General features: G+C 64.8%; 50 protein-coding genes, 2 pseudogenes and 1 riboswitch (2 of these 53 cut by a window edge). Of the genes and pseudogenes, 18 read left to right on the plus strand and 34 right to left on the minus strand.

Annotated features, from left to right (window positions below; genetic code table 11):
• On the plus strand, positions 1-265 hold the 3' portion of the coding sequence (locus ASC95_RS12690; RefSeq protein WP_235537904.1) for a type II toxin-antitoxin system VapC family toxin. The gene continues 134 nt to the left of window position 1, outside the view; only the last 265 of its 399 coding nucleotides appear in the window; its start codon lies beyond the left edge, outside the window; its stop codon occupies positions 263-265.
• Positions 266-402: 137 nt separating this feature from the next.
• Here the strand turns inward: ASC95_RS12690 and ASC95_RS12695 are convergent, their stop codons facing one another.
• The 7 genes from ASC95_RS12695 to ASC95_RS12725 all read right to left on the minus strand — a co-directional run bounded on the left by ASC95_RS12695 (position 403) and on the right by ASC95_RS12725 (position 9240).
• Positions 403-1668 carry a Zn-dependent hydrolase gene (locus ASC95_RS12695; protein WP_057298051.1) on the minus strand — a complete coding sequence of 422 codons (1266 nt, stop codon included), beginning with the start codon at positions 1666-1668 and terminating at the stop codon, positions 403-405.
• A gap of 9 nt (positions 1669-1677) precedes the next feature.
• Positions 1678-2037, minus strand: a complete 360-nt coding sequence (locus ASC95_RS12700; protein ID WP_057298052.1) for a VOC family protein — start codon at positions 2035-2037, stop codon at positions 1678-1680.
• Positions 2034-3488, minus strand: coding sequence for a dihydropyrimidinase (hydA, locus tag ASC95_RS12705; protein ID WP_057298053.1), 1455 nt, complete (start codon positions 3486-3488; stop codon positions 2034-2036). Before hydA ends, ASC95_RS12700 begins: the two co-directional genes overlap by 4 nt.
• On the minus strand, positions 3485-4954 hold the full coding sequence (locus ASC95_RS12710; RefSeq protein ID WP_057298054.1) for an NCS1 family nucleobase:cation symporter-1: 1470 nt from the start codon (positions 4952-4954) through the stop codon (positions 3485-3487). The genes hydA and ASC95_RS12710 overlap by 4 nt, the downstream gene beginning before the upstream one ends.
• A gap of 102 nt (positions 4955-5056) precedes the next feature.
• A complete protein-coding gene (locus ASC95_RS12715; protein WP_057298055.1) occupies positions 5057-6556 on the minus strand; it encodes a CoA-acylating methylmalonate-semialdehyde dehydrogenase in 1500 nt (499 codons plus the stop codon).
• A 10-nt stretch (positions 6557-6566) separates the two neighbouring features.
• Complete coding sequence (gene preA, locus ASC95_RS12720) at positions 6567-7874, minus strand: NAD-dependent dihydropyrimidine dehydrogenase subunit PreA (RefSeq protein ID WP_057298056.1); 1308 nt, start codon at positions 7872-7874, stop codon at positions 6567-6569.
• Positions 7867-9240 (minus strand): NAD(P)-dependent oxidoreductase, encoded by a 1374-nt coding sequence (locus tag ASC95_RS12725; protein WP_235537905.1) that lies wholly within the window; start codon positions 9238-9240, stop codon positions 7867-7869. The genes preA and ASC95_RS12725 overlap by 8 nt, the downstream gene beginning before the upstream one ends.
• 105 nt (positions 9241-9345) lie before the next feature.
• Here ASC95_RS12725 and ASC95_RS12730 point away from each other — a divergent pair, with 105 nt between their 5' ends.
• Together ASC95_RS12730 and ASC95_RS31160 are read left to right on the plus strand one after the other, a co-directional pair.
• Complete coding sequence (locus ASC95_RS12730; protein ID WP_057298058.1) at positions 9346-9975, plus strand: TetR family transcriptional regulator C-terminal domain-containing protein; 630 nt, start codon at positions 9346-9348, stop codon at positions 9973-9975.
• A 332-nt stretch (positions 9976-10307) separates the two neighbouring features.
• Positions 10308-10712: a nuclear transport factor 2 family protein gene (locus ASC95_RS31160; protein WP_162250766.1), complete on the plus strand. Its 405-nt coding sequence runs from the start codon at positions 10308-10310 to the stop codon at positions 10710-10712.
• Between the two features lie 42 nt (positions 10713-10754).
• On the opposite strand, the gene ASC95_RS12740 is transcribed toward ASC95_RS31160, so the two are convergent.
• The 3 genes from ASC95_RS12740 to ASC95_RS12750 all read right to left on the minus strand — a co-directional run bounded on the left by ASC95_RS12740 (position 10755) and on the right by ASC95_RS12750 (position 13778).
• On the minus strand, positions 10755-12614 hold the full coding sequence (locus ASC95_RS12740) for a diguanylate cyclase domain-containing protein (RefSeq protein WP_057298060.1): 1860 nt from the start codon (positions 12612-12614) through the stop codon (positions 10755-10757).
• Positions 12615-12687: 73 nt separating this feature from the next.
• Positions 12688-13284, minus strand: coding sequence for a hypothetical protein (locus ASC95_RS12745; RefSeq protein ID WP_057298061.1), 597 nt, complete (start codon positions 13282-13284; stop codon positions 12688-12690).
• Complete coding sequence (locus tag ASC95_RS12750) at positions 13281-13778, minus strand: RNA polymerase sigma factor (RefSeq protein WP_057298062.1); 498 nt, start codon at positions 13776-13778, stop codon at positions 13281-13283. Before ASC95_RS12750 ends, ASC95_RS12745 begins: the two co-directional genes overlap by 4 nt.
• 78 nt (positions 13779-13856) lie before the next feature.
• On the opposite strand from ASC95_RS12750, the gene ASC95_RS12755 reads away from it, so the two are divergent.
• Together ASC95_RS12755 and ASC95_RS12760 are read left to right on the plus strand one after the other, a co-directional pair.
• Positions 13857-15149, plus strand: coding sequence for a S8 family serine peptidase (locus ASC95_RS12755; protein ID WP_082567735.1), 1293 nt, complete (start codon positions 13857-13859; stop codon positions 15147-15149).
• Positions 15150-15258: 109 nt separating this feature from the next.
• Positions 15259-16059 carry a hypothetical protein gene (locus ASC95_RS12760; RefSeq protein ID WP_057298063.1) on the plus strand — a complete coding sequence of 267 codons (801 nt, stop codon included), beginning with the start codon at positions 15259-15261 and terminating at the stop codon, positions 16057-16059.
• A 52-nt stretch (positions 16060-16111) separates the two neighbouring features.
• Here the strand turns inward: ASC95_RS12760 and ASC95_RS12765 are convergent, their stop codons facing one another.
• The 6 genes from ASC95_RS12765 to ASC95_RS12790 form a co-directional block, all read right to left on the minus strand.
• On the minus strand, positions 16112-16897 hold the full coding sequence (locus ASC95_RS12765; RefSeq protein WP_057298064.1) for an ABC transporter permease: 786 nt from the start codon (positions 16895-16897) through the stop codon (positions 16112-16114).
• Positions 16894-18987 carry an ATP-binding cassette domain-containing protein gene (locus ASC95_RS29945; RefSeq protein WP_082567736.1) on the minus strand — a complete coding sequence of 698 codons (2094 nt, stop codon included), beginning with the start codon at positions 18985-18987 and terminating at the stop codon, positions 16894-16896. Before ASC95_RS29945 ends, ASC95_RS12765 begins: the two co-directional genes overlap by 4 nt.
• A 10-nt stretch (positions 18988-18997) precedes the next feature.
• Positions 18998-19666 carry an ABC transporter permease gene (locus ASC95_RS12775; protein WP_057298065.1) on the minus strand — a complete coding sequence of 223 codons (669 nt, stop codon included), beginning with the start codon at positions 19664-19666 and terminating at the stop codon, positions 18998-19000.
• Positions 19663-20559, minus strand: a complete 897-nt coding sequence (locus ASC95_RS12780) for an ABC transporter ATP-binding protein (RefSeq protein ID WP_057298066.1) — start codon at positions 20557-20559, stop codon at positions 19663-19665. The genes ASC95_RS12775 and ASC95_RS12780 overlap by 4 nt, the downstream gene beginning before the upstream one ends.
• Positions 20556-20903 carry a GntR family transcriptional regulator gene (locus ASC95_RS12785; protein ID WP_057298365.1) on the minus strand — a complete coding sequence of 116 codons (348 nt, stop codon included), beginning with the start codon at positions 20901-20903 and terminating at the stop codon, positions 20556-20558. Before ASC95_RS12785 ends, ASC95_RS12780 begins: the two co-directional genes overlap by 4 nt.
• A gap of 144 nt (positions 20904-21047) precedes the next feature.
• A complete protein-coding gene (locus ASC95_RS12790; RefSeq protein WP_057298067.1) occupies positions 21048-22250 on the minus strand; it encodes a hypothetical protein in 1203 nt (400 codons plus the stop codon).
• 83 nt (positions 22251-22333) lie between these two features.
• Positions 22334-22404: riboswitch (S-adenosyl-L-homocysteine riboswitch) on the plus strand.
• 19 nt (positions 22405-22423) lie between these two features.
• Between ASC95_RS12790 and metH the strand changes: the two genes are divergently transcribed.
• The 3 genes from metH (at position 22424) to ASC95_RS12805 (ending at position 26292) form a co-directional block, all read left to right on the plus strand.
• The gene (gene metH, locus ASC95_RS12795) at positions 22424-25117 is read left to right on the plus strand and encodes a methionine synthase (RefSeq protein ID WP_082567738.1); all 2694 of its coding nucleotides are present in this window, start codon (positions 22424-22426) and stop codon (positions 25115-25117) included.
• 93 nt (positions 25118-25210) lie between these two features.
• Positions 25211-25798, plus strand: a complete 588-nt coding sequence (locus tag ASC95_RS32360; RefSeq protein ID WP_082567739.1) for a glycine zipper 2TM domain-containing protein — start codon at positions 25211-25213, stop codon at positions 25796-25798.
• A 44-nt stretch (positions 25799-25842) separates the two neighbouring features.
• The gene (locus ASC95_RS12805; RefSeq protein ID WP_057298069.1) at positions 25843-26292 is read left to right on the plus strand and encodes a glycine zipper 2TM domain-containing protein; all 450 of its coding nucleotides are present in this window, start codon (positions 25843-25845) and stop codon (positions 26290-26292) included.
• 9 nt (positions 26293-26301) lie between these two features.
• On the opposite strand, the gene ASC95_RS12810 is transcribed toward ASC95_RS12805, so the two are convergent.
• Genes ASC95_RS12810 through ASC95_RS12825 form a run of 4 tightly spaced genes read right to left on the minus strand, consistent with a single transcriptional unit; the run spans position 26302 to position 31065 of the window.
• Positions 26302-28647, minus strand: coding sequence for a diguanylate cyclase domain-containing protein (locus ASC95_RS12810; RefSeq protein WP_057298070.1), 2346 nt, complete (start codon positions 28645-28647; stop codon positions 26302-26304).
• Between the two features lie 11 nt (positions 28648-28658).
• Positions 28659-29621: an ABC transporter substrate-binding protein gene (locus ASC95_RS12815; protein WP_162250767.1), complete on the minus strand. Its 963-nt coding sequence runs from the start codon at positions 29619-29621 to the stop codon at positions 28659-28661.
• An 8-nt stretch (positions 29622-29629) separates the two neighbouring features.
• Positions 29630-30610, minus strand: coding sequence for an ABC transporter substrate-binding protein (locus ASC95_RS12820; RefSeq protein ID WP_057298072.1), 981 nt, complete (start codon positions 30608-30610; stop codon positions 29630-29632).
• Positions 30611-30612: 2 nt separating this feature from the next.
• A complete protein-coding gene (locus tag ASC95_RS12825) occupies positions 30613-31065 on the minus strand; it encodes a hypothetical protein (RefSeq protein WP_235537906.1) in 453 nt (150 codons plus the stop codon).
• 665 nt (positions 31066-31730) lie between these two features.
• On the opposite strand from ASC95_RS12825, the gene hxsB reads away from it, so the two are divergent.
• From hxsB to hxsA, 3 genes are read left to right on the plus strand one after another with little or no spacing between them, the layout of a single operon-like run.
• On the plus strand, positions 31731-33170 hold the full coding sequence (gene hxsB, locus ASC95_RS12830) for a His-Xaa-Ser system radical SAM maturase HxsB (RefSeq protein ID WP_082567742.1): 1440 nt from the start codon (positions 31731-31733) through the stop codon (positions 33168-33170).
• Positions 33167-34291, plus strand: a complete 1125-nt coding sequence (gene hxsC, locus ASC95_RS12835; protein ID WP_057298074.1) for a His-Xaa-Ser system radical SAM maturase HxsC — start codon at positions 33167-33169, stop codon at positions 34289-34291. Before hxsB ends, hxsC begins: the two co-directional genes overlap by 4 nt.
• Positions 34291-34986 carry a His-Xaa-Ser repeat protein HxsA gene (gene hxsA / locus ASC95_RS29950; protein ID WP_082567743.1) on the plus strand — a complete coding sequence of 232 codons (696 nt, stop codon included), beginning with the start codon at positions 34291-34293 and terminating at the stop codon, positions 34984-34986. The genes hxsC and hxsA overlap by 1 nt, the downstream gene beginning before the upstream one ends.
• A gap of 151 nt (positions 34987-35137) precedes the next feature.
• Here hxsA and ASC95_RS32245 read toward each other — a convergent pair whose 3' ends face one another.
• Together ASC95_RS32245 and ASC95_RS12850 are read right to left on the minus strand one after the other, a co-directional pair.
• Positions 35138-35260, minus strand: coding sequence for a hypothetical protein (locus tag ASC95_RS32245; protein ID WP_255355255.1), 123 nt, complete (start codon positions 35258-35260; stop codon positions 35138-35140).
• A 189-nt stretch (positions 35261-35449) separates the two neighbouring features.
• The gene (locus ASC95_RS12850) at positions 35450-35674 is read right to left on the minus strand and encodes a hypothetical protein (RefSeq protein ID WP_157256257.1); all 225 of its coding nucleotides are present in this window, start codon (positions 35672-35674) and stop codon (positions 35450-35452) included.
• A 180-nt stretch (positions 35675-35854) separates the two neighbouring features.
• Here ASC95_RS12850 and ASC95_RS12855 point away from each other — a divergent pair, with 180 nt between their 5' ends.
• Together ASC95_RS12855 and ASC95_RS12860 are read left to right on the plus strand one after the other, a co-directional pair.
• Positions 35855-36121 (plus strand): hypothetical protein, encoded by a 267-nt coding sequence (locus ASC95_RS12855; protein ID WP_057298077.1) that lies wholly within the window; start codon positions 35855-35857, stop codon positions 36119-36121.
• Positions 36122-36203: 82 nt separating this feature from the next.
• Complete coding sequence (locus ASC95_RS12860) at positions 36204-36680, plus strand: HNH endonuclease signature motif containing protein (RefSeq protein WP_162250768.1); 477 nt, start codon at positions 36204-36206, stop codon at positions 36678-36680.
• A gap of 15 nt (positions 36681-36695) precedes the next feature.
• Here the strand turns inward: ASC95_RS12860 and ASC95_RS32250 are convergent, their stop codons facing one another.
• Both ASC95_RS32250 and ASC95_RS30640 read right to left on the minus strand, forming a co-directional pair.
• On the minus strand, positions 36696-36824 hold the full coding sequence (locus ASC95_RS32250) for a hypothetical protein (RefSeq protein ID WP_255355256.1): 129 nt from the start codon (positions 36822-36824) through the stop codon (positions 36696-36698).
• 609 nt (positions 36825-37433) lie between these two features.
• Positions 37434-37745, minus strand: coding sequence for a hypothetical protein (locus ASC95_RS30640; RefSeq protein WP_157256259.1), 312 nt, complete (start codon positions 37743-37745; stop codon positions 37434-37436).
• Positions 37746-37953: 208 nt separating this feature from the next.
• Between ASC95_RS30640 and ASC95_RS30645 the strand changes: the two genes are divergently transcribed.
• From ASC95_RS30645 to ASC95_RS32500, 3 genes and pseudogenes are all read left to right on the plus strand, one after another.
• Positions 37954-38307 (plus strand): hypothetical protein, encoded by a 354-nt coding sequence (locus ASC95_RS30645; RefSeq protein WP_157256261.1) that lies wholly within the window; start codon positions 37954-37956, stop codon positions 38305-38307.
• A 43-nt stretch (positions 38308-38350) separates the two neighbouring features.
• On the plus strand, positions 38351-39574 hold the full coding sequence (locus ASC95_RS12870) for a hypothetical protein (RefSeq protein ID WP_057298080.1): 1224 nt from the start codon (positions 38351-38353) through the stop codon (positions 39572-39574).
• 402 nt (positions 39575-39976) lie between these two features.
• A pseudogene (locus ASC95_RS32500) lies at positions 39977-40111 on the plus strand (peptidoglycan-binding protein); the annotation flags it as partial.
• Positions 40112-40140: 29 nt separating this feature from the next.
• On the opposite strand, the gene ASC95_RS29960 reads toward ASC95_RS32500, so the two are convergent.
• The 3 genes from ASC95_RS29960 to ASC95_RS12880 all read right to left on the minus strand — a co-directional run bounded on the left by ASC95_RS29960 (position 40141) and on the right by ASC95_RS12880 (position 45622).
• Positions 40141-43500 carry a tetratricopeptide repeat protein gene (locus tag ASC95_RS29960; RefSeq protein WP_082567745.1) on the minus strand — a complete coding sequence of 1120 codons (3360 nt, stop codon included), beginning with the start codon at positions 43498-43500 and terminating at the stop codon, positions 40141-40143.
• Positions 43493-44554, minus strand: a complete 1062-nt coding sequence (gene tnpB / locus ASC95_RS32505) for an IS66 family insertion sequence element accessory protein TnpB (protein ID WP_369820606.1) — start codon at positions 44552-44554, stop codon at positions 43493-43495. The genes ASC95_RS29960 and tnpB overlap by 8 nt, the downstream gene beginning before the upstream one ends.
• Positions 44555-44704: 150 nt before the next feature.
• Positions 44705-45622: a tetratricopeptide repeat protein gene (locus ASC95_RS12880; RefSeq protein WP_057298081.1), complete on the minus strand. Its 918-nt coding sequence runs from the start codon at positions 45620-45622 to the stop codon at positions 44705-44707.
• Positions 45623-46004: 382 nt separating this feature from the next.
• Between ASC95_RS12880 and ASC95_RS32510 the strand changes: the two genes are divergently transcribed.
• Positions 46005-46565 (plus strand): histidine phosphatase family protein, encoded by a 561-nt coding sequence (locus ASC95_RS32510; protein WP_369820611.1) that lies wholly within the window; start codon positions 46005-46007, stop codon positions 46563-46565.
• Between the two features lie 1164 nt (positions 46566-47729).
• Here the strand turns inward: ASC95_RS32510 and ASC95_RS32515 are convergent.
• A pseudogene (locus ASC95_RS32515) lies at positions 47730-47882 on the minus strand (hypothetical protein); the annotation flags it as partial.
• Between the two features lie 21 nt (positions 47883-47903).
• Here ASC95_RS32515 and ASC95_RS12890 point away from each other — a divergent pair.
• Positions 47904-48914 carry an HNH endonuclease gene (locus tag ASC95_RS12890; protein WP_157256263.1) on the plus strand — a complete coding sequence of 337 codons (1011 nt, stop codon included), beginning with the start codon at positions 47904-47906 and terminating at the stop codon, positions 48912-48914.
• Between the two features lie 110 nt (positions 48915-49024).
• On the opposite strand, the gene ASC95_RS12895 is transcribed toward ASC95_RS12890, so the two are convergent.
• The 6 genes from ASC95_RS12895 to ASC95_RS12920 all read right to left on the minus strand — a co-directional run.
• A complete protein-coding gene (locus tag ASC95_RS12895; protein WP_057298083.1) occupies positions 49025-49552 on the minus strand; it encodes a hypothetical protein in 528 nt (175 codons plus the stop codon).
• A gap of 188 nt (positions 49553-49740) precedes the next feature.
• A complete protein-coding gene (locus ASC95_RS12900) occupies positions 49741-50889 on the minus strand; it encodes a transglutaminase-like domain-containing protein (RefSeq protein WP_235537908.1) in 1149 nt (382 codons plus the stop codon).
• A gap of 379 nt (positions 50890-51268) precedes the next feature.
• The gene (locus tag ASC95_RS12905) at positions 51269-53869 is read right to left on the minus strand and encodes a hypothetical protein (RefSeq protein ID WP_157256265.1); all 2601 of its coding nucleotides are present in this window, start codon (positions 53867-53869) and stop codon (positions 51269-51271) included.
• 8 nt (positions 53870-53877) lie between these two features.
• Complete coding sequence (locus tag ASC95_RS12910) at positions 53878-54729, minus strand: hypothetical protein (protein WP_200960129.1); 852 nt, start codon at positions 54727-54729, stop codon at positions 53878-53880.
• A complete protein-coding gene (locus tag ASC95_RS12915) occupies positions 54726-55742 on the minus strand; it encodes a hypothetical protein (protein WP_057298087.1) in 1017 nt (338 codons plus the stop codon). The genes ASC95_RS12910 and ASC95_RS12915 overlap by 4 nt, the downstream gene beginning before the upstream one ends.
• Positions 55739-56508, minus strand: the 3' portion of a protein-coding gene (locus ASC95_RS12920; protein WP_057298088.1) for a GTPase-associated system all-helical protein GASH. 259 nt of this gene lie beyond the right edge of the window; only the last 770 of its 1029 coding nucleotides appear in the window; the start codon falls outside the window, past its right edge; its stop codon occupies positions 55739-55741. Before ASC95_RS12920 ends, ASC95_RS12915 begins: the two co-directional genes overlap by 4 nt.

Consider the following 56508-nt stretch of genomic DNA (forward strand, 5'->3'; position numbering starts at 1 on the left):
TGCCTGGGAGATCGCCATCAAACAGCGCCTGGGCAGGCTCGACGGCGTGCCCGAGGCGAGCAGCCGTTTCATGGAACTGGTCGCGGCAGACGGCTTCCGGCTCATGCCGATGCAGGCTGCGCATGCGCTGCGCGCCGGCGGCCACCCAGCGGAACATCGTGACCCTTTTGATCGCATGCTGGCCGCCCAGGCCGAACTGGAACAGGCCACGCTGGTCAGCCGGGATGGAGCGCTGGCGGGGTTTGGGGTGGAGATGTTGTGGTGAAGGGCTTCAGACCGCGCCTGATCCTGATTTGTCGCAAGCCAGGATCGGCGCAGACCCCACCTACCAGGCAACCTGAGCGCGCTCCATGCCTCGCCCTGCGGGACAGGGCGAGTCCTTCGTTCGGCGTCGCAAGGTCCTCAGGATCTCGCTTGGGCCGAATTCAGCATCGCCTGCAGCAACACATTGCACCCCGCCTCGATGTGCTCGGGCTTGGCGTCCTCGATCTCGTTGTGGCTGATGCCGTCCTTGCAGGGGATGAAGATCATGCCGGCGGGCGCGAGGCGGGCCATGTAGACGGCGTCGTGGCCGGCGCCTGACACCGCGCGCATGTTGCTGTAGCCCAGCGCGTCGGCGGCCTTTTGCACGGCGGCGATGCAGTCGGCGTGGAAGGGCTGGGCGGGGTAGGCGCTGACGGGCGTGATCTCGATGGGCAGGCCGCTCTCGGCGCTGAGCTTGGCGGCCACCGCGCGGATGTCGGCGTCCATCGCCTCGCAAAGTTCATCGGTCGCGTTGCGTAGGTCGATGCTGAACTTCACGCGGCCGGGGATGACGTTGCGGCTGTTGGGGTGGACCTGCACCATGCCGACGGTGCCACGGCCGTGGGGCGGATGGCGGTGGGCACAGGCCACCACTTCCTGCATCAGCTTGGTGGCCACCTGCAGCGCGTCCTTGCGCAGCGCCATCGGCGTGGGGCCGGCGTGGGCTTCCATGCCGGTGACCACGCAGTCATACCAGCGGATGCCCAGCACGCCGGTGACGACGCCGATGGTCTTGTCATGGTCCTCCAGCACCGGACCCTGCTCGATGTGGGTCTCGAAGTAGGCGCCGATGGGGTGGTCGCCGGGGACTTGATCACCGATGTAGCCGATGCGCTCCAGCTCGCCCTTCACGGTCTTGCCTTCGGTGTCGGTGGCCGCATAGGCATGCTCCAGCGTGAAGGCCTTGGCGAACACGCCCGAACCCATCATGACGGGCACGAAGCGCGACCCTTCTTCATTCGTCCAGAACGCGACCTCGATGGGCGCCTCGGTCTCGATGCCATGGTCGTTCAGCGTGCGCACCACCTCGATGCCGGCCAGCACGCCGTAGTTGCCGTCGAACTTGCCGCCGGTGGGCTGGGTGTCGATGTGGCTGCCGGTCATGATGGGCGGCAGGCTGTTGTTGCGGCCGGCGCGGCGCATGAAGCCGTTGCCTATTCTGTCGATGGTGACCGTCATGCCGGCCTCGCGCGCCCAGCGGGTGACGAGGTCGCGCCCCTGCTTGTCGAGGTCGGTCAGCGTCAGGCGGCAGACGCCGCCCTTCTCGGTGGCGCCAATCTGCGCGAGCTCCATCAGCGAGTCCCACAGCCGTTGGCCATTGACGCGCAGCTTCGTGATATCGGGGCGGGTGACGACGGTATCCATGACGAATCCTTAGAGCTTCGTGCCGAAGCGCAGCTTGTTGTGGTCGGGGTCGATGAGCAGGAACTCGCGCACGCCCCAGGGCATGTCTTCGATGGGCTTGACGGGCTGCACGCCTTTGGCCATGAAGGCGGCGTAGGTCGCGTCGGCATCCGGTACCCAGAAGTAGACGGCGCCACCCACCTGGCAGTCGCCCGCGTGTCCGGTCAGGAAGATCGTCTGCCCTTCGCGCGTGATCTGCAGGAACAGCGGGAAACCGGGCTCGAACTGGTGCTGCCAGTCGATGCTGAAACCCAGCTGGTCGATGTAGAAGGCTTGCGCTCGCACCGCGTCCGTCATGCGCAGCTGCGGGATGACGGTTTGGGTGTTCATCGCGCGACTGCGGTGGGCGCGAGGTCGTGGGCGCGCTTGGCAGCCGCATCGAACTGCGGGCCGAACGGCGGGCGCTTCAGGTAGCGGCCCTTGCCTTGCTCGGCGCGTAGTTCGCCCCGCGCGAACACGAGGCGGCCTTGCGCGATCGTGTGGCTGGGAATGCCGCGCACGGTGCGCCCCTCGAAGATGTTGAAGTCGTTCTTGGAGAACTGCGTCTTGGCGCTCAGTGTCTTGATGCCGGCCGGGTCCCACAGCACGAGGTCGGCGTCCGAACCTTCCGCGATGACGCCCTTGCGGGGGTACATATTGAAGAGCTTGGCTGCGTTGGAAGACGTGATCGCAACGAACTCGCTGGGCGTGAGGCGGCCGGAGTTGACGCCGGCATCCCATAGCACGGCCATGCGCTCCTCGACGCCGCCGCAGCCGTTGGGGATCTTGGCGAAGTTGTCGATGCCGGCGGCCTTCTGGCTGGCGCAGAAGGTGCAGTGGTCGGTGGCGGTCGTGTGCAGCTGGCCGCTCTGCAGGCCGCGCCACAGGAACTCCTGGTGGATCTTGGGACGGAAGGGCGGGCTCATCACATAGGCGGCGGCCTTCTCGAACGACGGATCGCGGTAGACGCTGTCGTCGATCAACAGATGGCCCGCCAGCACCTCGCCGTAGACGCGCTGGCCGCGCGCGCGTGCCCGGGCAATCGCCTCGGCGCTCTCGATGCAGCTGACGTGCACGATGTAGATGGGCACGCCCAGCACGTCGGCAATCGCGATGGCGCGGTTGGCGGCTTCACCCTCGACCATCGGCGGGCGCGACATCGGGTGGCCTTCGGGGCCGGTGATGCCCATCTTGGCGACCTCTGCCTGCAGCAGATAGACCAGCTCGCCGTTCTCGGCGTGCACGGTCGGCATGGCGCCGAGTTCGAGGGCGCGCTTGAAACTGTTCACCAGCGTCTCGTCGTCGCACATGATGGCGTTCTTGTAGGCCATGAAGTGCTTGAAGCTGTTCACGCCTTCCTCGCGCACCAGGGTGCCCATGTCGGCATGGACCTGCTCGCTCCACCAGGTCACGGCGACGTGGAAGGCGTAGTCGGAAGCACTCTTCTCGGCCCAGCCGCGCCACTGCTGGTAGGCGTCCATCAGCGGCTGCTGCGGGTTGGGGATGACGAAGTCGATGATGCTCGTCGTGCCGCCGGCCAGGCCGGCCGCGGTGCCGGTGAAGAAATCGTCCTGCGTGACCGTGCCCATGAAGGGCAGCTGCATGTGAGTGTGCGGGTCGATGCCGCCGGGGATGAGGTACTGGCCGGTGCCGTCCAGCGTTGTCGTGCCGGCCGGTGCCTCGCGCACCGCGCGTTCGCCGATGGTGGCGATGCGGCCGTCGACGCAGAGCACGTCGGTGCGGGATTCGGCGTCGGCGTTGACGACGATGGCGCCGCGGATCAGCAGGGGGGTGGAACTCATGTGGCGCTCCTCGTGAGCGGTTGGACCTCGGTCTTGCCGGCCATCATCACGCCATAGACGATGGCGGCGAGAGCCAGGCCTGAGAACCAGGCATAGGTGTAGACGGCCTTGAACGCCGCGCCGACCTCGGGGAAGGCGGCCGGGAAGGCGGCGTTCAGGAAGCCCGGAATATTGGGAGCGACGCCGACCGCGAAGGCGATGACGGCGGCGATGTTCCAGCCGCCGCGGTAGCTGTAGCGACCGCCTTCACGGTAGAGCTCGTCCACGGCCAGCTCCGTCTTGCGCAGCAGGTAGTAGTCGACGATGAGGATGCCCGCCACCGGCCCGAGCAGCGCCGAGTAGCCGATCAGCCAGGTGAAGATGTAGCCCTGCGTGGACTCGAGGATCTTCCACGGCATCATGGCGATGGCTATGCCCGCGGTGATCATGCCGCCGGTCTTGTAGCTGATGCGCCCGGGCGCCAGCGCCGAGAAGTCGTAGGCCGGGCCGACGAGGTTGGCGGCGAGGTTGACGCTGACGGTGTCGATCAGCAGCACGAGCAGCGCGATGAGCACGGCCGCGCCGGTCATGCGGCTGGCCACGTCCACCGGGTCCCACAGCGCCTTGCCGTAGATGACCACCGTGGCCGAGGTGACGAACACGGCCAGCGCCGCGAGCAAGCCCATGGGCAGCGGCAGGCCGATGGCCTGGCCGATGAGCTGGTCGCGCTGCGACTTGGCGAAGCGCGTGAAGTCGGGGATGTTCAGCGCCAGCGTGGCCCAGAAGCCCACCATGGCGGTCAGCGACGGCCAGAATACGGCGGAGAACTGGCCGGCCTTCTTGCCGCCTTCCACAAACGCCGAGGGCTGGTCGAGGATGGGCCCCAAGCCACCGGCCTTGTCCCAGGCCCACCACAGCAGCACGAAGCAGATGACGATCTTGATCGGCGCCGTGTAGGTCTCGAGCTTGCGGATGGCCTCGATGCCATGCACGACGAACCAGAACTGCAGCGCCCAGAACAGCAGGAAGCAACCCAGTTGGGCGGGGTTGATGCCCAGGCCCGGCAGCGGGTCACCGGTGAGCGGATGGCCGATCAGCACGCCGGCGAGTGTGTAGATCATCTGGCCGCCGAACCAGGTCTGGATGCCGTACCAGCCGCAGGCCACCAGCGCCCGCAGCAGGGCCGGCAGCCGCGCGCCCCGCGTGCCGAAGGAGGCGCGCGCGAGCACCGCATACGGGATGCCGTGCTTGGCGCCGGCATGGCCGATCAGCAGCATGGGTACCAGCACGATGAGGTTGCCCAGGAACACCGTGCCGACTGCCTGGCTCCAGCTCATGCCCGACTCGATGAGGCTGGCCGCCAGCGTGTAGGCCGGGATGCACATGACCATGCCCACCCACAACGCCGCGAAGTGGTACCAGCGCCACGTGCGCTGAGCGGCCGTGGTCGGGACGAGATCGGAATTGCTCAACGTCGGGTCGGTCATGCGTGCTCCAGAACGGAAATGCAACCACGAAGGCACAGAGGCACGGAGAAATTCAAAGGACTTTCCTCTGTGTCTCAGTGCCTCTGTGGTTGCCTTTGTTTTTTAGGTGTTCTGCGGGAAAGCAAATTGCGGGCCCTTGGGGAGCGAATCGGGCCAGCGCTGCATGACGGCCTTGTGCTTGGTATAGAAGCGCACCGCCTCGGGGCCGTAGGCATGGTGGTCGCCGAACAGGCTGCGCTTCCAGCCGCCGAAGCTGTTGAAGGCCATGGGCACGGGCAGCGGCACGTTGACGCCCACCATGCCGACCTGGATGTGGTGCACGAACTCGCGCGCCACGTGGCCGTCGCGGGTGAAGATGGCCACGCCGTTGGCGTACTCGTTCGCTTCGATCAGTGCAATGGCAGCAGCCAGGTCGGGCACGCGCACGACGCACAGCACGGGGCCGAAGATCTCCTCGGTGTAGCAGCTCATGTCCGCCGACACGCCGTCCAGCAGCGTGCCACCGACGAAGAAGCCGTCTTCGAAGCCGGTCACGCGGTGGCCGCGGCCGTCGACCACGGCCTTGGCGCCAGCCGCCACGCCTTCACCGATCAGCTTCTCGACGCGCTGCTGCGAGGCGCGCGTGATCAGCGGCCCCATCTCGATGCCGGCGCCGTTGCCCTCGCCGATCTTCAGCGCGGCGACCTTGGGCGCCAGTGCCGCCACCAAAGCATCTGCCGCATCGCCCACCGCCACGGCCACCGAGATGGCCATGCAGCGCTCGCCGGCCGAGCCATAGGCCGCGCCCATCAGCGCATCCACGGCTTGCTCGAGGTCGGCATCGGGCATGACGACCATGTGGTTCTTGGCGCCACCCAGCGCCTGCACGCGCTTGCCGTGGGCCGAGCCGACCTTGTAGATGTGCTCGGCCACAGGCGTGGAGCCGACGAAGCTGACCGCCGCGATGCCAGGGTGGGCCAGGATGGCGTCCACGATGTCCTTGTCGCCCTGCACGACGCTGAACACGCCGTCGGGCAGGCCTGCGTCCTTCAGCCATTGCGCCATCAACAGCGAGGCGCTCGGATCGCGCTCGCTGGGCTTCAAGATGAAGGCATTGCCGCAGCCGATGGCCAGCGGGTACATCCACATGGGCACCATGGCGGGGAAGTTGAACGGCGTGATGCCGGCGACGACGCCGAGCGGCTGGCGCACGCTCCAGGCGTCAAGCCCGCGCGCGATCTGCTCGGTGTACTCGCCCTTCAGCAGCTGCGGCATGGCGGTCGCGAACTCGATGTTCTCGATGCCGCGCGCCACTTCCCCCAGCGCGTCGGGCATGGTCTTGCCGTGTTCGCGGACGAGGGCCGCGGCGAGCTCCTCGCGCTTCTCCTGCACGATGGCCAGGAACTTGAACAGCACGCGCGAGCGGGCCAGCGCCGGCGTCTGCCCCCAGGCCTTGGCGGCCTTGGCAGCGGACGCGACGGCGGCGTCCAGGTCGGCCACGCTGCCCAACAGCAGCTTGCCCTGCACCGCGCTGGTGGCGGGGTTGTAGATGTCCTGCTGGCGCTCGCCGCTGCCGCGCGTGACGGCACCGTTGATCCAATGACCGACTTCGTAGGGACTCATCTCGATTCCTTCAAGTGCATCCGGCACTCATCGGGTTGTTCGGGTGCGTGGTCCAGTTCGCATAGCTGCCGTCGATGATGCGGCCCGTGCGCGCATCGGTTTCACCCGGCTGCAAGGCGCGCATCGAGATGGTGCCAGGGACCGGGCAGATCGACACGCAGAGATTGCAACCGACGCATTCCGCGTCGTTGACCTCGAAATGGCGCAGGCCGTCCTTCATAGCAAAGATGGCCTGGTGTGACGTGTCCTCGCAGACCACGTGGCAGCGCCCGCACTTGATGCAGCTGTCCTGGTCGATCACCGCCTTCTCGACGTAATTCAGGTTGAGCTGGTTCCAGTTCTTCACGGTGGGCACCGCGCGGCCCTGGAAGTCGGCAATGCTCTTGTAGCCCTTCTCGTCCATGAAGGTGTTCAGGCCCGAGCACATGTCCTGCACGATCTTGAAGCCGTAGACCATCGCGGCGGTGCACACCTGCACCGTGCCGCAGCCCATGGCGATGAACTCGGCGGCGTCGCGCCAGGTGGTGATGCCGCCAATGCCGCTGATGGGGAGCCCCGCCGTGGCCGGGTCGCGGGCGATCTCGGCCACCATGTTCAGCGCGATCGGTTTGACGGCCTGGCCGCAGTAGCCGCCGTGCGAGCCCAGGCCGTCGGTGACGGGGCTCATCGTCATGCGGTCCAGGTCCACGCCCATCACCGAGTTGATGGTGTTGATGAGGCTGACCGCATCCGCGCCACCCGCATGCGCTGCGCGCGCCGGGAAGCGCACGTCGGTGATGTTGGGCGTGAGCTTGACGATGACGGGCATCTTCGTGTGCTTCTTGCACCACTCGGTCACCTGCTGGATGTACTCCGGCACCTGGCCCACGGCCGAGCCCATGCCGCGCTCGCTCATGCCGTGCGGGCAGCCGAAGTTCAGCTCCACGCCGTCGGCGCCGGTGTCGGCCACGCGCTCCAGGATGGCCTTCCAGCTCGCCTCGTTGACCGGCACCATCAGCGACACGATCATGGCCCGGTCCGGGAAGTCGCGCTTCACGCGCTTGATCTCGTCGAGGTTGATCTGCAGCGGCCGGTCGGAGATCAGCTCGATATTGTTGAAGCCGATGACGCGGCGGTCCTGGCTCCACAGCGTCGCGTAGCGCGGGCCGTTGACGTTGACGACTGGCGGGTCCTCGCCCAGCGTCTTCCAGACCACGCCGCCCCAGCCGGCCTCGAAGGCGCGGCGCACGTTGACCTCCTTGTCGGTCGGCGGCGCCGAGGCGAGCCAGAAGGGGTTGGGGCTTTGGATGCCGAGGAAGTTGGTGCTCAGGTCAGCCATGGGAGGCCTCCGTGTCGTGATGGCGGACGGCGCTCAGGCCCAGGGCGCGGTCGATGCTGATGGCGGCGCGCTTGCCGTGCTCCACGGCTTCCACGGTCAGGTCGCGGCCGCCGGCGCGGCAATCGCCGCCGGCCCAGACGCGGGCCAGGCTGGTCTGGCCGTCCGCATCGGTCTTGATGCGCCCGCCTTCCAGCTCGATGGCATTGCCCGCCGCCTCGGCCTGGTAGGTCTGGCCGATGGCGCGCAGCACCATGTCGGCTTCGATGAAAAACTGCTCGCCAGTGTCGACGAGCTTGCCGCCTTCCAGCTTCGTCGCCGCAAAGCGCATGCCTCGCAGCACGCCGCCCTGGCCCTCCACGCCAAGCGGCCGAGCCCAGCAGCGGATGGTCACGCCATTCGTCTGCGCCCAGTGCTGCTCGTGGGTTGACGCCGACAGGCCGTCGGGGCCGCGGCGGTAGACCATGGTCACCTGCTCGGCCCCCAGCAGCCGGCTTTGCACGGCGGCGTCCACCGCCGTCATGCCGCCACCGATGACGATGACCTTGCGGCCGACGGGCACGATCTGGGGCGCGTTCTGACGCAGCTCGGCGATGAAATCGACGGCATTGCGCAGGCCCGGCAGCGCAGGTTCGGCAATGCCCAGCGCGTTGACGCCCGCCAGCCCCAGGCCGAGGAAAACCGCGTCGTATTCGCCCAGCAGGCCGTCGAGCGTGATGTCGCGGCCGAGTCGGCAGTTCAGCATCGGCGTGATGCCGCCGATGCTCAGCAACCAGTCGATCTCCTTCTGCGCGAAGCCGCCGGCCACCTTGTAGGTGGCCAGGCCGTATTCGTTGAGGCCACCGAGCTTGGAGTTGGCGTCGAACAGCACGACGTCATGCCCGCGCCAGGCCAAGCCATGCGCCGCGGCCAGGCCGGCCGGGCCCGCGCCGACAACGGCGATGCGCCGGCCCGTGGGCATGCCGCGCTCGAACAGCGGCTTGGTGCCGGGGTTGGCGAAGTGACCCTCCACCGCGTAGCGTTGCAGCATGCCGATCTCGACCGGCTTGCTCTCGTTGGTGTTGCGCACGCAGGCCTGCTCGCACAGCACCTCGGTCGGGCAGACGCGGGCGCACATGCCGCCCAGCGGGTTGGCCGTCAGGATGGCCTCGGCCGCGCCGCGCACGTTGTCCTGCGCCACGCGCTGGATGAAACTCGGGATGTCGATACCGGTCGGGCAGGCCGTCTGGCAGGGCGCGTCATAGCAGTAATAGCAGCGCTCCGCCTCGATCAGCGCCTGCGTGCGGTTCAGCGGCGGATGGGCGTCGGCAAAATTCTGCGCGTAGTCATCGGGCGTCAGGCGCCCGGATTTCAGGTCGGCAAGGTCCACGGGAATCTCCGGGTGGAAAACACCTAAACATTACTACCCCGTAAAAATTGACCTAAGCGTAAAAACCCGCAGCCTCGGCTTGGTGCGCGCCGTCAGAATGCGGGCATGACCGTGACCGCCGCCGCGCGCACCCCGCGCGCCGCCACCCTGCGCAAGCAGGAGGCCATCCTCGCTGAAGCCGAACGCCAGTTCGCCCGATACGGATTCGAAGGTGTCAGCCTCGACAGCATCGCTGCCGTGCTCGATCTGTCGCGCCAGAACCTGCTTTATCACTGGCCCAGCAAGGAGGAGCTTTACCGCGCCGTGCTGGACAGCGTGATGGGCGAGTGGATGGCCAACATGAACGCCATCACCGAGGCCGACGAACCCGAAGCCGCCATCCACACCTATGTGTCGGCAAAACTACGGTTCAGCCGCGATCGACCCAGCGGCAACGCCGTTTTCACGCGCGAGATCATGGCGGGCGCACCGCGCTACCAGGACGTGCTCAAGGCCCAGGTCATGCCGTTGCTGCATGCCGACGTGGCGCGTTTCGAGGGCTGGGCGGCCGAGGGCCGCATCCGGCGCGTCGATTTCACGCACCTGATGTTCCTGATCTGGTCGTCCACCCAGGCCTATGCCGACCTGGGGCCGCAGTTCGCCCTCTACATGGGCAAGCCAGCGTTGGAGGAAGAGGACTTCGACCGTGCCCGCGAGCTGATCACGGGGCTGATCTGGCGCAGTCTGGAGGTATGAAGCCCCTCGCCCAGTTTCGCCCCGCTGGACGCGGGCAACCCTGGTCGGTCTTGCAGACCGCGCTGCGGCAGGTGCCGCAGCCCTTCGGCAGGCACATCGCGCCCACTGGGCGCAATGTGTCCGGCCGAAGCCCCCGAGGGGGCGGCGATGCTTGCGGTGTTGAACCGCAAGCACATCGCCAAGGCGGGCCGGCTAGGGAACTGGAGTCGGACACAGGCAGTCCCTGCGGACTGCCTGTGCCTACGGAAGGACCTGGGCCTCTGGCCCAGGGCAGGCCCTGCGCTCGGCCCGCGGGATTCGTGCGCCGTTCGCTACTTTTGGCAGCCCTGGCCGTGAGCGGCTTGGCCCAGGCCGCCCCGCCGGCCGAGCTGGTCGCGCAGCTCAGGGCCCAGTCGGACGCCTGGGACCAGGCCATCGTCCGCCGGGACCGCGCCGCCATCGAGGCCAACATGGCCGAGGATTTCCGCCAGATCGACGGCCGCGGCAATGTCGAGACCAAGGCCAGCTTTGTCGAAGGCCTGGTCTCGCCCGACCTCGTCATCGACCCCTACACCGTCGAGGACTTCGAGATTCGCGTCTATGGCGACACGGCGCTGCTCAGCGGCCGCACGCGCATGACCGGCCGCTATCAGGGCCAGGCCTTCAAGAGCCATTACCGCTACATCGACATCTACGTGAAGCGCGGCGGCGCCTGGAAGATCGTGAGCGTGCAGATCAGCCGCATCCCCGAACCCTGACCTGCTGACCAAGGGGCGCGGCAGTTGAGTTGAGCGCGCGGGTCAAGCTGGCGATCCGTCCTCGTCTTCATACATGACCCAGCGGCCCTTGCCGGCGCGCTTGCCGGCCAGCATGGCCTGGTCGGCGCAGGTGATCAGCGTGTTGACGTCGCGCCCATGGCGCGGGTACATGGCCACGCCGATGCTGATGCCCACCCGGGCCTCGCCGCCGCCCGGCAGGAGGACCGGCGCCTCGAAGGCGGTCAGCAGCCGGTTCAGCGCATGCCTTTCATCGTATAGGCCGTTGAGCTGGTTGAGCACCAGCACGAACTCATCGCCGCCGATGCGCGCCACCACGTCGTTGCCGCGCACACACGCGCTCAGGCGCTCGGCGGTGATGCGCAGCAGCGCGTCGCCGGCGTCATGGCCCTGGGCGTCGTTGACGGCCTTGAAGCCGTCCAGGTCCAGATAGCAAACCGCCAGCCAGCGGTCGTTGCGTTCAGCGTCGCGCAGCAGGAAGGCCAGGCGCTCGAACAGCAGCTGCCGGTTGGGCAGGCCGGTCAGCATGTCGTGGAAGGCCAGGTGGCGAGCCTGCTCCTCGCTGTGCTTGATGGCCGTGATGTCCAGCATCAGCCACAGCGACTCGCCGTCCGGCAGTGCCGTGCCGCTCAGGTCGATCCAGACCGGGCTGCCATCCTTGCGCCGCATGCGCAGCTGCGTGCGGTAGCGGTACGGCGCCTCCAGGCGCTGGTGTGCGCGGCCGACCTCGGCGTAGGACTCCTCGTCGAGGTAGAGCAACCGCGAGGACTGGCCGCTCAGCTCGCCAGGTTCGTAGCCGAACAGCCGGTCCAGGGCGGCGTTGTGCCAGACCTCGGTGCGGCCGCGCAGCCTGACCATCGCCACCAGCTCGTTGTCCAGCAATGCGCCCCGCTCGGCGGCCAGAAGTTCGACGCGGCGGCGCTCCTGCACCTGCCGGGCCTGGGCGCGGTAGATGAAGACCGAGAACGCGACCAGCAGCGCCTCCAGCAGCAACAGCAGCGCGGCCAGCACGCCGACCTCCCGGCGCCAGCCGGCATAGAAGTCCTCGGTGGCCAAGCCGGCCAGCATCAGCATCGGGTAGTCGGGCACGGCCTCGTAGGCGGTGGCGCGTTCCACGCCATCCAGCGCCGTGCGTGTGACGAAGCTGCCCTGCCTCGGGTTCGCGGCCAGTGCCGCGCGCAGCTGTTCGGACACCCGGGTCGCGCCGGTGCCGGCCTCGGGGTTGGCATCCAGCGGTGAATACCGCGCGACCAGCTGCAGCGAGCTGGAGCGCAGCGTCACGGCCCCCTGGGCGCCGACGTTGGCGCGCTTGAATTCGTCCCGGAAGCGCTCCGTCTTGATGCTGGCGTAGACCACGCCCATGAAGCGGCCGTCCGCGGCGATGCGGGCGCGTGCCAGGACCAGGCCCCAGCCGCCGATGATGCGCCCGCGCTGCGGCTCGGAAACGACCGTGCGCGTCGGGTCGGCCTGGGCCGCGCGGAAATAGTCGCGGTCGGCCATGGACACGGCCGGCCTGTCGCCAGGGTTGAGCACCAGGCCGTTGGCATCGGTCACGCGCAGCGCATCGATGGTGGGCACCAGGGCCCGCTGCTCCTCGGCAATGCGCGCGATCTCGCGAAGATCTGCCCCCTTGGCCTGCAGCTCATCCAGCCGCTTCAGCAAGGACTGCAGGCTGTTGTCCACCAGCTTGAAGCCCGCGCTGACGTTCTGGCCCAGCGTGTGTGCCAGATTGGCCGCCGTCTGGCGCGCCCGCGCCTCATGGGTCTGCTGGCTGGCATAGGCGACCCGCAGCGCGACCAGGACAACCATCGCCAGGATGACGAGGTTGCCGAGGATCAAGTAACGCTTGAAGCGCAGCAGGCTTGCGGAGATTCGCCAGGGCATGGAAGGCCAAGTCAGGGGTTGGCATGTGGTTTGCCCGCCCCGGCTGTCCCATGCTAGCCCAGCCGCGGTGCTTTCAGTGCCAGCCCGCGTCGCGCGCGGCGCGCTCCTGATCGGCATTGAGGGCCTCGCCGGCGATGAGGCCGTCCACCGCAGCCAGCACGGTGGGTGGCAGGGCGGTGGCGGCCTGGCGCATGCCGGTGCCGGGCGTGGCCGCCACGGCCGTGGCCTGCTGCAAGGCCCAGGCGCCGTCGCCGTCGCGGCAGGCCAGGCCGGCCGAGGCTGGCGTCGAGAAGCTGCGGCAGTAGCGGCCGTCCCTGGCCTTGAAGCTGACCTGGACCGCCACCGCACCGCCTGGTGCACTGGCAAGCTGGCGATCCAGTGCCTGGGCGATGGCGCCGGTGGCGACCAGGCGGTTCTCGTCGGTCGCGCCGGGTGGCGTCAGGCGGGTGCCGATCAGCGTGCCCAGCAGCAGCGTCGCGGCCATGCCGCCCCAGGCAGCCCAGCTGGACATGGCACGCCGGGCGCGCACGGCGCCGAGATCCACGACCGGGGCGGCAGGTTCGGCCAGCAGGGCCTTGAGCCGCTCCGGCACAGGCTCCTTCAGCACGCCGTCAAAGGCGGCGGCCAGGCGGCGGCGCTCGGCTTTCAGTTGATCCTCGTTCATGTTCATGGCCACTCTCCCAGCAGTTCCTGCAGCGCCTCGCGGGCGCGGGCAACGCGGCTCGTCACGGTGCCGACCGGCACGCCCAGCGTCTCGGCGGCTTCCTGATAGCTCAAGCCCTCGACCAGCACCAGGCCGACCACCGTGCGGTGCTCGTCGCTGAGCCTGGCCACGGCGTTGCGCACCAGAATGGCGTCGAGCGGCGCGCCCGTCGTGGCGCCGTCGCCGACGTGCTCGCCTTCCTCTTCGGGCAGGAAGGTCTGGCCGCGCCGTTCGCGGGCCCTCAGTTCATCGATCCAGGCGTTCTGCATGATTCTGAACATCCAGCTGTCCAGACGCGTTCCAGGCGTCCACTGGTCGGTGCGGGTCAGCGCCTTCTCGATGGCGACCTGCACGAGGTCGTCGGCGTCTTCGCGGGAGTGGGCCAGCGTCCTGCCGAAACGGCGCAGCCGTGGCAGCAGTTCGGCGATCGCCTGGCGAAGTTCGGGAAGGGTTTCGGGCATCGATACACGGACAACGGGCGAGGCATGGATTTTCTTCCCTCCGTCGCTCGTTATCCTCAAGAAAGCTGCTTCGACACCATGAAACCCCTTCTCGCCCTGACCCTCGCCGCCCTGACCGTGCCCGCCCAGGCCCAGCTGCGCCTGCCGCAACTGCCGGGCGTGTCGCGCCTGCCCGGTGTGGTGGACCGTGTGGTGGACCGCGTCGTGCAACCCCTGCCCGAGCTGTTGTCGTCCACCACGCAGCTGGTGGACCTGCGCGCGACGACGGTGCGCGACCTGCTGCAGCGGCACCCGGACGTCATCGAGGCCGACCCGCGCGGCGAGCTGATCCGCCGGCGTGAACTCGTGCTGCTGTCGCCCAGCGAGGCCGCCTTGGCCGCGGCGGCGGCCCTGGGCCTCGTCAAGCTGCGCGAGGAGGCCTGGCCTGAGCTGGAACTTCGCGAGGTCGTGCTGAGCGTACCTGCGGGACTGGGCACGGCCGAGGCGCTCGAGAAGCTGCGTGCGACCCAGCCGGACCTGCAGGCTGACTTCAACCACCTCTATGCCCGCAGCGGTGAGCTGGCTCCTGGCAGCGTGACCGCACCAACGCGACAGCAAGGCCCCGCACGCGTGGGCCTCATCGACGGCGGCGTGGACCGCCGGCATGCGGCCCTGCGTCACGCGGCTGGCGGCAGCTTCGGCTGCGGCGGCAGCGCCGTGCCGAGCGAACACGGCACGGCGGTCGCCTCCTTGCTGGTCGGCCGCGACCGCGGCTTTGCGGGCGCGGCCGTGAAGGCGGAGCTCTTCGCCGCCGACGTCTATTGCGACAAGCCCGACGGCGGCTCGGCCGAAGAGGTCGTGCGCGCGCTGGCCTGGATGGCACGCGAGCGGGTCGCGGTGATCAACCTCAGCCTGGTCGGGCCGCAGAACCGGCTGCTGGAACAGGGCGTCGCGGCCCTGGTCAAGCGCGGCCATCTGCTGGTCGCGGCGGTCGGCAACGACGGCCCAGCCGCGCCGCCGCTGTTCCCGGCGTCCTATGCCGGCGTCATCGGCGTGACCGGTGTGAACCCGTCGCGCCGCGTGCTGCCCGAGGCGGCGCAGGGGCCGCAGGTGCTGCTGACGGCGCCGGGTGCCGATGTCGCCGTGGCACGCAGCGGCGGCGGCTATGGCATCGCGCGCGGCACCTCGTTTGCGGCACCGCTGGTGGCCGGCCTGCTCGCTGCGGAATTGCGCGAACCCGACCCGGCCGCCGCCGCCGCGGTACTGGAGCGCCTGGCCGCCTCAGCCACCGACCTGGGCGCGCCCGGACGGGATCCGGTCTATGGCCGCGGCCTCGTGGGCGAGGACCTGCGGGTGGTGCCCGAGCAGTTGCAGGCGCGCCAGGCGCGCTGAAACACAAGGTTGCATCTGGGCGGGGAAGGATGTCTGGGCGGTGGTCGTTGTCATCAGTGAAAGGGCCGGAATGGCTGGCTCTTCCGCAACAACCATCCGGAGATCCATCATGTTTGCAACCCGTCGCACCCAAGTTCTTCGCACCACGCTGAGCATTGCCGCTGTTGCAGCCGGCCTGCTGGCTTCCAACGCTCACGCCGGCCTGCTTGGCGGTGGCGGCGGCCTCACCGGCGGCCTCACCGGCGGCTTGACCGGCGGCCTGAACGGCGCGCTGTCGCCGCGCCAGCTCGACATTGGCGGCAGGGCCAACGGCTCGGCCAATGGTCAGGCTGACGGCTCCTTGATCAAGGGCACGGTCGACAAGACCAAGGGCGCCGTCGGCGGCGTCAAAGACACGGCGACCGCCAAGGCCGGCGACGTCAAGTCCACCGTGACGGACAAGGTGGGCGAGCTGAGGGCCGCTGGCGAAGGCGCCAAGGACTCGCTGGGCAGTGCTGCCGGCAACGTTTCGGGCAGCGCCGACGGCAGCGTCAGCGGTGCGCTGAATGGCACGGCCAACGGCGTCAGCGGCAATCTGGCGGGCCAGGGCAGCGGCATGCTGAACGGCGCGCTGAAGCAGGGCGATACGCCCGCCGCGACGACGCCGGCAACCCCGGCCGCCCCGGCCACCACGGCGCCGGTGACCCCTGCAGCGCCCACTGCATCCACGACGCCTGCCAAGCCGGCCTCGCCGCTGGCCTTGGGCGGCACGGCCAACGGGGGTGCCAGCAAGAATGAATTCGGCGGCAGCGCCAGCGGCCAGGCCGCCGGCCGCAATGCCCAGGCGGCAGGCAGTGCCTCGGCCAAGGCTTCGCGCACCGACCAGTCGCTGGCCGTGGACGGTTCCGCGAACGGCAGCGTCAAGCGCTGATCGACCTCCGGCTTGAGCGGCAAGGGCGGCCTGCGGGCCGCCCGCGACGTTGTCAGCCGCGCCGCTTCAAGCGAACCAGGGCGATGCCGCTGCACAGCACCGTGAAGCCCAGTAGTACCGCGAAGGCGATCTCCGGCGAGATCCAGCGGAACTTGTCAACGCCGCCCGCCGCGAAGACAAGCTGGTTGAGGTGGAACTGCGGCCAGAACGGCGCCTGGAAGTACATCGACTTGGGCAGCGGGAAGAACACGCCCGACAGGTAGAGCCCAGGCAGGTAGAGCAGGTGGGCATAGGCCGGTGCGGCGGAGCCACTGGCCAGCGCGCCGACCATCAGACCGAGGGCGCAGAACGGGATGGCACCGGCCACCAGCACGGCGCTCATGGCGGCGAGCTGGCCGACGCTCAATGCCGTCTGGCCGCTGACGGCAGTGACCACGAGCAGGGGCAGGTAGGCGATCAGGCCGGTCACGACGCCCGCCACGATCTTGGCCAGCAGCCAGGCACCCGGCGGCGCGGGCTGGGCGCGCTTGAGGGTCAGCAGCCCCTGCTCGCGTTCCATCGCGAGCGACGGACAGGTGGCGAACACGGCGGCCATGGTCACGGCCATCAACGAGAAGCCGGCGAACATGAAGCGCGCGGCGTCGGGGTCCTTGGCGGTCTGCTCGCCGGCCACCGCGAAGGCGAACAGCAGGTACAGCGCCACCGGCAGCACGAACATCGGCAGCGCAAAGGCCGGGGCGCGCAGCAGGCGCAGCAGTTCCAGGCGCATCTCGACGGCGTAGGGAGAGGCCCGACGCGGGGTCGGCGCGGGGTCCAGGCGATGGGTCAGTGTGGTCATGCGGCCTCCTGGGTCAGTGCGTTGAAAGCATCGTTGAGCCCGGCCTGTTTCACCTCCAGGCGCGAGAGCCCGGCGTCGGCGGCGAGCAGGCGGCGCACCACCGTTTCGGCGTCGGTGGCAACGATGGCGAGCTGGTCGTGGTCGCAGCTGACATCCACCACGCCTGGCCACTGGCGCACGTCGCCTGGCACCAGCGAGGTCTCGCAGCGGATGTGGCGCCGCGACACCAGCGCGCGCATCTCGGCCACGCTGCCCGAGGCGATGACGCGCCCCTTGCCGAGCACGGCGACGCGGGTCGCCAGCGCCTCGGCTTCTTCCAGGTAGTGCGTCGTCAGCAGGATGGAGCAGCCCTCGCGCAGCAGCGCGCGGATGTTGGCCCACATCAGCTCGCGGGCCTGGATGTCGAGGCCGACGGTCGGTTCGTCCAGGAACAGCACCTTCGGCCGGCCGCAGATCGCGATGGCGAACTGCACCTGGCGCTTCTGGCCGCCGGACAGCTTGCCGTAGGGGCGGCTGGCGAGCGCGGTGATGCCGGCGCGCTCCATCGTGTCCTTCACGCTCAGCGGCTGCGGGTAGTAGCTGGCTGACAGGGCGACCAGTTCGTGCACCCGCAGATCCTTGGGCAGCTCGACGTCCTGCATCATGACGCCCAGCCCCTGGCGCCGTGCGATCTCCTGCGGCGCGCCGCCGAGCAGGCGCACGATGCCGGCGTCGGCGTCGTGCAGGCCCAGCCACAGCGAGATCGCCGTGGACTTGCCGGCGCCGTTGGGGCCGAGCAGCGCGAGCAGTTCGCCGCGCCTGAGCTGCAGGTCGACGCTGCTGAGCGCCTCCAGCTTGCCGTAGCGCTTGGACACGCCGCGCAGCGACGCGACGACGTCATCCAGCACCGCTTCTTCGGCCGGGGCCGCGACGGCACGGCGGGGATAGGCCCGGCCGTTGAGCAGCTTGCCGATGACGGTCGAGCGCACCCCCCAGTGGTAGCTCAGGAACAGCAGCGCCAGGCTGGTGGCGACGATGAAGGGGTACTTCAGGCTCCAGTGCAGCGGCCAGTCGCCCACCCAGACCTGCAGGGCTGCTACCACCGGCAGATGGGCCAGGTAGATCCAGTAGGACGCATCGGCGACGTAGCGCAAGGCCGGGCTGTGGGCGGACAGGAAGCGCAGCGCGGCGCCCGTGATGGCGAAGCTCCAGCACCAGGCGGAGGCGACGAAGGCCAGCGTGAAGATCAGTTTGGGCTGATCGGGCATGCCGAAGACCGGCTGGGTCTTGAGCACGTAGAGGCACACGGCCGACGACGCAAGGGCCAGCGCCAGATGCGGCAGCCAGCGTTCGCGCAGCGCCGCCAGCGCCCCCGGCGCGCGCTGCACCAGCCAGCCGAAGGCCAAGGCGGTGCCATAACCCACGGTGGCAGGCAGCTGCGGGATCAACGACTGGTCGGGCGTGGGAATGCCGGCCCAGGGCATCCACATCGGCAGCGCCAGCAGGCTGGACGCCAGCGGCAGGCCGAGCAGCAGCGCGCCGGCGGGCCAGCGCAGAGCGCCCGTCGTGAGGCGGTCCACGAGACCGCGCAAGCGTTGCTGCCGGTCCAGGCGGGCGACGACGCTGCGCACCAGCAGGGCGCCGGCGTACAGCCAAAGAAGCTGGTACAGGAACCACAGGTGGAACAGCGGCAGGGCGCCCAGGGCCTTGGGCATCTCCGGCGGCGCCGGTGGCGCGCCGTGGAAGACCTTCTGCATGCCCCAGCCCCACACGGCAATGATGGCGACGAACAGCAGCGGCCAGCCGACGACCAGGGGCACCGCGACGCGCTTGCCGCGATGGCCCCAGAAGCCCGCGGTGCCCAGGCGCTGGTGCAGCAGCCGCGCGAAGTAGCCGGCGATGAAGAAGAACAGCGTCATGCGAAAGCTGTGCGCCACGAAGCTCGCGTCCGCCAGGAAGGCGCTGGGCGAGTTGTCGTTCATCGCCCACAGGCCCGGTGGCATGCCGGGGATGAAGGACAGCATCGCGTGGAAGGCCACGCCCAGCAAAAGGGCAAAGCTCCGCACTGCGTCGAGGGCGTGCAGCCTCTCGCCGTTGGGTTGGGTGGGCATGGAAATCTCCCTAGAGGAAGTCGCGCCGTCGTGCGGCGCTGAACAGGGGCAGGGACAGGGCGAGGAGGGTGAGCGCCGCTTCGGCGGCCAGCAGTTGCCAGAACGTGGCGTTCCAGACCGGGGTGGCGGCGAGCATGTACTGCCCCACTGCCGGAATGCGGCCGACGCCCATCATGAAGAGGGACACCGACATGTTGGTGAGGATGACGACGCCGCCCATGGCAGCCTCGGAGTGGATGTGCAGCGCGGCGCACAGCACCAGCGCGAAGTTCAGCAGCAGGAAGGCGCACAGCAGCGCGGCGTAGGGCAGCAGGCCGTCGGCGATGCCCGGCATGGCGAGGATCAGCGCGACGGCGCCGGCGCTCAGCAGCGCCCAGGGCAGCAGGAAGCACACGAGCAGGCCGAGAAGCTTGGCGCGCACGTAGTCGCCCGGCGACAGCGGCAGGCTCAGCATGAACAGCAGCGAACGGTCCTTGCGTTCGGAGGCCACGCCGAACAGCGCCAGCATGACGCCCAGCGCGATGATGGCCGTCAGCCAGACGATGAAGCCGATGTTGAAGCCGATCTCGCCGCTGGCCGCGGTCACGAGGCCGGCGTAGCCGGCAGCGGTGGCGCCCACCAGCAGCCAGCGGTAGAGATACAGCTCCTTGGCGACGAGCTTGCGGGTGATGGCGTTCATGGCCGGGCCTCCCGGCTGTGCATGACGGTGGCGACGAAGACTTCCTCCAGGCTCATGCGGTGCACTTCCTGGACCGGTGAGCCGAGGCGGGCGAGGAAGTCGTCGCTGAAGCCGTCGACGGTCAGCGTGACGTTGGGGCCGTCGACGTCGCGATGGACGATTTCCGGCAGCCGCCAGTCGGGCAGGCCTTCCGTTGCGAGCTTGGGCAGGCGCAGCCGCAGCGTGCGCCAGCGTTCGATGAAGTCGTCCTTATTGTCTGAGGCCACGACGCGTCCGCGGTCGATGAAGGTGATGCGGTCAGAGATGCGCTCCACGTCGACGGTGTTGTGCGACGAGAACAGGATGGAGCGGCTGTCGTCGCGCAGCACGTCCATGAACTCGGTCAGCAGTTCCTGGCGGGCCACCGGGTCCATGCCCGACGTGGGCTCGTCCAGCACCAGCAGGCGCGGGCGGCGGGCCAGGGCCAGCAGCAGCAGGGCCTTGGCCTGCTCGCCGGTGGACAGGTGCCTGGCCGTCTGCCCGGCATGCAGGCCGAAGCGCTTCAGCAGCGTGGCGGCATAGGCCGCATCCCAGCCGGGATAGAGGGCCGCGACGAAGTCCATATGCCAGGCCAGCGTGGCTTGCGGCAGCAGCTTCATGTCGTCGCTGACGAAGCCGACGTCGGCCTTGGCCACCGCCTGCTGGCTTGGCATGTCGTGGCCCAGCAGGCGGATGCAGCCGGCGTCCGGCGTCAGCAGGCCCATCAGCAGCCGAATGGTGGTGCTCTTGCCGGCGCCGTTGGGGCCGACGAGGCCCATGATCTGGCCCTGCTCGAGATCCAGGGACACGTCTTCCAGCGTGAAGAAGCGGAACGCCTTGCGCACGCCGGTCATCTCTATCGCCTTGGCGCTCATGCTTCGGGCTCCTGGTTGTTCAGCGCGCTGCGCAGTCGTTCGATCAGTTCGGGCTCGGGCATGGCGAGCGACCGGGCGATCTCGCTGGCGGCGGCGAGGTGGGTGTCGAGCTGGGCCAGGCGCATGTCCTTGGCCAGGCCCTGCGCATCGGCCACGAAGGAGCCCTTGCCATGGCGGGTGACGATGACGCCCTCGGACTCCAGGTCCAGGTAGGCGCGCTTGACGGTGATGACGCTGACCCGCAGGTCCGCCGCCAACGCGCGGATGGACGGCAGCTCCTGCCCGACGGGCCAATCCCCGGCGGCGACGCGCTGGCGGATCTGCTCCACGATCTGGAGGTACATGGGCCTCGCGTCGGTCTGCGAGATGAAGAGGCTGCTGTGCATATTGTGTATACACAGAATATATGCACAGTCGAGCGGATGCAAGCGGCGAAACGAAAAGAGCGGCCCACGGGCCGCCCTTGCCGGTCGAAATCGACGGCTCGTCTAGAGCTTCAGCAGTGCTTCCAGGTTCACGCGCAGCTTGAATTCCGCCGGCGCGAGGCTGGCCGTGATGGCTTGCGCCACCAGCCGCGTGTCGCGCGGCACCGGGTTGCTCAGCGGGCTGCCGCTCTTGCCGATCAGCGCAGCCACGAGGGGCTCGTTGGCGCTGAAGCCGCGCTTGAACACGATGCCCACCTCGCCATTGGCCAAGCGCACGATGCTGCCGGGCGGGTAGAGGCCCACGGTCTTGATCAGCGCCGCGCCGGCTTCGTCAGGCTGGCCGAGTTCGTCGAGGAAGACGGCCCGGGCGGCCGCGGCGCCGCTCATCGCCGTGCGGCTGCGGCGCGGAGACAGTCGGGCGCCGAACAGGTCGATGCGGCGCAGCAGCCGGGCCAACTTCTCGCCGTCGCTGCGGCCGGCCAGCGGGCCGGGGCCGGCCTCGTGGTGCAGCCGTACTGCCGTCAGCCAGACGAGGTCGGTGATGCCAACCTGGGCCAGGCGCTGCGCCGCGCGGTCCCCGTGGGCAGCCAGGGCCTGCCGCTGAGCGGGCGTGGCGGCGTCGAGTTGGTTGGCCAGGCGGTCGTGGGCCGGGCCGGCGCCGTAGTTCATCGTCAACGCGGCGCCTTGCAGCGCGCTGCGCAATTCGGGCGCCAGCTGCATCTGCTGGGCGACCAGGTCGCACAGCAGCAGCGTCAGCAGCGCATGTCGGGCGCTGTAGTCGCCGAATTCCTGGCTGCTCTCGAAGATCAGCAGCATCAGGGTTGCGTCAGGGTGGGCGTGCAGGCGTTTCAGTGCGGTGTCGCGCAGCGCCCCCAGCCGGGCGGTGAAATCAACCGGATCGGCCTCGCGCAACAGGGTGTGGGTGTGCAGCAGCAGGTTGGACCAGGTCTCGCGCGGGCCAAGTTCGACCTTGGTCGGTACCAGGGTGTCGAGCCGGAAACTGCCGTCGGCCTTGGCGATGTCGGACAGCGACACGTCCTGCATGACCATCGTGTCCAGCCGGTGGGCCAGCGCGCGCTGGTACTCCATCGTGTCCGACGAGTTCACCCAGGCGCCGCCATCGACGAGGCTGCGCACCAGCGGCGAGTCGCGCAACACCTGGCCGCGCGCGAACAGCAGCTTGCCGTTGGCGTCGAACAGGTCGTAGGGCAGGGTCATGCCCAGCCGCAGCGTGCGGGTCGGTAGGGGGATGAGGTCGGAGGCCATGGATTGAGGCATTCTCAACGGCCTTCGGCTTGCGCAAGGCAATCTTGAGCGTTGGCGAAGGGGTGGCTGCGTAGAATTCCCGGCCATCCGAGGAGCGCTGCGACGGGTTTCTTGCCTGCCAGGCTCGGATTTGTTGAAACGGCGCTCATCGATCCTCTGCCTGAGCCTCATCGATGACCACCCCGCCTGCACTGAAACTCTCCGGCCTCGAGCCCGTTGCCATCGACGCCGGCAGCCTGTTCGTCAACATCGGCGAGCGCACCAACGTCACCGGCTCCAAGGCCTTCGCCCGCATGATCCTGGCGGGCCAGTTCGAGCAGGCCCTGGCCGTGGCGCGCCAGCAGGTCGAGAACGGCGCCCAGGTCATCGACATCAACATGGACGAGGCCATGCTGGACAGCCAGGCGGCCATGGTGCGCTTCCTGAACCTGATCGCCGGCGAGCCCGAGATTGCGCGCGTGCCGATCATGATCGACTCGTCGAAGTGGAGCGTCATCGAGGCCGGCCTGAAGTGCATCCAGGGCAAGGGCATCGTCAACTCCATCAGCCTGAAGGAAGGCGAGGACGAGTTCCGCCGCCAGGCCAAGCTGGTGCGCCGCTACGGTGCCGCGGCCGTGGTGATGGCCTTCGACGAAAAGGGCCAGGCCGACACCTTCGCGCGCAAGACCGAGATCTGTGCACGGGCCTACCGCATCCTCGTCGACGAGGTTGGCTTCCCGGCCGAGGACATCATCTTCGACCCCAACATCTTCGCCATCGCCACCGGCATCGAGGAGCACGACAACTACGCCGTGGACTTCATCGAGGCCACGCGCTGGATCAAGCAGAACCTGCCCGGCGCCAAGGTGTCGGGCGGCGTGTCCAACGTGTCTTTCAGCTTCCGTGGCAACGAGCCGGTGCGCGAGGCCATCCACACCGTCTTCCTGTACCACGCCATCCAGGCGGGCATGGACATGGGCATCGTCAATGCCGGCATGGTGGGTGTCTACGACGACCTCGACGCCGAGTTGCGCGAGCGCGTCGAAGACGTTGTGCTGAATCGCCGCGCGGACGCGGGCGAGCGCCTCATCGAGATCGCCGACCGCGCCAAGAGTGCCGGTAAGGACGACTCCGCCCGCCTGGCCTGGCGCGCCGGCGATGTGAACCAGCGGCTGTCGCACGCGCTGGTGCATGGCATCACCGACTTCATCACCGAAGACACCGAGGAAGCCTGGCAAGCCATCCTGGCCAAGGGCGGCCGGCCGCTGCACGTCATCGAAGGCCCGCTGATGGCCGGTATGAATGTCGTCGGCGACCTGTTCGGCGCGGGCAAGATGTTCCTGCCGCAGGTGGTGAAGAGCGCCCGGGTGATGAAACAGGCCGTGGCCCACCTGCTGCCCTACATCGAGGAAGAAAAGCGCCTGCTCATCGAGGGCGGCGGCGACGCCAAGCCCAAGGGCAAGATCGTCATCGCGACCGTCAAGGGCGACGTGCACGACATCGGCAAGAACATCGTCACGGTGGTCCTGCAGTGCAACAACTATGAAGTCGTCAACATGGGCGTCATGGTGCCGGCGCGCGACATCCTGCAGAAGGCCAAGGAGGAGGGCGCGGACATCATCGGCCTGTCCGGCCTCATCACGCCCAGCCTCGAGGAAATGCAGCATGTCGCGGCTGAGATGCAGCGCGATGACTACTTCGCTTCGCGCCACATGCCGCTGCTGATCGGCGGCGCCACGACCAGCCGCGTGCACACGGCCGTCAAGATCTCGCCGCATTACGACGGCCCGGTGGTCTACGTGCCCGATGCGTCGCGCGCCGTGGGCGTGTGCACCGAACTGCTCAGCGATGACCGCGCCGCGGCCTACATCGCCGAGTTGAAGGCCGACATCGAGAAGACGCGTCAACTGCACGCCAACAAGAAGCAGACGCCGCTGGTCACTCTGGCGCAGGCGCGCGCCAACAAGGCCGTGCTGGACCTGAGCCGCGTCGCGCCCGCCCCGAAGTTCACTGGCCGGCGCGTGCTGAAGAACCTCGATCTTGCCGATCTGGCCCGCTACATCGACTGGGGGCCTTATTTCCAGACCTGGGACCTCGCTGGCCCCTATCCGGCCATCCTGGATGACGCGGTGGTGGGCACGGAAGCGCGCAAGGTGTTCGCCGACGCCCAGGCCATGCTGAAGAAGATCATCGACGGCCGCTGGCTGCAGGCGCACGCGGTCTTCGGCCTGTATCCGGCGGCGCGCGTCAACGACGACGACATCGAGATCCGCAGCGAGCCGCCCATGACCTGGCACGGCCTGCGCATGCAGTCCGAGCGGCCGGTCGTCGAAGGGGTGAAGCGCCCCAACCGCTGCCTGTCCGATTTCGTTGCGGAAGACGGCGACCACGTCGGCATGTTCGCCGTCACGGCGGGCCTGGGCGTCGACAAGAAGGAGGCCGACTTCCTTGCCACCCATGACGACTATTCGGCCATCATGCTCAAGGCGCTGGCCGACCGGCTGGCCGAGGCAGCCGCAGAGTGGCTGCACGAGCGCGTGCGGCGTGAGTTCTGGGGCTATGCGCCGGCCGAGTTGCTGAGCAATGCGGAGCTCGTGGCCGAGAAGTACGAAGGCATCCGCCCCGCGCCTGGCTACCCGGCCTGCCCCGACCATCTCTCCAAGCGCGACCTGTTTCGCGTGCTCGCACCCGAAGAGATCGGCATGGGCCTGACCGACAGCATGGCAATGACACCGGCGGCCAGCGTCAGTGGCTTCTACCTGGCCCACCCGGACGCGGCGTACTTCAATGTCGGCCGCATCGGCGACGACCAGCTCGCCGACTGGGCCGCACGTTGCGGCCTGGGTGAGGCCGAGGCGCGGCGCGCGCTGGCGCCACTGTTGGGCTAGGTCGACACCCGGACCTTGAAGCGGTTTCGTCCTACAGGGCGGGCCGCCGGGGCGCGGCATCCTGCGGGTCATACCAACCACATCGGAGGCCCCATGTCGACCCCCATGAATTCCGTCAAGTCCACGCAGATCGTCGCCGGCGTCGCCGTCGTGCTGGCGCTGCTCGGTGGCGCCTATGCCGTGGGTCGGTCGCAGACGGTCACCAGTGAGCCGATTGCCGCGACGACACAGCAGCAGACCACCGCCGCGCCACAGCGCCTGGCCAGTGCCGACCCGGTACGCCAGGCCCAGGCCCAGCCCCAGCCCCAGCCAGCCCCTGCGGTTGAAACCCAGGCCCCGCCGGCGCTGTGCGACAGCTGCGGCCGCGTGACCGACGTGCATACCGAGGCGCGCCGTGGCAAGGGCAGCGGCGTCGGTGCCGTGGGCGGCGCCGTCGTCGGCGGCCTGCTGGGCAATATGGTGGGCGGCGGCAACGGCAAGAAGCTCGCCACCGTGGCAGGTGCCGTGGGTGGCGGTTATGCCGGCAACGAAATCGAGAAGAACCAGAAGAGCTACAACGTCTGGATCGTGCAGGTGCGCGAGCGCGATGGCCGCCTGCGCCGTTTCGAGCGCAGCACCGACCCGGGCCTGCGCGTCGGCGATGAGGTCAGGCTGACTGAGAACGGCTTCGTGCGCGCCTGACGCGACGCGACGCCTGGGCAGGGCGGGTTCCAAGGAGTGATGCGATGAAGTTGCTGATTGCCACCGCGGCCCTTGCGGCCACCCTGTCCACCGCCGTGCGTGCCGAAGACAACCCGGCACCGGTGCTGTCCATCCCGACACAGGCCCAGCGCAACGCGCTCTGTGACGGCTGCTTGTGGGTGCAGGAAATCCACAGCGAGACCCGCAAGGGCAAGGGCAGCGGCCTGGGTGTCGTCGGTGGTGCCGTCATTGGCGGCCTGCTGGGCAACCAGGTGGGCGGCGGAGCCGGCAAGAAGCTCGCGACCGTCGGTGGGGCTGCGGCCGGCGGCTATGCCGGCAACGAGGTCGAGAAGAACGCCAAGAAGTCCACCGTCTGGGTTGCGCAGGTCGTCGACCGCCACGGCCGGATGCGCAGCGTCGAACTCGGCGCCGATCCCATGCTGAGGGCCGGCGACATCGTGCGCGAACGGGACGGCCAGCTCGTCAGGGCCTGACGAGGCCTGTTACGACGCGTGCAACCGGTATTGGTTGCGCCCCGCGCCCTTGGCGAGATACAGCGCCTGGTCGGCCCGGCCGAGCAGTTCCTCGCCGCCGAGTTCATCGCGTGGGTGAACTGCGATACCGATGCTTGTCGCGATCGACAGTTCGCCGACCGATGTCGCAAACGGCCGGTTGATGGCCGTGATGATCTTGCCGGCCACGATCTCGGCTTCGCTGGCTGCGTGCAGGCCTTCCAGCACGACGATGAATTCATCGCCCGCCAGTCGGCCGACAAAGTCGGTGCCTCTGACCAGTTGCTGCAGCCGCCGCGCAAACTCGCACAGCACCTCGTCGCCGACACCGTGGCCATAGCTGTCGTTGATGAGCTTGAACCGGTCGATGTCGAGAAACAGCAGCGCCGACAAGCTCTGCGCCCGGTGGGCCCGCTTGATCACTGCGGCCAGCTGCTCGTTGAAGCTGTAGCGGTTGGGCAGCCCGGTGAGGGCGTCGGTGCGGGCCAGCTCGGCAAGCTGGCGCTCGAGCTGCCGGCGTTCGGTCACGTCCGTGCTGAGCGCATACAGACCGCGAATTGATCCATCCTCGGCGACGTCGGGCAGGTAGAGGTTGTGCAGCGAGCGGGCCGCCCCGGCCGCCACGGATTCGACATGGAACTCGACACGCTCGCCGCCAAGCGCCCGCGCCAGGTGCTCGCGGCGCTGTTCGTACAGCGCCGCCGGCACGGCCTCCGCCACGGTCTTGCCGACGGTGGTGCGGTGATCCAAGCCCGTCCACTTGCTGAAGGTCTCGTTCAGGAACAGCAGGCGCTGGTCCTTGTCGATATAGGAAATCATCACCGGCAGGTTGTCGGCGATGTCACGCAACCGTTTCTCGCTTTCGGCCAGCTTGGCCTCGGCCTGGCGCCGCTCCGTGATGTCGAAGGAGACAGAGTAAAAGCCCTGGACCTGGCCGGCCGCATCGATGTCGGGCACATAGCGCTGCGCGAAGTACAGGGTGCCATCGCCATGGGTCACGAAGGACTCGAACTGGCGGGCCTGCCCCTGCATCACGGCGTCGATATGGGGCTTGGCGATCTCCCACACCGCGTCTCCGCGGATCTCGCGGAAGGTCTGGCCCAGCAGCTCGGAGATGGGGCGGCGCAGCACGCGCTCGGCGGCCAGGTTGCCAAAGTCAGCGCGCAGGTCCTGGTCGAAGTGCGAGACCACGACGGGGATGTTGTCCGTGATGGCCTTCAGCCGAAGTTCCGAAGCCTGGACGGCCAGCTCGGCAGCCTTGCGCTCCGTGATGTCCATCGACACCGAATAGAAGCCCACCACCGTGTAGAGCGCGTCGCGCCTCGGTACGTAGCGTTGGTGGAAATGCCGCTGCGCCCCATGCAGTGACTGCGTGCTGTCGAACTCGACGGACTGCCCCCGCAGCACCGCGTCAATGAAGGGTCGCACCTGCCGCTCGCCGTCCTCGCCGCGCACGTCGCTGACATGCTTGCCGAGGAGCGCTTCGGCCGGCACGCCGTAGACCCGCCCGGCCGTTGCATTGGCGAACACGATGCGAGCGTCGGCATCGAACTCGGTGATGAGCACGGGGACGTTGTCCGCAAGGGCGCGCATGCGTTGTTCGGCCTCACGCAGCTCGCCCGTGCGGCGTTGCAGCGCGATGGTCATGGCGTCAAAGCGGCGCTTGAGGGTGCCGAGTTCGTCCTGGGCCGTGCTGCCGAACAACGGCACCTGCTCGCCGCGCTCGAGGGCCTCGGTGGCCTGCGTGAGCATGGCCAGCGGCCGCAGCACGCGGCGCACACCAACGCTGGCCAGCACGACCAGCAGCACGCTGAAGGCGACCACCGCCGCCATCGTGACCTGCTCGTGCACGTCCTCCGCGAGCCTGCGCGCGTCGCCGGCGTTGCGTGACCAGCGGAAGGCCGCGTCTGCCATGGCTTGGGTGTCGCCGAGCAGCAGCTCGAACGCCTGGTCGTGGCGGCGGCGCTGGAAGTCGCTCGCCGGCGCAGCTGCCGTCTTCAGGGCGCGCTCAAAGAGAGTGGGTAGCCGGCCGGCCGCGTCCTTCAGCAACTCGACTTCGGCACGCGCTGATCCCTGTAGATCGGCGTCTGCCAGGTCACGCACGATGTTGGCGTGCCAGCTTTTCCATTCCGAGACCGAGAGCTCGTCGCGCTCCCGCTGGAACACATGGGTCACGCCGACCAGACCCGCCACGTCGCGCGCCACCTGCTGCGCCCGTTGCTGCTGGGCTTCCGCGCGACCTTCCAGCCGGGTGGCGGTCCACATCGCGACGATGGCCGACGTGCCCACCAGCGCGGCGACGGCCCCGGCGGCGATAAAAAGGGAGCGGATCTTCATGGTGGTGCAGGTCAGCGAGGCAGGCCGACGGCGTTGGGCAGCACGGCGCGCAGCGGCGCGGCGTCGACCAGCGTGCGGTAATCGGCAGGCTTTCTGCCGGCGGCATAGCCCTCCCGCACCGCCCAGTTCGCCTGCGACTGCAGCGTGCGCAGCAAGGCCTCGTCCAGGGACAGCTCGGCGTGGGTGCGCTGCATCGACCAGCGCGCAAAGCCGGGCTCGACGCCCAGCCGGTTCACGAAGATGGCCTCGGCCCGGCGTGGCTGGGCGTGGATGAATTCGTTGGCGCGGTGGATGGCTTTCAGGAAGCGCTCCAGGTCGGGCCGCCGCGCCTTCAGGACGCTCGTCTGGACCACGAGGTTGAAGGTCTGCTTGTAGTCCCCGGATTCGCTCAGCACGACACCGTCCACGCGCGGGCTGTGCGCCGCCGCATAGGCAAAGGGCTGGAAGACGGCCACCGCATCCACCTGGCCGGCGGCCATGGCGTCCAGCGCGCCCTCGGGCTGGATGGCGACCTGCAGGACGTTCTTGGGGTCGACGTCGTTGTTGAGCAGGAAGGTGTCCAGGAAGTATTGGGCCGAGGTGCCTTTGACGACGCCGACGCGCTTGCCGACGAGGTCGCGGGCGGCCTTGATGCCTGCGCTGCGGCGGGTGACCAGTTCGACGTCGCTGGATGTGCTGGAGAAGGTCGCGATGACGGAGAAATCGGTGCGCTCGAAGGATTCGAAGGCGATGGCGGTGTCGGCAGCCGTGCCCAGGTCGGCCTGGCCTTCGGCCATCAGCTTCAGGCAGCGGCGGCCGCTGGGCGCCTCGATGGCCTTGACCGTCAGGCCTTCGGCCTCGAACAGCCCCTCGGACAGGGCCACCAGCACCGGCAGCGAATGCGGCGACCGGGACACCGCCACGGTCAGCGGCGCCGCGGCCACGCTGCCTGCCAGCCCTGCAACCAGCAATGCCAGCAGGCGTCGTGTGTTCAAGGCGAACCTCATCGTGTGAGCGTGACCGAGCCCGGAGCGAGTGACTGCAGCGGGCGGGCATCGATCAGCTGCTGCATGGAGGGGACCGGTTCCGTCGCCTTGCCGTCCTGGCCCAGTTGCCAGCGGATCTGGCTCAGCATCGTCGCCGGCAGCGAGGTATGCAGGGCGAGCCGGTAGTCCTGTTCGGCCATCAGGCGCTGCGCCACGGCGGCGCTGACCTTCAGGTTGGCCGCCAGGATGGCCTGGGCCTCGTTGGGCGATTCGGCAATGAAGCGCTGGGCCCGCAGCAGGGCGCGCAGGACCTTCTCGAAACGCGGCCGGTCCCGTTCGACGGCACGGGCCTGGGCGACGATGCAGAAGTGCTGGGTGTAGACATGGGCCGAAGGCAGGCGGACCGCATCGGCGCCAAGCCGCTCCTCGATGCGGGCTGCCTCCGGCTCCCACACGACCGCTGCGGCGGCCTTGCCTTGCTGCACGAGGTCGCCCAACGCGCCGGGCTCGGCGAAACCCAGCTTGACGCGGTCGGGGTCGATGCCCTGGTAGGTGAGCCACCGGTCCAGGAAGTATTCGGCCGAGGTGCCGGCCACGGTGGCGATGCGCTTGCCGGCCATGTCCCGGCTCTCACGCACGCCGGCGCGCCGGCTGGCGATGAGCTTGATCTGCGCAGTCGACTCGCCGATGGACGCCAGGACGGTGACGGCCGGTGTCTGCGCAGCCGTCATCGCGACCGCAAATTCGGCGCTGGCGGCCAATTCGGCGGCTCCAGAGCGCAGCGCGGCCAGGCAGGCCTTGCCGCTGTTGCAGGGAATGCGCACGACGTCCAGTCCCTCGGCCTGGAACAGGCGCTGCTCGACGGCCACCAGCAGCGGCAGGGCGACCGGGCCGCTGGGCACGGCAATGCTGATCGTCGCGGCCTGCGACGGCACCGTGATCGCCGCCAGCAGCAGCGCGGTGGCCAGCCCGAGCGCCAGCCTGAGACGGCGGCGCACGGTCAGCCCGCCTGGCCGGGCAGGCCCCGGCGGAGCTGGATGGCCTCGGCGACATGGGCGCTGCCAATCGCCACCGCCCCCGCCAGATCGGCCACCGTGCGGGCCACGCGCAGCACGCGGTGGAAGCCGCGCGCCGACCAGCCCAGGCGCTCGGCCGATCGCTCCAGCAAAGCCTTGGCCGCGGGCTCCAGCACCGCATGCTCGGCAAGGTCCTGGGCCTGCAGCTGGGCGTTGGCCACGCCCTGGCGCGCCACGGCCCGCTCGCGCGCGGCGGCGACCCGTTCCGCGACGACGGCACTGGGCTCGCCCGGGGCGAGATCCTGCAGGTCGCGTGGCGGCACAGCAGCCACTTCGATGAGCAGATCGAGGCGGTCGAGGAAGGGGCCGCTAAGCCGGCCCTGGTAGTGTGGTGAGCCACAAATAGCGGCCGGTGACCTGCGAAGTGAATCAACCACTTGGCGACTTTCTTTGATCGGCTCGTTTATGGATGCGTTCAAGGTTAACAAGTCTTGCCCGTAAGCCGATCAAAGTTGGTGTGAGCCCTACTGGATCTTGTTGGAGGGCGCGCAAAGAGACCGGGGAACTGTATGGTGCGCGCCAAAGGCTCCTGCCATACAATTTGCCCACTCGCTGCAGGAAACGTTGGCTTTGCCTCCACCCGCAGACAGACGCTAGTTCGAGAAGCCCATCCTTACCCGGTGGGCTTTTTTCTTTTCGCGGACGACTCGGGTCGCGCGGGACTGCGTCGTAGCACCCGGCCTCTCACGACCCCAGGGTCACGCCGCGCTGGACCAGATGACGAGCCTGCGCCATCGCACTGGCGCTGCGGCCACCCGTACCAAGGAATGCAGGCGGCCTTCGCTCCAGTCGAAAAGCAGCCAACCAGGCGAGAGAAGTCGCGTGAGTAGCAGTGCTACAGCCCTCGTCAGTGAGGCGGCCGCTCCTTGGCTGCCTGAGGTCGGACAGATGAGGGAGTCGTCCTAACCTTGTGGAAAGTTGGCTTCTGTCCGCAATCACCCGCACACGCAGGTCTGTATGCAGATGTATCCTGCCAGGCATTCGGAGAGCTGACCGCGTCAGGCGACGCGCATTCAATGCAGCCGCCGGGGAGGTTTAAGCCGTGTCCTATGCATCGGCACCATTGCCGTTCAGGACTCGCTGCGTCGCGGGTCGTGACGATAGATTGGTGGTCTCCGACACCGGCGACTACGTGTTCTTGTCCGGGCGAGAACTGGCAACGCTCGAAACGGCGCCAGACGCCCTGAATTTGGAATTGCGCGCGAGTTTGCGTTCCAAGTTCATCCTTGTCGATCAAGGCGCCCAGCCGGGCATGGAGCGCCTTCGGCGATCTCGCATCGCCGCTCGAAAAGAGGTGACGACACAGGGGCCAGCGCTTCACATCATTGTTCCCACGCTGCAGTGCGCGCATTCCTGCAAGTACTGCCAGGTGTCGCGCTCGCTTGATGCGACCAGCTTCACTATGAGCCATGAAGCGCTTGATGCCGCTTGCGACACCGTTCTGCAGAGCTCAGCGAGGCTGTTGACGGTGGAGTTTCAGGGCGGCGATCCGCTCCTTCGCTTCGACCTGATCGAACGCGCCGTGGAAAGGGTCTTGGCCTCGCCAGAGCTCAACGGCCGCCGAGTCCGCTTCGTCGTTGCATCGACCTTGCACCAACTGACCGACGGAATGTGCGATTTCATGGCGCGCCACGACATGGTGCTGTCCACCAGCATCGACGGGCCAGCTGAGCTGCACAACCGGAACCGGCCAATACCCACGCGAGATTCCTACGAACGAACTCTCGCGGGCATCGGACTGGCAAGAAGTCGACTCGGCCACGACAAGGTGTCCGCGCTGATGACAACAACCCGCGAGTCCCTGGCGCAGCCAGAAGTCATCGTCGACGAGTACGTGAAGCTCGGCTTCTCGGAGATCTTCCTTCGCCCGCTGAGTGCTTACGGCTTTGCGAAGCGGAACCAACGGCATCTTGGCTACAGCCTCGAAGACTTTCAGCGGTTCTATGCCCGTGCGTTCGAACGTGTGCTGGACTGGAATTCCCGCGGCGTCGCGCTGCGAGAGGTTTACGCGTCCATCATCCTTAACAAGCTTCTTTCGCCGTTTGATGCCGGCTACGTCGACTTGCAGAGTCCATGCGCATCGGGTCGTGGCGTGCTGGTCTACAACTACGACGGCTTTGTCTACCCAAGTGATGAAGCGAGGATGGTGCTCGAGTCCGGCGACGCCAGCTGGCGCATGGGCCGCATCGGTGACCCCTTGAGTTCCCTCTTGAATTCCGACGCGGCCCGACTAATCGCCAGCGCCGGTGATTCGCACAGCGCTGAGGGCTGTCGGGATTGCGCCTATCAACCGTTCTGCGCCCCGAACCCCATCGACTCCCAGGCGCAGTACGGAAAACCAGACGCCTCGCCGCTGCTGACTGAACACTGTCAGCGCCACATGTGGCTGTTCGACAATTTCATCGCGCGCGTCGAAGACGCTGAGCCCCAGCAGCTCGACATGTTCCATCGCTGGGCCGGCGCAGCAGGAGCAGCTGCATGAGAACCGTTCGGTGCGAGCTTCAACCTGGAGTGGCGCCTGGCGTGCACAGGGTGGTCAGCGCCGATGAGTTGGCTGGGGTGTGGACGCCCGAGCTACGGTTTCTTGTTGTTGCGAACACCCCGGAAGAAAAAGCCCAGGCCGAACGGCTCGTGGGCAGCGAGGTGAAGAACGTGGCTTGGGCCGCCAGCGCGGATCTCATGGCCGGCGACGTGGTGACCATCGACACGGCTCGAAGCAAGGTGGTGGTCCTCTATCGAGAGTCCGACCGGCACCACTCGCTTTTCGCCACTAACCGATGCAACAGCCTCTGCCTGATGTGTTCGCAACCGCCGACGCCACAGGCGGATCCATGGTTGATTGAAGAGGCCATGGTCACGCTGTGTCACATGCGTACCTCCCCCGCTCACCTGGGCATCACAGGTGGCGAGCCCACGCTGCTGGGAGGAGACCTTGTCCGACTGCTCCGGACGGTGCGTGCGCTTCACCCAGCCACTTGCATTGAAGTGCTGACGAACGGTCGCCGTCTTGCGGATCCGGCGCTCGCTTCCATGCTGTTTGAGCCGCCCGTGGAAAACGTCAGCTGGCTGGTCCCGCTTTATGGCCATGCCAGCTATCTGCACGACTTCGTCGTACAGGCGCCCGGCGCGTTCGATCAAACCATCGGTGGACTGCTTGCGTTGCAAGAGCACGGGCAGCCTATCCAACTGCGGATCGTCTTGATCGAGCCAGTTCTGCAGCACCTGAAGGATCTGGCCGACTTCATAGCAAGGAACTTGCCCTTCGTGCGCGAGGTGGCCTTGATGGCCAGTGAGCCCATCGGCTTTGCCCTGGCGAACCGTGAGCTATGCGAAGTGGACTTGCTGGACTGGACCGAAGTGCTGACCGGCGCAGTCGCCATCTTCAGGCGGTACGGGCTGCCAGTACTGTTCATGAACACGCCGCTGTGCGCTCTGCCGACGGGCCTGCGCGGCTTTGCCCATCAAAGCATCTCCGACTGGAAGAACGTCTTTGCAGCTGAGTGTGAAAACTGCGCTGCGAAGCAACAGTGCTCCGGCCTGTTCGCGTGGCATGAGCGCGGCTGGAAGCCGACTCGAATTCAACCGATCCAGGAGCTCGTCTGATGAGCAAGTTCATTCGCAACCTGGCGCTGTTCGTGGCCGGCCTGCCGCTGATCACACCGCGTGCGTCCGACGGCGCTGTAGCCGGGCCCGGCGCCGCCCCAGCACCGGAGCCGAGCATCGTTCCCTTGCGCCCGCTGAACTTCGATCGAGAAAACCTCTTCGCGGGACATCGATCCCACTCGAGCCACAGCTCGCATTCCAGCCATTCGTCGCACTATTCAGGATCCAGCAGCTCTTATGCGGCACCACCAGCGCCGGCCGCTTCAAAGCCGGCCCTCAACCTTGCAGCCGACCCGGCACCGTCGCCTGTGCCTGCTAGGGTTTCCGTGCCATCCCCGCCGGCGCCGATTCGTCTACTTGACGAGCCCAGTCAACCTAGCCACGTGCTGGCGCCATCAGTGGCGTTCCCTGCGCGGCAGGCTGGATCCAATCTCGGCGGTGCATCTGTATACAACGGCACGGCGGCGGCCCAGCCCGCACCTACTTTGAGCTTGGGCGAGAAACGCAAGCTGCAGGTGATGCGAGTGCAAATTGCGCTCACCCGGCTCGGGCTTTACAGCAGTCAGGTTGACGGTGTCCTCAACGCGGAGACGCAGGAGGCGCTCAAGCACTTTCAGCAATTGAAGGGGCTCCCTCGATCCGGGACGATGACGACGCCCACGCTGAACGCGCTGGGAGTGCCTGCCGCGAGTTAGCGGATCGCCACTTGGCTGTCGGTGCCGCGCAAGCTCCGCCGCCGAAACGCGGCAGCAGCGATGCACCCTTCGCCGCACGCGCATTAGCGACGCACCGCGCTGAGCACCTGGGCGCCGGCCACCAGTGCCCAACGGCCTCGGTGGTCTTTCCCTAGTACGCCTTTGCGTCGGCCTGCATGTTGAGCACGCGATCCACCTTGTGCACCGCCTTCCTATAGTCGGCGAACGCCGCCGCTAGACGCTGCCCGAATCCTGGTCCAGTGGCGATGCTCATGACCAGGTTTCTATCGCAATCGCGGGCGCAGATTAGGCCGGGGGCCCGCTCAAAAGACAGCTGGCCCACGCCAGCCACCGGTCCGAAACTCCGGTTGAATTCGAACAAGGCCATTGTCTTCTCCCATTCAGGTATTGAACTTGGCCACGGTGGCCGCACGGCAGAACCAGGGGCAGCAGGCTGCCATCGTCAGATGAAGCGGACGTGGCGCCCTTCGAAGCATTCGAAGATGTCGCGCCAAGAGTCGACGTCAACTTCATCGACCTCGACAGCGTGCAAGAACTGAACCTTCCTGAACTCATCGCGCATGGCCTCGGGCCATTGTTCGTTGTGGGTTCTGTCGGTGGTGCGGCGCTCGGCGAGGTGCATGGCGTTCTCTTGGTGGCTTTCTGGATTTGGTGGCGGCTGGTTCATGGCGTCACTAGTGTCTGAACAGTGGCCCGCGGCGGCTATCGCCCTCAAGGGGGAGGCCCAGGGGCCGCATCCCCCAAAAGGGGGAGCCCTCCCGCCCAGATCCCCATTCGGGGCGATAGCCGGAACGCCGCGAGGTCGAGAAACTGACGGTCATCGAAAGCAGTCACCCAGGAGCCCGCCATGCAAACCGTCGCCGCCCACCGCGCCAACCAGTTCCCTGGCCTGTTTTCTCGCTCCTCGGAAGCGATTCAGCCGATTCAGCGCAACGTTCAGCGCACCTATGCCAACGAAGTCCGCGACAGCATCATGCGTCGCACCCGCCAGATGAGCGGTACGCAGTCTCACAACAGGCGCGTCCAGTTCCTGGCCGGCGTTGAGGTGCGCGAGATCAGCATGGCGGACTGGGCGAAGGCCAATGCAGAGTTCAAGCCCGTCTGGATTGGCTGAACGGCCAGCGTTCGCTTTGCCGCGGACGGCTCGCATAGGATGGCAAGCGCCCGCGCTGAGCGCATCGGAGAGTCCATGGACGATGGCAACTCGAGACCTAACCTTCGAAAGCGCGCGTGAAGCCTTCCGCTATGACCCCGACAGTGGAATGCTGTACCGCCGCCATGGGGAGCGTGAGAGGGTGGGCACGGCCAGATCGCACGGCTACCTTCTCGTTAGCTTTGGCAACAAGACCTATAAGGTTCAACGCGTTGCGTGGCTGCTGATGTACGGGGATTGGCCCGGTGGGACCATCAAGTACGTCAATGGCATCAAGACCGACAACCGCCGCGTCAACTTGCGATGCCGCACCCACGAACAGGCCGAGCTCACCCTTGCCGAGGCGGCGTCCGCTCAGCTAGTTGGTGTGCTGTCCGAGGGAGATCGTTGGGTGGCCGTAGTTCCCTACGACGAAACACTGCTGCGCATAGGCCCCTTCGATACTCATGCTGCGGCCCACGACGCATATGCAACTGCTGTGTCAACGGCACTTCGTTGGGAAAGGCGGCGGCCGGCCTAAAGCTTTCACGTTTGGCTAGAACGACACCGCTGACGGCTCAACTTTCAGCGCGCCCAAGACGCGGCGCACGGTGGCCAGGTCATAGGCATCGGCGACGTGGACCAGCAGCCAACGATAGGTCTGCGGCCCTGTAAGCGGGCGCATGGTGTAGACCCACACTGGGCACCTACTTGTCTCGGGGGTGTTCTGCGAGCTAACCAGTTCCCGTGCGCCGTACGATCAACGCAAGGGAGACCAAAGTATGAGGGTAAGTGGACTTGCCGCGGGCGTCGTTTTCGCCGGTCTGGTTGGGCCGGCTTTCGCAGTCAACAAGTGCACGGCAAAGGACGGCTCAATTAGCTTTCAAGACGCTCCCTGCTCGACGGCCGCGCAGTCACAGGAATCGGTCCGTGTCCGAGAGCAAGGCACCATCAGCTCTGCGGGCTCCTACGGTTTAGGTCCGCTTGACCTGACGGGCTCAAGCGACCAGCGCCTCGTTCGGATTGCGGCCGCTGTGGAAAACCTTGCAGACTGGTCCAGCGATTGCAAAATTAAGCTGCAGGTCTACGGCCGCGCCCCGAACTCGTCAATGGCTTGCGGCCGATTTCTAGCTCACTATCAAGCTTGGTGGTCACCATCAGTTGCGGCCATGTCGGAACTCATGAAGAACGACTCGTGGGCGGGTGCGAACATCCGAACCATTGAGAAAGTGACATCGTTCATGCGGAAAATTCGAGAGAACAGCGAGTTCATCGCATTGCGGTCACAAGCCGACTAAGTTGCGGCCAAAGACGCTTTACGAGCACGGCGAAGGACAACGCCGAGCCTGAGTCCTGGTGAACGGTCGGGAGGGGCAAGCGAACCTTGATTTGGTGCAGAGCACATAGGGTCGCACAGGGGCTCGATCTGGTCGGCCAGTTCAAGCGATTCAACCAGCACGACCTCGTCGCTGAGGTCGTCCGCGACGTCGATGAATTTGGCCAGATCGCCGTAGATTTCAGCAGCGTCGCCGGCGCTGGTGAGATGCCTGGTCGCCGCCTGACGCAGGCTGGGCAGGTCCGGCGCATCGTCTTCGCTGGCTGTCACTGGTGCTCCCTCGTTTCCGACCGTCGTTTCGCGCTCCCTAAGTCTGCTACCGGGTTTCTTGACACTGACTTTCGGAAGCATGGCGACGCTGGGCCGCCATGTCAGCAGGGATCGACGCCCGAGCCAGATGGCCTCCTTAATTGAGTGATGGCGAGGCAGCAGGGTCTGGTTGACACTTGTGAGGTGACTCTGTGCTTACTGTCCGCACGTGGCCACTATTCGCCTGCCTTTTATTCGACAAGGAGTATGGGATTTGAAAGTTCTTACTGATGCAGATAGCGGCGCAGGCCGAAATATGCTGGCGAATGCTGCCCCACCCAAGGTTATTGACGTAGATGCCGCATCCCTCGCAACAAAAGTTCAGGCAATTCTCGGAGAACTAGAAGGTGCCTTGGGCTCTGCCAATGAGGCCATGCAGAAATTCAAGGTGTCAGAGGTTTCATTCAATTTGGCGATCACATCTTCCGGCGAGGTGTCGTTGATGTCGATTCTGAAAGCAAACACAAGCATTCAAGCTGGCATCCAGGTAAAAATCCAGCCCAAAGACCCTCCAAAGGAATAGAGCGTCCTGCGATACAGGTTCGTCAAAGACTCGGGAGCTTGCCTTGGCTAATGAAGATCTTCGGTCTGCTTACAAGCAACTTCTCGCGAGCGAGGGTATCCCCCTCGACGAATTTGATCCTGAATTCCTGTACAAGCTATTCAAGTTCGAAGATGAGATGAACCGGCGCCGAGCGCCCGATCGGCAGCCGCTTGATGACACGGTCCTGCAACAGCGTGCCATTGACGTCGCAACGTCCGGCGGCGTGTGGAACCATCGAATCCAAGCTTTGGTGCCTTCGGTAGCACTGGCAGCGGATGCAAGGATCAATCACCTGAATGAGGCCTACGGGTCCGCGTTCGAAGTCCCTGCAGAAGAGTTTCTATTGTTCGGAGAATTTCCGACGCTGCAGTTCAACGCGGCTGTCGAGCCGACGGAATTTGGCTACCTCGTATTGATAAATAGCGGTTTGGCTCAGTTGCTTATGGAAGTGGGCATGCTTCTTTCGGAGGCGAGACCGTTTGATTTGCCGGCCGACATCTTAGAACGCCGCGTTGACTATGCATCTGAGATGGCGATCGGCATGGTGCGCAAATATCGGGAGAAGAAAAACTTCCTCCTTGTGCGGGCGTCCGGCGGGCGGCAGGATGAAACGTCGTATGACCTGCGCTTCAATTCATTTGTATTGGAAGTGACGCTGGTCTTTGCGATCGCTCATGAGATCGCCCACATTGTTTTGGGTCACTGTGGAGGCGGGCGAAAGCATCATCTAATCGGCAGTGCAGAGTTTTTGCATGCAGACATACCCCTCGGATGGAAGGAGGAGTTGGCAGCGGATTCCCTCGCCGCGATGATTGTGGAAACGTGGTTCTTGAACAGGCTGAGCAACAATGACCGCGTCGAAGATGAACTCGTCGACTACTTTGTTTCTCATGGGTTCTTTGCGCCGTTGTTCTTCTTTAGCTGCGAACGCCTTGTCAACACTTGGCCCGATCCACAGGCGGATGCCGCTGGCAGTTCGACGCATCCGCCGCCGACTCTTAGGCAACGCCTGCTCGCTCAGCAGATGGCCGGCACTTCACATGCGCATCGTGCGGCGCTGTTGCAGACCCGGCCTTACCGCACCTTCCTGAAGCGAGTAGAGATGAAGGCCGCCGAGGCGTTTCTCGATGGGACCCACGAAGGTCGCGAAGGTATGGTGGAGGGCTCGTCGGATGAACTCCTGAGACTGCTCGAAACCCTGGCAGAAGAAGTCAGCGAGGAAGGCAGTCAGCGGCAGGACAACTGACAGCTGTCCCAGCACGCTACGCGGTGAGGCATCGCTGGCAACACGTCTGATCGTCCAGCAGGCCTTATGCCGCGCCGGCACCGGCACCGGCACCGGCACCGGCACCGCCGGCGTCAAGTCCGACACTAAACCTGGTTCCGGACCCCGCGCCGGCGCCGCTGCCGTCCCGGGTGTCCGCGTCACCGCCGCCGGCACCGAGTCGTTTGCTCGATGAGCCCAGCACATCTAGTTCAACGCTGACGGCATCGGCGGCTGGCCATGCCGGGCAGGCCGGATCGAGCCTCGACGGAGCTTCCCGCTACAGCGGCGCAGCCGTGGCCCAGCCCAGCCTAAGCCTAGATGAGAAGCGCAAGTTGCCGGTGATGCGGTGCAGATTGCGCTCACCAGGTTGGGGCTTTACAGCAAGCAGGTAACGGCATCCTGAACGCGGAGACCCAAGAGGCGCTCAAGCACTTCCAACAATTGAAGGGACTCCGGCGATCGGGAACTATGACGACGCCAACACTCAACGCGCTTAGTGTCCCAGTGGCCAACTAAGGCGCACTTGTCCAAGCGTTGAGTCAATATTAAGGCGACGGTATTTCGGCGGCTGGGTTGATATTTTTCATTTCTGCCCACTTTGCGTCAGCTCCGACGCTGTCGCCGCGAAGTGAAAGCATTTTCCCCCAGCGCGATAGCATGGACCAATCCCGCGGATTTAGGCGCATTGCTTGCTGAAACTGAATATCCGCGTCATCAAATCTTTGCAAGCCCACGTAGTCGTCTGCTAGATTGCCTCTAACCCAGATATTGAATGGAGCCAATTGAACCGCTCGCTCATGTTTTTTTGCTGCTTCGCCATATGCTTTGATTGAATTTAGCCAATTCCCCCAGTCATTGTATGGCTCATATGCTTGCGGGTTGGAGCGAATGGCTTCTGTCCACTTTGCCGCGGCGCCCTTTCTATTTTTCTGTAAGGCTAGAGAATATGCCCAGCGACTTAGCGTTCTCCAAGATTCGGGGTTGATAATTAATATTTGGCGAAATTCGTTCTCTGCGCGCTTGAAATCGTTATTCGCTAGATAGTCTTCCGCAAGGCTACTCCGCAGGCCGACATCCAGCGGAGCCAATTGGACGGCGCCAGCCCGTTTTTCTATTGCCAAGGCAATGGCGCCATTGTAGGAATGCCAGGATGCCAAATCATCATGGGGTTCCAATGCTTTGGAATTTGCTTGCGTGGCTTCAGCCCACTTCACTTCGGCACCTTTTCTATCTCCTCGCCTCGCGAGCAAGTATGCCCAGCGCGATAACGCCACCCAAGAGTTTTTGTTAAGTTCAACTGCTTTGCGAAACTCTGCTTCAGCGCGATCGAAATCAAGAAGTTCAATATAAATATTCCCCAATGACACTTTTAGTGATGCGTCTAGCGGGTTAACTTGCGCTGCGCGTAAATACTTGTCTGCGGCGGCGATGGCCTGTCCGTTTGAGAATAGCCAACTCGCCCAAGAGCTGTACGGCTCAGTCGATGTAGGGTCTATTCGAATAGCTTCTCGCCACTTTGCCTCCGCGCCCCTCTGGTCGCCTTGCACTGCTAGCATAAATGCCCAGCGAGAAATAGAAGATATATTTCTTGGATTGAGCTTGATCGTTTCGCGGAACTCTTTCTCAGCATTCTGGAAGTCGAACAAATCTGCGTAGTCGCTGGCGAGATTACCCCGCAATGATGTGTCATGTGGCACAAGTCGGACGGCACTGGCATGTTTTTCCTTTGCTGCCGTGTAATTGCCAATCGTGCTTAGCCAATTGCCCCAATCGTTGTAGGGATCGGTAGCGCGGGGGTTGGTTTTCATTGCGCCCTCCCACTTGGCTATTGCGGCCTGCTTGTTTCCTTGTATAGCCAACATAGTTCCCCAGCGCGACTTAATCCAAGAAGCGCGAGGGTCAATCTTTAATGCTTCGCGAAACTGGGTTTCTGCCTGCTCAAAATCTCTCAACTCGATAAGGTCGACCGCTAAGTTTCCCCTTAAGGATGCATCGGACGGTGCAAGATCGACAGCGCGCGCATGCGCTTTTGCGGCGTCAAAATATTTGCGAACCGAAAAGTACCAGTTTCCTTGTTCGGTGTAGGCATCCGGCGCTTTTGGATTAAGTCGAATAGATTCCGCCCATTTGGCTTCGGCACCTTTCATGTCACCCCGGATTGCCTGCATGCGCCCCCACCGCGCCAGGATCCACGTCCCGCGAGGATAAAGACTCATGGCCCGTGCATACTCAACCTCCGCCTTGTCAAATTCACGCAGCTCTACATAATCGGCCGCCAAATTTGCTCTTATGCCGACGTCCGCCGAAGCCAACGTCGCCGCGATAGCGTGGTGTTCCGCGGCGGCAACGTAATTGCCGAGCCACGCATGCCAATTCCCCCATTCGTTATTCGGCTCCGCTGCTTCGGGGTTGAGCCGCATAGCAGCCATCCACTTTTGCTCGGCGCCTGCTATGTCCCCACTCTTGGCGCGTGCCGTGCCCCAATATGCCAATAGCGATGCATCTAGGGGTTCCTCTAGGGCTGCAGCGGCATACTCTGCATCCGCTTCCTCATATCGGCCCACTTCCAACAGATCGCGAGCCAAGTTAAACCGAAATCCGGGATCGTTGGGTCGATTCTTGACGGCTTCACGGTGCTTCGCCGTGGCCCCGAGATAATCGCCGAGTCCTTGAAGCGCAATACCCCATTCATTGAAAATGGATTCCTGTTGATATTTGCTAAGCCTTATCGCCGAAGCGAAATTCCTTGCCGCCTCCTCATTTTTGCCTTGCAAGAAGAGAATTCTGCCGATAGCACTATATGTGGTGGGCTTTCCCGGATCTCGATCTATGGCTTCGAGAATTAGTTTGGTTGCTTTGTCATCCCTATTTGTATTGGCATAGATGTCGGCTAGTGTTAAAAGGGCAGCGATGCCCGACGTTCCTGATTCAGTAGCTTTCTTCGCCTCACGTTCGGCACCAAGCCAATCTCCACGATCGCGGGCATAGTTTGAAGCAATTAGATGCAAAGATAGGAGCGAGGGATCGGCTTTCATAGCCTTGTCCAGAAACTCCGCAGCGGCAACTCGATGGCCGCGCCACAGTTCTGTATTGGCGAGGCCAACATATGCGGAGGGAGATTTTTCCATCCATGAAAGAGCCTCGAGATACTTCTTTTCGCCAGCGGATACGTGGCCTCCGTCAAATAAAATGTCACCCCACGCTACAAGGCAGAGATTCTTTTGTCTTACTTCCGCTTCGTCGAGGCATGTCTGCAGTACAGTGTTGATTTCAGTGTTGTCCGCTTTCGAAGTCCATAGGGATCTGGCGTATTTTGAAGGGTCGATTCTCAAAAGAATTTCCTGCGAAATTCCAGAAATTAGATCCTGAAACTTGGAAAGTTCGCCGTCCAATAGCGCCCTTTTCTCGGTTCCGTTTTGATATGCTGTCAGAATGGCTGCATGCGCACCTGTTGGGGAGCCATCGTTAGATATGTGAATTGATATTTTCGTTGGTGAATTGTGAAATAACTCTCTTAGCCAGCTGATCAAAACTTTCGACGATAGTTTGGTGCCGGGGACTTCCAAGTCCGGAAGTTCTTTTTCATCTGCTGTTCGAAATGTTCGGCGCTGTTTTGTGTTCCCAATCTCTTCAGATTGTGAATTTATATAATTGATTTCTTGGATGATTCTTTGCGAAATCACTGCGTCGCTGTAGCCTGCCTCGGCAATCGCTTTTGGAATGGTTGACAGTTCGATCTTGACGACTGCTCTATTTATTTCTGGGATTGCTTGTGCGACTATTGCGACAGCTACTGCGGTCGCGCTCAGACTAATCTTGCCAAATAGAGTGGATATGAAGGCGGTCATCCGCTCTTTAAGCGTCGACCTTTGTTTTGCTGCAAGGTAAGTGCCGTTTTTACGCATGTTTTGAATGAGTAATAGCGGCTGAGGTTAAATAACACTTACCCGGCGAGGCGCGGTCCAAGCGCCGGTGTGGCCCCAGCCGCACGACTTGAGCCGGGACCGCAGCCGCAGGCGTGAGGTCCGCCGCTGACCAAGCGCAGCGCAGGAAGGCACCCTGGATGGCGGCGAAGCGTCCAGCGCAGAGCCAGCGCAACGGCACGTTGCACAGGCGCCCGACAGACGAGGTGGCTTCCTGCGCGTGCCGCCGACGTTCAGGCGGTGGTTCGTGCAGGCAGCGGCGGTCCTGAGCCCCTGGGCGCGACAGCGAACAGGGGCGACGACGGGAGACGATGGGCCTCCAAGCCCAGCGAGTGTGCGCGCGGCCCCTAGGCCGCCGTCTCAAGGACCGGCTCAAACCGTCACGGCGTGTTGCCGCCGACGTCAAATTGACCCGGGCCGCCGACCTTCGGTTGACCTTTCTAAACAACGTCGGTTGGCGAGCAACGGCGTCAAGCGACGTTGCAATCGCCGGGTCAGTCGGTGGTCGGCAGAATTCCGGCAAAGGGGTCAATCTGAGGCTGGCGCACACAAACAACGCTGCTGCGCGTGGCTGCCAGGTTCGTTCAGGTCGTCCGATGCCCTCCAGCAGCATCGACAACTGCGCGGCGCTGAGCGCCACGCTGCCGGTGTCGGCCTGCGGCCCGACGAAGCGGCCGCGCTCCAGGCGCTTGGTCAGCAGGCACATGCCGCCGCCGTTGCTCCACAGCAGCTTGACCAGGTCACCTCGGCGGCCGCGGAAGGCGAAGACGTGACCGGCATACGGGTCCTCGGCCAACACGGTCTGAACCTTGACGGCCAGGCTGTCGATGCCGCAGCGCATGTCTGTGACGCCGGCGGCCAGCCAGACCCGGGTGCCAACGCGCGGGCCGATCATGTGCTCTGGCGCAGCGCGCGCAACACGCTGCACAGGCTGGCCTCGTCGACCGGGCCGCGCAGGCGCAGCACAGCACAGCACAGCACCTGCAATGTCGAGCTCGATGATGCCGGTGCTGCGCGCGGCGCGTTGTGGCGTCACCGCCAACGCTGTCGATGCGGGCGATGGTGCCGGTGCTTGTGAACGGCCGACCTCCGCATCCAAGTCGGTTGCGCCGTCGATCCTCCGTCGGCCACGTACGGAAGTGGAGACTCGCCGTAGTGCTTCACAACACATTGTGGTCGGCCTGAGTCAAGAGCCAAGAACCTTCGCCAACTGAGGCGCGTGCCCCCTGCAATGGTCAAACTGCCCGTGTCTCTTGATAATTCCGACAAAGTCGGGGTTAGCTGAAAGAAGCCGCCCAAGATAACCATCCGCCTTTGGATAGTCCCCAGCGCGGCAGTTGACCAAGGCGGCGTTGTATAGCCCCCATGGTGAATCCTTCGAAATACTCAGAGCTTTGTCCAGCCACTGAATAGCTTCAGGAAGCCTGCCGACCTTGTACAGCGCGAAGCCAAGCAAGATCAGGGCATCGACATCGTTTGGGTTGGCCTTGAGGCGAGCTTGGTAAGCCTCGATAGCGTCGTTCGTTGGTACTTCCAGTCCCCCTGCGATCTTCGTCGTCCGAAGAGCGGCGTCCTTCGCGCCGACGGGGTCCTGGTTGACGTGAAGCAAAACCGTGTCCTTGAGCAGGACCAAGAGGCCGTAGTCCAACAGGTTCTTCATCTTGCTTCGAACGACGAAAGGATTTGAGTCGTTCGCAGCGTCCCTCACGAGGGTGTATTCGAACTGCCGAGTTGCCAGATCTTCCGCGTGCTTCGCGGCTTTCGAGGCTTCAGCGGAGCGAGCCTCAATCTCCGCCTTTAACTGCTTCTCTCGGTGCTCCGCTTGAGTTTTTTCCCCCGCTTCTTTTACAGCCACGCCGACCGCGACACCGGCGATGGACGTCGCGGCAGCAATCAGCGCCACCGCGAGCGCAGTGAAGCGCTGTTTGGATCCATCTTCCTGTTTTATCTGCAGCTCTTGCTGCTTGATCTGGAGATCCTGTTCTTTAATTTGGAGCTCTTGCTGCTTGATCAGCAGATCTCCCTCTTTTATCTCCAGCTCCCGCTTTTTGATCGCATGCTCTGCGCTCCACCGCAGTTCTTCAGCGTCGGGCATCTCGTCCATCTTGTCCCCCCACTCTCGCCATATCGCACGGCATTGCGCTTACGCACGCAGGATGCCTAGCTCTGACAAGAGGATCATCAGCAAAGTTAATGACTGGCTGCCCTGCAGATCATGTAGGTGTGTTGCAGTTGGGCGGGATCTCCTTGGCTCGCGTATATGGGGGAATGGGACACGACATCCGATGGCGGATGACGGCACGGTCACCACCATCACGGCCTCACATTGACGGCCGCTGCGAGGGCGCCCGAGTCGGGACGGCGCGCTATCGACTACGGCAGGCCGGAGACCTAGTAGGCTTCGTCGCTTGGCGAAGGGCCATGCGAGGAGCGACATGCGCCTTATCTGTATCCGTCATGGAGAGAGCACCGCCAATGCCGGAGCCATGACAAGTGACCCTCTTAGCATTGGGCTGACCGTCTTGGGGCGCAGCCAAGCTGCCGACGTTGCGCAAGGATGGCTTGATGCGCCGGCGCTCATCGTGACTTCGCCGGCCCAGCGGGCGCTTGATACCGCGGCGCCGACGATCAGCCGATTCAGCGGCGTGCCGGTGCAGGTATGGCCGGTCGAAGAGTTCGCATACCTTTCGCCTCGGCGCTGCGCCGGGACCACGGTGCATGACCGTCGTCAGTGGGTGGCTGCGTATTGGGATCGTGCGGACCCGCGGCACCACGATGCCGATGACGCAGAAACCTTTGAGATGTTCATCTCGCGGGTCACGGGCGCAATAGAGCGATGCCTGGCACAACCTGCCACCCCCGGAAGGCGGTGCGTGCTATTCGGGCACGGGCAATTCATCAATGCAATGCGCTGGCTTGCGGGGGCGCCGGCGAGCAATCTCGACATGCGGTCGTTCCGCACCTTTGATTTGGCGCACCCCGTGGCCAACTGCCAGATGGTGGAGGTCGACCTGCAGGTCTTCGCGCAAGGGCGCACCAACAAGTAGGCTGACGCCGCGGGGCCAGCATTGCAGCCCGTGGTCCCGGAGCAGACCAGCAAAGCGTGCGGCCAGGCCAAATCCCCCGTAGGGTTCGCCAAAGCGGGTAAGCAGTAGCTCGGTTGCTGTCGATCCGTATCCGGCGAATCGAGGCCTGACGCTGGCCAGATAGTCCGCCAGCCACCCGTGCAGCAGCCTGACCAAAGGCTGCAATTCGCCCGGACACATAGCCTGGCGACGAAGCTCCCCTTCCAACTCACGTCCTTGACGCAAAGTGGTGTGCACCACCTTGCGGAAGGAGATGCCCAGCCAGGCCGCCAAGCCGATGGCACATGCGTCCCGCGCCCAACTCGCCTGTTCTTCCCGTCCTGCGGCTTTGCCCTGGACCACCTGGGCGAGCCGCACGAGGACGCCCATGAGCTCGGCGCGGCTTAGCCGCCGAGCCGACGTCGGTACGGCATCGTCAATTGCTTCAGTCTCGGTGACGCCGAGGGTTCTCTTGAGCTGGACCTTCGAAGGCAAGCGACCCTCTCGCTTCAGTATTGAGGCAACGGCGGCGTGCACCTCCGCTGCGCTCGGCCCATAACGCAGCGCAGCCAGATGTTCTGACAGCACCGAGTCGACCCAGAAGGGTCGCGACAGCTCTGTGCTGGAGAACCGGTTGGCGGTGACACCGGCCTCCTGCATGAGATGCGCAAAGCGGCGAGGCCAGTCCTCCGTCAGATGCTTCATCAGCGCCAACAGGTCATGCCGAAGGTCGAGCGGGTACAGACAAAAGTCGCGGCGTCCGAGTGCGTGGCAACGACGCAGAGTCTGCTTGTGGTGCGAACCGATGGACGAGCGCAGGACCAGTTCCGACACCTTCGCTGAACACATGCCGTACAACAGTATGCGAATGCCAACCCACCATTGGGCGGAGCAAGCCAGCGAGACAGGGAAGGATCGAGGCGTAGCCTGTGCCGGCACTGGAGCCAGCCAAGAAGGCCGACGGGCAACCGCGCGTTCGCGTGGCGCCGCAATCAAACTGGCACCACAACCGTCGCAGTCGGTGAGTGCGGCTTGTCGGCTGGGAGCCAGGCCAAGCGGTGCGCCGCAGGCCGGGCAGTCCTGGACGAGTCGGCGGTGATGCTTGACGCACACCGTGTTGGTGGCCAAGCGCCATTGACGCCGCCAATAGGGCTCTGCGTCGGTCGCCAGACACGACGGGCACACCGCGTACAAGGCCGCCGTCGATTTTCTGGGAAGGCGATGCGCGTTCAGGATCCAGGGTCGACCATCGTCCTCAGGGTCGCCGGTCATAGCGGCGACGTCCTCGCACAAAGTCATCGACCATAGTGCGCTACGGGGATGCAGCGTTATCCGCCGAAGAAGATCCTCTCGCTGGCGACTGGTGTCCCCGTCGCCGACTTCACCGGCGGGCCGCCGACGAACAATGTCTTCGCCGCTCTCCGGTACCCCGTTGAGCTGCTTGACCACGGAGACGGCGCGATTGACCGCCCCCTAATCCCCGCGTTCAAGGTCGGCCATGCCTACTCCCGCGTGCAGGAGATAACTGGCAAGTTTGGCGGTAGCGGCCAGAGCGGCATTGCGCCATCAAGAACGTCGCCAGCTATCTTTCTCTTCACCGGTGGATCGGGCGCGCAATACGGCTACGCCGACGAGTTCGAGCAGAGCGGATGCTTGCTCTATGCTGGGGAGGGGCAAGTCGGTGACATGCAGCTCGCCCGCGGCAATCTTGCCGTCGTCAACCATGTGCAGGATGGCAGGGCGCTTCATGTTTTTGAGTCCCAAGGTAAAGGGCGGGACTACGTCTACCGCGGGGAGTACCTCTACACGTCCCACCTGGTTCGCAAAGGCCCCGACCGCGAGGGCGCCCAGCGAGACATCCTGGTGTTCCGGCTGATGCCCGTCGAGCAACTGCTGCCGATCGAGGGCTCCGGTGTTTCAGAAAGCCTTGCGACCGCGGATGGTCCGGTAGATCTCAGTGCTTTGCGACTCGCTGCGATGGCTGCGGTAAGCGCGCCTGGTGGCATTGCAGACGCCGCGGAAGCTGTTCGGCGGACTTATCAGCGCAGTGCCAAAGTTCGCGCATATGCGCTCGCACGGGCTGCCGGCATTTGCGAGCTCTGCAGCGAGGCTGCACCGTTTCAACGGAAGTCTGATGGATCACCCTACCTAGAGCCGCATCACATTAACCGCGTCTCTGACGGAGGACTTGATCACCCTCGGCACCTTGGCGCAATCTGCCCCACCTGTCATCGCGAGATTCATTTTGGAGTCGGCGGTGACGCGCTGAACGACCGACTTCGGGCGGTCGTATTCGCTCGGGAGGACGCGATGGACGGCGCCGAGCTCTAGGTGGGTAGGTCAACGAGGCCGTCCTGAATTGATATCGACAAAGAAGTCTTATGCAAGATGACCTTGGCGACCAGATCAAGGCGGCGACCAGGACGACACCTTCTCTGGTCCTAGCCAGCGCTTCCCTGAAATGCGCCTGACGCCACCATGTCGTCGAGCTGGACGGTGCCCGAAAAATGGCTAACGTGCTTGAACTCGTTGGTCGCCTCGGCGCCGGCAATGATGTCCTTGATGATGTTCACCTTGACGGAGTCCACCAGATAGCGCTCCAAGTCCTTCTTGTAGTTACGAGCTGACAGGGTGAGACGGTGCTTTCCGTCTCGAAGCGGCCAAGTAGTGACCTCGCTCGCGAAGAAGCAGTACAGATCCCCCGAGTAGTTCGGGCCTTCGACGTAGAGGATCGTGACGAGACCGTTCGTCACGTAGCCCTCGACGATGACAATGTTCGAGTCAGCCCCCTGCAGCGTGCGCCCCTTGCATTGAATGCGGCAGAACTTGACGCCGTCCGCCATCCCAGCAAACGCCAGGAGGTCAGCTCCAGCCTGATCGAACTTCGGCTTCGCCACGAGCAGCCCGGCTTGCTGCAGGCGGTGCGAGATCAGGTCTTCTGCGACGTTCTCAAGAATGCTGGTGTCCATGGGTCTGGTGTGTTCTAACGGGATGATGGTTATTGGGGAGGAGAGTGTCTCCCGCCAGCATCGTGGAAAGACGGTTTCGGAGGAAACGCCCGAGAAGATGCGAGCCGCTGCATTGAAGCGCGAGGCTGCGAAGCGGGCACTCAGGCGGTCACCGAAGCGACCGAGGATGCGGCGGTGGGCCCAGGCGGTTACAGAGGTAGAGGCTGGACGCCCGCCTCGCGAGCTTTCAGCACCGGCAGGAATACGAAGCCTGATTGTTTGCCGAAGTTCGGTGCGGCTTTCTCGAAGTTCTGCTGGCCGACCCGCAAGGCCTGCTGAAAAGACGCCCAACTGTCGTTCATATGCGTATCAGCATGAAGCATCTTCGCTAGGGCAGTGCCAGCCTTGGTTGGCCCTTGCTGATGGAACGGGTTGTTCGCGTTGTTCAGCATCGTCGTCTCAAGGAACACCGGGTGTTTGTGCTGCGGATCGGTATAGAAGCCAAGGAAGGCGTGCCCAGGTATGAGCACGATGATTGGCTCGATGCCGATTTTGCGCAGCACGGAAGCGAACACAGCAGTGCCATCGATGCAGTTCGCCTGCGCCGTACGCAGCGTCTGGCTCAATGGTCTGACCGTTTGCGAGACAAGCTCGGGACGGCTGTCTGAAACGGTTGTGATGCTGGAGTACGTGACCTTGTTCCGCTGGAAGAGGTACCAAATCGCCCACACCTGTCTGAGCACGTCGTCGGGCGAGCCTTGCGTGCCTGTCCATGACTTGACCGGCATCGCTGGGATATCCAAGGCTGAACGTAACAGGCCATCAATGGCCGGGTGGTTTTCGTTGACGAACGCGGCTAAATACGGCGAATAGTCGGTGCACTGCGTCGGCGCGCGGCAAGCGCGGAGCGGCGCGTCGTTTGAGGCCCTGACACGGATTGGACGGCGTTCTTCGCCAGCTTGGACGCCGTCCACATACAGCCGGAATACGGCATCGGTGGTCAGCGGCTGCGTGATGCGCGCTAGTTTGGCCTCGCTCAACGACAGCCGGGGCATCAAGAAGTGCGGCTTCCCATCGCTACTTGCTAGGGTCTCAAGCTCGCCCGAGACGCCGATCTCTGGCACCTCTATCTGCACTTTCACCTTCGAGCCTGCCGGCGGGTCAATAAGCTTGATACCAAGGGAGCCGGAGTGCACGTATCCGTATGCAGGGCCGCTTTCCGTGGGCCCATTGGCATCGCGGCCCGCTGCGGATATGGCAAAGGCTGGAAAAAATGTGCCGGGGAAGCGGAAGAACGGCTCCCACTTGGGAGATTGGGCGCACGCCATGCCGTCAAGGCAAAGCGTTGCGGCCAGCATCAATGCGTTTCGCCACGCGCGGCGCTTCGAGTACCTCATCCCGACCTCCCTGTATTTGCTTCTAAACGGAGGGCCCACGCGCGCCGCTGACAGCAGTGCGCTGAATATTTGTTGGATGGCCCTCCTCCTCAGCCGGCCATGGTGCGTCCGCCTCAGGTGGCGGCGCTATCCCAGCAAACCCTTCGTGCGAGGCCATTGCTTGATGTGCTCACCTTCGGCCAGCGAGGCGCCTCCGCAAGGCGCGGATCTGTCTTTTAGCGGCCTAAGTCACTTCCGTCCACGCGGCGGCTTGGTATGCCTGATGACGACGTAGCAAGCGAGCACGAACAACAGCGCGAGCAGCGTGCCCAGCGGGTGCCTACCGCTGCTCGAGGCGGCGTCATTTCCACTTCGCTTTTCGAATTCCTTCAATCGCCGCTTCTGTCGCTACTCGCGGACCATCAGGCAAGCGCTGTGATCCGACCAGAACATGCGCGAGATATTGGTCCCCGCCATGCGACTCAGCAACGCGCCCCAGGATTCTGTCGAGGTCTAGGCATAGAAACGCGGTCAGCGCCAGGTCCTCTGGTGCCCAGGCAGAGGCGACCAAAAACGTGTCCACCAGCTCTTTTCGGGCCGACTTGCACCTATCCCAATCCAGGAACGGAATGAATCTGACCAGGTCAGGCACGTCATCTTTGGAGGCCAGCTCCCGGTATACAACGGGAAAGCAAGCCGCGACGACTATCGAGACTGGCGCTGCTCTTGATCGGAACAGCTGGGGCAGCAGTTGGCCCGATGCGGTCAATGCGACGATGGGCTTAGTTGTCTGAGCCGCCCAAAGAAGATTTGCCAAGCTCGACGCGGCTTCCTTTGACAGATCAAGAACGTACCTTGCGCTCAGCGCCGCGGCAATCTCATCCACATGTTCGACAAAGCGGTTCCGAGCTGCTTCAGCTGACAACCCCATCGCCATCAAGTTGCGGCTCAAAAGATCCGTATCTGCCTGTCGACCCAGTCCGGCGCGCGCAACAAGTCCGACGTCCACGCGCTCGGCCATGACACCAATCAACGTCGAAACGATCGACACGCCATCGTCGGGAAGTCGCAAGGGAAGGCATCGTTCGAGGGCGTGAGATGCGAGCCGTCGCCGATCCTCCACGCCGCTGAGGGGTAGCAGTCTGAGCACCACTGCGAGGTAGTTCTTCAGCGACAGAACACCGGAGAAAACAGCCCACGTCAGGACATCGGCACCCTCGTCAGGAACTCGATCAAGCACTGCCTCGTTGCCAAGCAGGTTTCGCCGATCCAAATCGGAGGCTGCTCGTAGGAGAGTGAGCAAGTACCCGTTGGCTGCTTCGACGGACAAAGCCGTGTTGCTGATCAACCAAAGCGCGTCGTCCAGCGAAGGCGTCAACGTTGCTTGCAAGAAGGAGCTTCGACCCGGCGTGAGATCTCGCTGCAGCAGAACGTGCCGCAAGGAAGCCGTTGCGCCAATCGCTCTGGCTCTCGCCGATATGGGGCCTGCGTAGGCGAGAGAAGAAAGTCCGTTGGTCTGCTCTAGGTGCAATACCTCGGCCAACAGCTCTTCCTTGCCAAGGGAGGCGATCAGCGGCGCTGCCGCTTCCACCTGATGGTCATTCGTCAATAGTGGCAGCATTGCAACCCTGACGGACGCCAATTGCTCCGGCGACACCGCCGACAGCGCGCGCGCCAAGGCCGAGATCATGGACGGTGAGGTAGCAGCCGCCTCAGCCAGCTTCCCCCCCGAAGCCAGAAGCCGCGCGAGCACGCCAGGCACAGTCGAAATCAGCGCAGGCTCCGCACCGTGAAAGTCCTCGGCCAGGCCCGACGCGACCGTGGGCCACACCACCGCGAGCATGTCCTCCGGATCGGACCGTGAAAGTAGGGCAAGCGCGCCGTCTGGATCCCGCTTTGCGAGCCTTCCAGCGGCCTCCGAAACGTACTTCACCGCGCTGGCCGGATAGACGGCATGCATCTTCCGGACGATCGCTACAAGAAAGTCCCATGCGTCGGCGGCGGGCAGGTCGCTCAGTGCTTGCGAGGTTGCTTCGCGGAGAAGCGGCGTGAGCGCCAGCGCCGTGTCCGCGCTCAACGTCGATCGTGAGTTTGCGATGTCCAGCAGCCCAAGCGCCGCAGTTGGAGATCGATCGACCTTTTCTAGAAGCTCATCCCACAGCAAGGCAATGCGCAAAGAGGCAACAGAACCGTCTTCGCTGGTCTCGATCAAGCTGCCTTCGCGATCGCTCATCAGCTTTGGGAACGGCTCTATGAAGACTCGCGAATAAATCGTGCCGGTCCAGCGGTGACGCGAGTCTCGGCCTGCTCGCGCGTCGACGCGCCGGCCAGGCCAGTCGGAGAAGCGTGGCTTCGCGTCCTTCGGTGCAAACACAAGATCAAAAAATCGGCCCTCCACCTTGCGAGGCGAAAGGGCGAACGTCGACAAGGCCAAGCGTGCTCGAAGCCCTGGCCACATCGCCGTCATCAGCCGCTCAGCGACGAGTTCAGGATCGGCGGTGTCAAAAAGCGCGACAGGCTTGGCGTCTTCCAGGAACATCGCTTCAAGAAGTTCCTTTCCGCTGAAGTCGTCGGCCGGCGGTAGGGGTAGAGGCGCGGATTCAACAACGTCAACGCTGATCGCACTGCTGGGCAGGCCAGCGTCCTTCAACAGGTCAAAGAAAGGTCGCAGACTTGCCGCTGATGCCCATCCGGTCACAGGTATCAGCAGGCTGAGCGTCCGTACACAACCGGCGCGGGCAACCGTCAAATCCTGCCATGTGCGCGCCAGAACATAGAAGGCTTCGCTCGGAAGCGGGTACGCCGAGATATACGGCGAGAACATCTCGCCAGGTCGCAAGGGTCCAGCAACATCTGAGAGCTGGTCAATCGTAGATTGATCAGCCTTCGACAGACTAAGCGACGAACTGAGGAGTTGGTGCCCTTGGCGGTAGCCGTGGACTTGCTGCTCGATGGGAATCACGTTCTGGCTCAGACGCCCACGACCCAAGCAACTGGAAGAGTCACGTCGGGATCACGCTTCCATCGGTCGCTGGGGCCCTCGTATGCGTCGACCCAGCCATGACCATCCAGACCGGCTTCCAGAAACTCTCGGCGGTAGTCTTCGTCCACCGTGAGATCGCCGCCAACAACGCTCAACCCGAACACTTGCACATCCAGCCTGGACGTATCGCGCAGGCGGCCGCCCAGCATTGGATATTCCTTCATGATGAAGGCCTCGGGTCCTGCTGCACGCGTCTCGGAGTCCACTAGGTCCCAGGCTGCCACCACCACGGAAAGCCGCGGCTTGCCCCCATCCGGCCGATCCGCCAGCGTCAGCTCCAGGAACCGCATCAGCTCGATCAGCATGACCTGGGTCGGCAGCTTATCCCTGTCTTCATCAGCTCCTACCAGCTGAAGCAGGCGTTGGGAAGTGACCCAGTCAAGGGGACTCACGTTCAGTTCGGAATTGACCCTGACGAAGAGAAGAGCGCCGTCGGCGCGCTTGAGCTCTGCCATCCAGTCGGTGGAGATTTCGGAGTTCACCACGGCGTCCCGCCATAACTCGCCGCGGATGTCGGGAATCAAGATCTTGGTCTCGTCACCCCCCGCCGCAGGAACAACCGTCACTTCGAAATCGCGTCGGTCTGCGTGTTCTGTTCTAGGGGCGAAATGTCCTTCGAAGAGATGGTCCGCGGTATCAAGGACGAAGCCAATATCGTCTGGCTGGACCGCTGCGTGAAGTGCTCCGGTGCGAGCGTCCAGCGCGACCCAAAGACGCCCGACAAAGTTGGTCTTGCCGGAATCCGGCCCGCCCATAAGGATTACCGAGCGCCTGGTCACTGCGACCTCCTGTGGCTGAGGAAGGCCCGTGCATCGGCCTGCGGAGCCCTTGACCGCCAGAACTGCAGCGGCTCGCTGTGCGGCGTGACCGATGCGTCAACCAGCGCGGCAAGCCCGTGACCGGGATTGATGTCGGGGTTGGCGGAAAAGGAGGCCACCGAAACAACCCTTGCACTGACCTTGTGCTTGCCGATCTCGGCGTGCAACTTCGTCAGCGTGGGCTCTGGCACTACTCCTTCATCGAGATGAGTCGTTACGATCAAAAGCTGGGGCATTGCGTCGTCGAACAGCGCTCGAAGTCGTCCGGCGAGTTGCCCCAAGCGGCTCACGACTCCTTGACGCCGCTGCAGGTCGATCAGCGTTCGGCCGTCGACCATGACCCAGAGGACGTCGGCGGACTTCAAGAACTCGAAACGGTCTGAACGGGAGGTCCGGACAAGGTCTTTGGTCCACTCACCAGGTAGGTCAGGAAGGGCCAGATCGATCAGGCGCCCTCCGCGGTCTTGCTTCATGCGCAGATGAAGAAACCCCGGCTGCCTGTCATCCGCCATCTTGGTGTGCACCGTCATCTGCTCAGGCGGGTTGCCATCGTTCCAGCGTCTGGCACCTCGTGAGATCTCCTCAAGCCCCATGAGGCTGCGGCTATCGGAGAATGACCAACCTTCCAATAGGCCCCGCGAAACGCGGAGGTAGAGGCTCGCAAGGCACGCTGTTTTGCCGGAGTTCGGATCGCCAAGGATCCCAACAACGGTGACGTAGCGGGAGGCCATCATCTGGTCGATGACCTCCGAGCCAAGCGTGGCGCTGCTTGGGAACGAGGGAGGTTCGCTTGGAGCGTCCAGGACCGCAGTGCCGACCGCGCCTGCATCCTCTGCGTCCGGCGCATCCTTTAAAGTGGCCTTGAGGGCGTTGATGTCGATGACACGATTGCTGCACGTCGCCGGGTCTTTTTCCAGCGCACAACGCCCGGTCTCGCCGACCGTGCACCCATCAAGATTGCAGGCGGTGCTCACAAAGTACTCGGGCCGGAAGTCAGTAGGCTCGTTTCCAGAAGCGCTCGGGCACCCCAATCGCTGCAGGACCGCGGGCCGTCGCCACCATGATGATGGGCTTTGCCAGTCAACAAGGCAGACAGCAGCGGGAACACGCCGGGGGTTGCGAGGATCGCTTCATCGTGCTCAGCCAGAGAGTCCCGAACTGTGGCAGCGTCGTCGCCAAGCGCAGCGAGCAATACGCTGAGCGTCGCCTCGGTGTCCTCGTCGGCGTGCCGCAGGACCAAGTCGCGATGGACGTCGCACGGAAGGCGACGAAGGTAGTCTGCTGCCTCGATGCCAGCGACAACCAAACGCACGGGCTCCACCAGCTTGCTGAGCGGCCGATCAAGTAGGCGGCTGCGGGCGACCAACGTCCACCACATGAAATCGAGTTCTTCCCGATCCAGTGCGGCGTTCCTGCGCAAGGCTTTGATGGTGCTGCCTGTTGCCCTCTTGAACGCGGTCAGGGTTTTAGCGTCGTCTCCGTCCACCACCGCAAAATCTCCAAAGTCGGCGACCTCGGTACGCTCTCGACTTTCTTCAGCGGCTTCCATTGACCGCTGCTGGACTAGCTCAAGGACTTCTAATCTAAGCGCCTCTCGCTTTGCGTCCAGCAACGGCGTCTGGAACGACAAAGCCGACCATAGGGCGGTGGCAAGTACATCCACGACTGTCCATCCGTCACTATCGAGCCTCGAACCTTCGAGCATGGCGTCGATTGCAGCTGCGGCACAGATTCCCACTT

Source organism: Pelomonas sp. Root1217, assembly GCF_001425705.1.
Classification (GTDB): Bacteria; Pseudomonadota; Gammaproteobacteria; order Burkholderiales; family Burkholderiaceae_C; genus Pelomonas.

Excerpts from the sequence above, each read along its gene's own strand:
- ASC95_RS12695 (WP_057298051.1), bottom strand. The coding sequence starts at position 1,668 with ATGGATACCGTCGTCACCCGCCCCGATATCACGAAGCTGCGCGTCAAT.
- ASC95_RS12700 (WP_057298052.1), bottom strand. The coding sequence starts at position 2,037 with ATGAACACCCAAACCGTCATCCCGCAGCTGCGCATGACGGACGCGGTG.
- hydA (WP_057298053.1), bottom strand. The coding sequence starts at position 3,488 with ATGAGTTCCACCCCCCTGCTGATCCGCGGCGCCATCGTCGTCAACGCC.
- ASC95_RS12710 (WP_057298054.1), bottom strand. The coding sequence starts at position 4,954 with ATGACCGACCCGACGTTGAGCAATTCCGATCTCGTCCCGACCACGGCC.
- ASC95_RS12715 (WP_057298055.1), bottom strand. The coding sequence starts at position 6,556 with ATGAGTCCCTACGAAGTCGGTCATTGGATCAACGGTGCCGTCACGCGC.
- preA (WP_057298056.1), bottom strand. The coding sequence starts at position 7,874 with ATGGCTGACCTGAGCACCAACTTCCTCGGCATCCAAAGCCCCAACCCC.
- ASC95_RS12730 (WP_057298058.1), top strand. The coding sequence starts at position 9,346 with ATGACCGTGACCGCCGCCGCGCGCACCCCGCGCGCCGCCACCCTGCGC.
- ASC95_RS12740 (WP_057298060.1), bottom strand. The coding sequence starts at position 12,614 with ATGCCCTGGCGAATCTCCGCAAGCCTGCTGCGCTTCAAGCGTTACTTG.
- ASC95_RS12745 (WP_057298061.1), bottom strand. The coding sequence starts at position 13,284 with ATGAACATGAACGAGGATCAACTGAAAGCCGAGCGCCGCCGCCTGGCC.
- ASC95_RS12750 (WP_057298062.1), bottom strand. The coding sequence starts at position 13,778 with ATGCCCGAAACCCTTCCCGAACTTCGCCAGGCGATCGCCGAACTGCTG.
- ASC95_RS12755 (WP_082567735.1), top strand. The coding sequence starts at position 13,857 with ATGAAACCCCTTCTCGCCCTGACCCTCGCCGCCCTGACCGTGCCCGCC.
- ASC95_RS12760 (WP_057298063.1), top strand. The coding sequence starts at position 15,259 with ATGTTTGCAACCCGTCGCACCCAAGTTCTTCGCACCACGCTGAGCATT.
- ASC95_RS12765 (WP_057298064.1), bottom strand. The coding sequence starts at position 16,897 with ATGACCACACTGACCCATCGCCTGGACCCCGCGCCGACCCCGCGTCGG.
- ASC95_RS29945 (WP_082567736.1), bottom strand. The coding sequence starts at position 18,987 with ATGCCCACCCAACCCAACGGCGAGAGGCTGCACGCCCTCGACGCAGTG.
- ASC95_RS12775 (WP_057298065.1), bottom strand. The coding sequence starts at position 19,666 with ATGAACGCCATCACCCGCAAGCTCGTCGCCAAGGAGCTGTATCTCTAC.
- ASC95_RS12780 (WP_057298066.1), bottom strand. The coding sequence starts at position 20,559 with ATGAGCGCCAAGGCGATAGAGATGACCGGCGTGCGCAAGGCGTTCCGC.
- ASC95_RS12785 (WP_057298365.1), bottom strand. The coding sequence starts at position 20,903 with ATGTACCTCCAGATCGTGGAGCAGATCCGCCAGCGCGTCGCCGCCGGG.
- ASC95_RS12790 (WP_057298067.1), bottom strand. The coding sequence starts at position 22,250 with ATGGCCTCCGACCTCATCCCCCTACCGACCCGCACGCTGCGGCTGGGC.
- metH (WP_082567738.1), top strand. The coding sequence starts at position 22,424 with ATGACCACCCCGCCTGCACTGAAACTCTCCGGCCTCGAGCCCGTTGCC.
- ASC95_RS32360 (WP_082567739.1), top strand. The coding sequence starts at position 25,211 with ATGTCGACCCCCATGAATTCCGTCAAGTCCACGCAGATCGTCGCCGGC.
- ASC95_RS12805 (WP_057298069.1), top strand. The coding sequence starts at position 25,843 with ATGAAGTTGCTGATTGCCACCGCGGCCCTTGCGGCCACCCTGTCCACC.
- ASC95_RS12810 (WP_057298070.1), bottom strand. The coding sequence starts at position 28,647 with ATGAAGATCCGCTCCCTTTTTATCGCCGCCGGGGCCGTCGCCGCGCTG.
- hxsC (WP_057298074.1), top strand. The coding sequence starts at position 33,167 with ATGAGAACCGTTCGGTGCGAGCTTCAACCTGGAGTGGCGCCTGGCGTG.
- hxsA (WP_082567743.1), top strand. The coding sequence starts at position 34,291 with ATGAGCAAGTTCATTCGCAACCTGGCGCTGTTCGTGGCCGGCCTGCCG.
- ASC95_RS32245 (WP_255355255.1), bottom strand. The coding sequence starts at position 35,260 with ATGAGCATCGCCACTGGACCAGGATTCGGGCAGCGTCTAGCGGCGGCG.
- ASC95_RS12850 (WP_157256257.1), bottom strand. The coding sequence starts at position 35,674 with ATGAACCAGCCGCCACCAAATCCAGAAAGCCACCAAGAGAACGCCATG.
- ASC95_RS12855 (WP_057298077.1), top strand. The coding sequence starts at position 35,855 with ATGCAAACCGTCGCCGCCCACCGCGCCAACCAGTTCCCTGGCCTGTTT.
- ASC95_RS12860 (WP_162250768.1), top strand. The coding sequence starts at position 36,204 with ATGGCAACTCGAGACCTAACCTTCGAAAGCGCGCGTGAAGCCTTCCGC.
- ASC95_RS32250 (WP_255355256.1), bottom strand. The coding sequence starts at position 36,824 with ATGCGCCCGCTTACAGGGCCGCAGACCTATCGTTGGCTGCTGGTCCAC.
- ASC95_RS29960 (WP_082567745.1), bottom strand. The coding sequence starts at position 43,500 with ATGCGTAAAAACGGCACTTACCTTGCAGCAAAACAAAGGTCGACGCTT.
- ASC95_RS12880 (WP_057298081.1), bottom strand. The coding sequence starts at position 45,622 with ATGGACGAGATGCCCGACGCTGAAGAACTGCGGTGGAGCGCAGAGCAT.
- ASC95_RS32510 (WP_369820611.1), top strand. The coding sequence starts at position 46,005 with ATGACAAGTGACCCTCTTAGCATTGGGCTGACCGTCTTGGGGCGCAGC.
- ASC95_RS12890 (WP_157256263.1), top strand. The coding sequence starts at position 47,904 with ATGCAGCGTTATCCGCCGAAGAAGATCCTCTCGCTGGCGACTGGTGTC.
- ASC95_RS12895 (WP_057298083.1), bottom strand. The coding sequence starts at position 49,552 with ATGGACACCAGCATTCTTGAGAACGTCGCAGAAGACCTGATCTCGCAC.
- ASC95_RS12900 (WP_235537908.1), bottom strand. The coding sequence starts at position 50,889 with ATGCTGGCCGCAACGCTTTGCCTTGACGGCATGGCGTGCGCCCAATCT.